Annotated in this window: 49 protein-coding genes, 3 tRNA genes and 2 pseudogenes (1 of these 54 running past the window's edge); 12 read left to right on the forward strand and 42 right to left on the reverse strand. The window is 48.8% G+C overall.

Features of this window, described 5'->3' with window-relative positions:
• From HYW32_02135 to HYW32_02170, 8 genes are all read right to left on the reverse strand, one after another.
• Nucleotides 1-602 (reverse strand): leucine-rich repeat domain-containing protein (locus tag HYW32_02135; protein ID MBI2589800.1); only part of this gene is annotated, 602 nt, incomplete at its 3' end.
• Between the two features lie 3 nt (nt 603-605).
• A complete protein-coding gene (locus HYW32_02140; protein ID MBI2589801.1) occupies nt 606-2624 on the reverse strand; it encodes a VWA domain-containing protein in 2019 nt (672 codons plus the stop codon).
• Complete coding sequence (locus HYW32_02145) at nt 2596-4563, reverse strand: hypothetical protein (protein ID MBI2589802.1); 1968 nt, start codon at nt 4561-4563, stop codon at nt 2596-2598. The genes HYW32_02140 and HYW32_02145 overlap by 29 nt, the downstream gene beginning before the upstream one ends.
• An 88-nt stretch (nt 4564-4651) precedes the next feature.
• Nucleotides 4652-5776 carry a glycosyltransferase family 4 protein gene (locus HYW32_02150; GenBank protein ID MBI2589803.1) on the reverse strand — a complete coding sequence of 375 codons (1125 nt, stop codon included), beginning with the start codon at nt 5774-5776 and terminating at the stop codon, nt 4652-4654.
• A complete protein-coding gene (locus HYW32_02155; protein MBI2589804.1) occupies nt 5773-7347 on the reverse strand; it encodes a hypothetical protein in 1575 nt (524 codons plus the stop codon). Before HYW32_02155 ends, HYW32_02150 begins: the two co-directional genes overlap by 4 nt.
• On the reverse strand, nt 7348-8445 hold the full coding sequence (locus HYW32_02160) for a glycosyltransferase family 2 protein (GenBank protein MBI2589805.1): 1098 nt from the start codon (nt 8443-8445) through the stop codon (nt 7348-7350). It abuts the gene before it with no gap.
• Nucleotides 8438-9169 carry a glycosyltransferase family 2 protein gene (locus HYW32_02165; GenBank protein MBI2589806.1) on the reverse strand — a complete coding sequence of 244 codons (732 nt, stop codon included), beginning with the start codon at nt 9167-9169 and terminating at the stop codon, nt 8438-8440. The genes HYW32_02160 and HYW32_02165 overlap by 8 nt, the downstream gene beginning before the upstream one ends.
• Nucleotides 9166-10638: a glycosyltransferase family 39 protein gene (locus HYW32_02170; protein MBI2589807.1), complete on the reverse strand. Its 1473-nt coding sequence runs from the start codon at nt 10636-10638 to the stop codon at nt 9166-9168. The genes HYW32_02165 and HYW32_02170 overlap by 4 nt, the downstream gene beginning before the upstream one ends.
• Nucleotides 10639-10718: 80 nt before the next feature.
• Here HYW32_02170 and HYW32_02175 point away from each other — a divergent pair, with 80 nt between their 5' ends.
• Both HYW32_02175 and HYW32_02180 read left to right on the forward strand, forming a co-directional pair.
• Nucleotides 10719-11774, forward strand: a complete 1056-nt coding sequence (locus HYW32_02175) for a hypothetical protein (protein MBI2589808.1) — start codon at nt 10719-10721, stop codon at nt 11772-11774.
• A 64-nt stretch (nt 11775-11838) separates the two neighbouring features.
• Nucleotides 11839-12219 carry a hypothetical protein gene (locus tag HYW32_02180; GenBank protein ID MBI2589809.1) on the forward strand — a complete coding sequence of 127 codons (381 nt, stop codon included), beginning with the start codon at nt 11839-11841 and terminating at the stop codon, nt 12217-12219.
• Here the strand turns inward: HYW32_02180 and HYW32_02185 are convergent.
• From HYW32_02185 to HYW32_02240, 12 genes are all read right to left on the reverse strand, one after another.
• On the reverse strand, nt 12173-13405 hold the full coding sequence (locus HYW32_02185) for an O-antigen ligase family protein (GenBank protein MBI2589810.1): 1233 nt from the start codon (nt 13403-13405) through the stop codon (nt 12173-12175). The genes HYW32_02180 and HYW32_02185 overlap by 47 nt on opposite strands.
• Nucleotides 13392-14789: an O-antigen ligase family protein gene (locus HYW32_02190; protein ID MBI2589811.1), complete on the reverse strand. Its 1398-nt coding sequence runs from the start codon at nt 14787-14789 to the stop codon at nt 13392-13394. Before HYW32_02190 ends, HYW32_02185 begins: the two co-directional genes overlap by 14 nt.
• Nucleotides 14786-15904: a glycosyltransferase family 4 protein gene (locus HYW32_02195; GenBank protein ID MBI2589812.1), complete on the reverse strand. Its 1119-nt coding sequence runs from the start codon at nt 15902-15904 to the stop codon at nt 14786-14788. The genes HYW32_02190 and HYW32_02195 overlap by 4 nt, the downstream gene beginning before the upstream one ends.
• Nucleotides 15901-17196, reverse strand: a complete 1296-nt coding sequence (locus HYW32_02200; GenBank protein MBI2589813.1) for a UDP-N-acetylmuramoyl-L-alanyl-D-glutamate--2,6-diaminopimelate ligase — start codon at nt 17194-17196, stop codon at nt 15901-15903. The genes HYW32_02195 and HYW32_02200 overlap by 4 nt, the downstream gene beginning before the upstream one ends.
• A gap of 20 nt (nt 17197-17216) precedes the next feature.
• On the reverse strand, nt 17217-18314 hold the full coding sequence (locus HYW32_02205) for a glycosyltransferase family 4 protein (GenBank protein ID MBI2589814.1): 1098 nt from the start codon (nt 18312-18314) through the stop codon (nt 17217-17219).
• Nucleotide 18315: 1 nt separating this feature from the next.
• The gene (locus HYW32_02210; protein ID MBI2589815.1) at nt 18316-19776 is read right to left on the reverse strand and encodes a flippase; all 1461 of its coding nucleotides are present in this window, start codon (nt 19774-19776) and stop codon (nt 18316-18318) included.
• 390 nt (nt 19777-20166) lie between these two features.
• Nucleotides 20167-20376 carry a hypothetical protein gene (locus HYW32_02215; protein MBI2589816.1) on the reverse strand — a complete coding sequence of 70 codons (210 nt, stop codon included), beginning with the start codon at nt 20374-20376 and terminating at the stop codon, nt 20167-20169.
• Nucleotides 20377-20751: 375 nt separating this feature from the next.
• Nucleotides 20752-20827, reverse strand: a tRNA-Arg gene (locus tag HYW32_02220).
• A gap of 101 nt (nt 20828-20928) precedes the next feature.
• Nucleotides 20929-21004: transfer RNA gene (locus tag HYW32_02225), tRNA-Arg, on the reverse strand.
• A 712-nt stretch (nt 21005-21716) separates the two neighbouring features.
• Nucleotides 21717-22700 carry a hypothetical protein gene (locus HYW32_02230; GenBank protein ID MBI2589817.1) on the reverse strand — a complete coding sequence of 328 codons (984 nt, stop codon included), beginning with the start codon at nt 22698-22700 and terminating at the stop codon, nt 21717-21719.
• Nucleotides 22701-22706: 6 nt separating this feature from the next.
• On the reverse strand, nt 22707-23237 hold the full coding sequence (locus HYW32_02235) for a hypothetical protein (GenBank protein ID MBI2589818.1): 531 nt from the start codon (nt 23235-23237) through the stop codon (nt 22707-22709).
• Between the two features lie 59 nt (nt 23238-23296).
• Nucleotides 23297-23494, reverse strand: coding sequence for a helix-turn-helix transcriptional regulator (locus HYW32_02240; GenBank protein MBI2589819.1), 198 nt, complete (start codon nt 23492-23494; stop codon nt 23297-23299).
• A 421-nt stretch (nt 23495-23915) separates the two neighbouring features.
• On the opposite strand from HYW32_02240, the pseudogene HYW32_02245 reads away from it, so the two are divergent.
• Nucleotides 23916-24368: pseudogene (locus tag HYW32_02245) on the forward strand (recombinase family protein).
• A gap of 205 nt (nt 24369-24573) precedes the next feature.
• Here the strand turns inward: HYW32_02245 and HYW32_02250 are convergent.
• Complete coding sequence (locus HYW32_02250; GenBank protein ID MBI2589820.1) at nt 24574-24744, reverse strand: hypothetical protein; 171 nt, start codon at nt 24742-24744, stop codon at nt 24574-24576.
• 35 nt (nt 24745-24779) lie between these two features.
• On the opposite strand from HYW32_02250, the pseudogene HYW32_02255 reads away from it, so the two are divergent.
• Nucleotides 24780-24917: pseudogene (locus tag HYW32_02255) on the forward strand (recombinase zinc beta ribbon domain-containing protein).
• Between the two features lie 515 nt (nt 24918-25432).
• Here HYW32_02255 and HYW32_02260 read toward each other — a convergent pair.
• The 4 genes from HYW32_02260 to HYW32_02275 form a co-directional block, all read right to left on the reverse strand.
• Nucleotides 25433-25522, reverse strand: a tRNA-Ser gene (locus tag HYW32_02260).
• 143 nt (nt 25523-25665) lie between these two features.
• Nucleotides 25666-27996 (reverse strand): phosphoenolpyruvate synthase, encoded by a 2331-nt coding sequence (gene ppsA, locus HYW32_02265; protein MBI2589821.1) that lies wholly within the window; start codon nt 27994-27996, stop codon nt 25666-25668.
• Nucleotides 27997-28019: 23 nt separating this feature from the next.
• On the reverse strand, nt 28020-29087 hold the full coding sequence (gene recA, locus HYW32_02270) for a recombinase RecA (GenBank protein ID MBI2589822.1): 1068 nt from the start codon (nt 29085-29087) through the stop codon (nt 28020-28022).
• Nucleotides 29088-29157: 70 nt separating this feature from the next.
• Nucleotides 29158-30006, reverse strand: a complete 849-nt coding sequence (locus HYW32_02275) for a hypothetical protein (protein MBI2589823.1) — start codon at nt 30004-30006, stop codon at nt 29158-29160.
• Nucleotides 30007-30245: 239 nt separating this feature from the next.
• On the opposite strand from HYW32_02275, the gene HYW32_02280 reads away from it, so the two are divergent.
• Nucleotides 30246-31457: a hypothetical protein gene (locus HYW32_02280; protein MBI2589824.1), complete on the forward strand. Its 1212-nt coding sequence runs from the start codon at nt 30246-30248 to the stop codon at nt 31455-31457.
• Between the two features lie 86 nt (nt 31458-31543).
• Here HYW32_02280 and HYW32_02285 read toward each other — a convergent pair whose 3' ends face one another.
• The 10 genes from HYW32_02285 to HYW32_02330 form a co-directional block, all read right to left on the reverse strand.
• On the reverse strand, nt 31544-32389 hold the full coding sequence (locus HYW32_02285; GenBank protein MBI2589825.1) for a hypothetical protein: 846 nt from the start codon (nt 32387-32389) through the stop codon (nt 31544-31546).
• A gap of 106 nt (nt 32390-32495) precedes the next feature.
• Nucleotides 32496-33212 (reverse strand): helix-turn-helix domain-containing protein, encoded by a 717-nt coding sequence (locus HYW32_02290; protein ID MBI2589826.1) that lies wholly within the window; start codon nt 33210-33212, stop codon nt 32496-32498.
• 99 nt (nt 33213-33311) lie between these two features.
• Nucleotides 33312-33620 (reverse strand): hypothetical protein, encoded by a 309-nt coding sequence (locus HYW32_02295; GenBank protein ID MBI2589827.1) that lies wholly within the window; start codon nt 33618-33620, stop codon nt 33312-33314.
• 22 nt (nt 33621-33642) lie between these two features.
• Nucleotides 33643-35763, reverse strand: a complete 2121-nt coding sequence (locus HYW32_02300; protein ID MBI2589828.1) for a DNA translocase FtsK 4TM domain-containing protein — start codon at nt 35761-35763, stop codon at nt 33643-33645.
• Between the two features lie 51 nt (nt 35764-35814).
• Entirely contained in the window at nt 35815-37548 is a 1734-nt protein-coding gene (locus HYW32_02305; GenBank protein MBI2589829.1) for a ribonuclease J, read from the reverse strand.
• Between the two features lie 195 nt (nt 37549-37743).
• Nucleotides 37744-38337, reverse strand: a complete 594-nt coding sequence (locus HYW32_02310; protein ID MBI2589830.1) for a uracil-DNA glycosylase — start codon at nt 38335-38337, stop codon at nt 37744-37746.
• A gap of 248 nt (nt 38338-38585) precedes the next feature.
• Nucleotides 38586-40613, reverse strand: a complete 2028-nt coding sequence (locus tag HYW32_02315; protein ID MBI2589831.1) for a hypothetical protein — start codon at nt 40611-40613, stop codon at nt 38586-38588.
• Between the two features lie 275 nt (nt 40614-40888).
• Complete coding sequence (locus HYW32_02320) at nt 40889-43021, reverse strand: polyribonucleotide nucleotidyltransferase (GenBank protein ID MBI2589832.1); 2133 nt, start codon at nt 43019-43021, stop codon at nt 40889-40891.
• A gap of 99 nt (nt 43022-43120) precedes the next feature.
• Complete coding sequence (gene rpsO / locus HYW32_02325; protein MBI2589833.1) at nt 43121-43459, reverse strand: 30S ribosomal protein S15; 339 nt, start codon at nt 43457-43459, stop codon at nt 43121-43123.
• Between the two features lie 114 nt (nt 43460-43573).
• Nucleotides 43574-44962, reverse strand: coding sequence for a DHH family phosphoesterase (locus HYW32_02330; protein ID MBI2589834.1), 1389 nt, complete (start codon nt 44960-44962; stop codon nt 43574-43576).
• Nucleotides 44963-44982: 20 nt separating this feature from the next.
• Here HYW32_02330 and HYW32_02335 point away from each other — a divergent pair, with 20 nt between their 5' ends.
• Nucleotides 44983-45261, forward strand: a complete 279-nt coding sequence (locus HYW32_02335; GenBank protein MBI2589835.1) for a 30S ribosomal protein S20 — start codon at nt 44983-44985, stop codon at nt 45259-45261.
• A gap of 16 nt (nt 45262-45277) precedes the next feature.
• A complete protein-coding gene (gene lepB, locus HYW32_02340; GenBank protein ID MBI2589836.1) occupies nt 45278-45904 on the forward strand; it encodes a signal peptidase I in 627 nt (208 codons plus the stop codon).
• Nucleotides 45905-45919: 15 nt separating this feature from the next.
• Here lepB and HYW32_02345 read toward each other — a convergent pair whose 3' ends face one another.
• The gene (locus HYW32_02345; protein MBI2589837.1) at nt 45920-47413 is read right to left on the reverse strand and encodes a DUF2207 domain-containing protein; all 1494 of its coding nucleotides are present in this window, start codon (nt 47411-47413) and stop codon (nt 45920-45922) included.
• Between the two features lie 31 nt (nt 47414-47444).
• Nucleotides 47445-48413, reverse strand: coding sequence for a DNA polymerase III subunit delta (gene holA / locus HYW32_02350; protein ID MBI2589838.1), 969 nt, complete (start codon nt 48411-48413; stop codon nt 47445-47447).
• A gap of 124 nt (nt 48414-48537) precedes the next feature.
• Here holA and HYW32_02355 point away from each other — a divergent pair, with 124 nt between their 5' ends.
• Both HYW32_02355 and HYW32_02360 read left to right on the forward strand, forming a co-directional pair.
• Nucleotides 48538-48816: a hypothetical protein gene (locus HYW32_02355; GenBank protein MBI2589839.1), complete on the forward strand. Its 279-nt coding sequence runs from the start codon at nt 48538-48540 to the stop codon at nt 48814-48816.
• Nucleotides 48788-49042 carry a hypothetical protein gene (locus HYW32_02360; GenBank protein ID MBI2589840.1) on the forward strand — a complete coding sequence of 85 codons (255 nt, stop codon included), beginning with the start codon at nt 48788-48790 and terminating at the stop codon, nt 49040-49042. The genes HYW32_02355 and HYW32_02360 overlap by 29 nt, the downstream gene beginning before the upstream one ends.
• On the opposite strand, the gene HYW32_02365 is transcribed toward HYW32_02360, so the two are convergent.
• The 5 genes from HYW32_02365 to tsaD are packed head-to-tail and all read right to left on the reverse strand — an operon-like array spanning nt 49039 to nt 55093.
• Complete coding sequence (locus HYW32_02365) at nt 49039-50262, reverse strand: hypothetical protein (GenBank protein ID MBI2589841.1); 1224 nt, start codon at nt 50260-50262, stop codon at nt 49039-49041. The genes HYW32_02360 and HYW32_02365 overlap by 4 nt on opposite strands.
• Nucleotides 50259-51185 (reverse strand): hypothetical protein, encoded by a 927-nt coding sequence (locus HYW32_02370; GenBank protein MBI2589842.1) that lies wholly within the window; start codon nt 51183-51185, stop codon nt 50259-50261. The genes HYW32_02365 and HYW32_02370 overlap by 4 nt, the downstream gene beginning before the upstream one ends.
• Nucleotides 51172-53385: a valine--tRNA ligase gene (locus HYW32_02375; GenBank protein ID MBI2589843.1), complete on the reverse strand. Its 2214-nt coding sequence runs from the start codon at nt 53383-53385 to the stop codon at nt 51172-51174. The genes HYW32_02370 and HYW32_02375 overlap by 14 nt, the downstream gene beginning before the upstream one ends.
• Nucleotides 53386-53425: 40 nt before the next feature.
• A complete protein-coding gene (locus HYW32_02380) occupies nt 53426-53983 on the reverse strand; it encodes a hypothetical protein (GenBank protein MBI2589844.1) in 558 nt (185 codons plus the stop codon).
• A gap of 21 nt (nt 53984-54004) precedes the next feature.
• Nucleotides 54005-55093, reverse strand: a complete 1089-nt coding sequence (gene tsaD / locus HYW32_02385; protein ID MBI2589845.1) for a tRNA (adenosine(37)-N6)-threonylcarbamoyltransferase complex transferase subunit TsaD — start codon at nt 55091-55093, stop codon at nt 54005-54007.
• Between the two features lie 103 nt (nt 55094-55196).
• Between tsaD and HYW32_02390 the strand changes: the two genes are divergently transcribed.
• The 3 genes in view from HYW32_02390 to HYW32_02400 are tightly spaced (at most 39 nt apart) and all read left to right on the forward strand, a layout consistent with a single transcriptional unit that may run on beyond the window.
• The gene (locus HYW32_02390; GenBank protein MBI2589846.1) at nt 55197-56240 is read left to right on the forward strand and encodes a peptidoglycan bridge formation glycyltransferase FemA/FemB family protein; all 1044 of its coding nucleotides are present in this window, start codon (nt 55197-55199) and stop codon (nt 56238-56240) included.
• A 39-nt stretch (nt 56241-56279) separates the two neighbouring features.
• The gene (locus HYW32_02395; protein ID MBI2589847.1) at nt 56280-57626 is read left to right on the forward strand and encodes a hypothetical protein; all 1347 of its coding nucleotides are present in this window, start codon (nt 56280-56282) and stop codon (nt 57624-57626) included.
• A protein-coding gene (locus HYW32_02400) for a hypothetical protein (GenBank protein MBI2589848.1) crosses the window boundary here: on the forward strand, nt 57623-57671 show its beginning. It continues 2198 nt past the right edge of the window; 49 of the gene's 2247 nt are visible here — the first part of the coding sequence; the start codon lies at nt 57623-57625; the stop codon falls past the right edge of the window. The genes HYW32_02395 and HYW32_02400 overlap by 4 nt, the downstream gene beginning before the upstream one ends.

Here is a 57671-nt window from a genome sequence, read left to right on the forward strand (position 1 = left end):
GTGTTGCCAAGGTCGAGCGTTTGCAGATTAGTCAACTGAGCGAGGTCTGGGAGGTCCTTGATCTGGGTATTGCTGAGGTAGAGCCATTGCAGATTAGTCAACTGAGCGAGGTCTGGGAGGTCCTTGATCTGGGTGTTGCCAAGGTCGAGCTCTTGCAGATTAGTCAACTGAGCGAGGTCTGGGAGGTCCTTGATCTGGGTGTTGCCAAGGTCGAGCGTTTGCAGATTAGTCAACTGAGCGAGGCCTGGGAGGTCCTTGATCTGGGTGTCGCGGAGGGAGAGCTCTTGCAGGCGGCCGTTGGCGATAATCGCTCGCTCTGATGCCACCAATTTGTCTACGTTCTCGCCTATATTCGTGGCGATTGCTTCAAGTGTCACAGACTCTGTTCTAAAGAGTTTGCCATGTGGAGTCTCGACGAAGCTCTGGGCGAAGATTTCACGGTACTCTTGCTCGGCCGCAACAAGATTCTGGCGGAGTGTCGCATCTAAGCGTTTACCTTCTTTCTCAAAGTCGTTGATCCCAGCCTCAAAGGCAGTCAGAGCGGCGCGCCACTGGGCGAGGGCAGTGTGAAGCTTGGCGCAGAGAGAGGTTGAGTTAGGCATAACCTAAACATGTTGAATGTGCTGAAGGAGAATTTTAAAAAGAGTCTCCTTCAATGCTTTTAGCTGGTAGAGTTGATGGCCGTCTTCACCCCAAAGATTGCCGAACGTACCATGGCTCTGCATTTTATCATGCAGGTTTTGCGCTGTTACTTTATCTTCCGACACAGTATCAAGCTGAAGTCCGCCTTCTAGGATCTGGATTGCTTTTACTGTCACTCCAGACTCTTTAAGCGCTTCGATAATTTCCCTACTCCTTTCAAGCGTTTCCGTCTCACCATCTGTGATTTCGATCACAAGCATGGTGGCATCACGCTCAGCGATGCGCTCCTTAAGTGTTGGCGTTAAAAGCTGTCGGCTTTTCTCAAGAGAATTCGCATCTTCCGTGCCTCCCATGTTATTATCAACTTCAACTACCATCCGGGCAATGTCAGCCAAGCGGTCATTCGAGCTAGATACTGCTGGTAACGCCAATTTTGCATCGCTTCCAAAACGCCAAATCTCGCACTGCACCATGGCAGGGACGCCTTCGATCTGGCGCTCGAGGCGGAAGTTTTCAAGCGATGTTGCAAGTAGGTATGCGATACGCTGAACAGCAACCTGTTTCGGCTTGTCCATACTTCCAGATTGGTCAAGATGAAGATGTACGATAAGGTCCTTCGGCCTGTCGCTTCGCTTCAGCAATTCTTCGTACTGCTCCATGATTTCTGCTCGACTGGGATTTGTAAAGATGGTTGGTAACTGGCGAATCGCGTCATCCACGCTCACTGTGACACCATATTTATGCCTACGAGAGCGATCGCCGGTCACTATTATATCGCTCTTCTGGATCAGACGATGCCATAACTGCGTTAACTCGGGAAGGAATGATGCAACTTCTACCCGGATGTCGTTCAATTGCTTCACCTGTTCTGGACTGAACCCCGCACTAGCGAGCGCATCCTGAAACTGACTACGCGCCGCATCAGAAGCGCGTTCCTCGGCCGAACGATTACGATTACGTTGCTCCTCAACCGCAAATTTAGACGCCTCCTCTTTCTCATTCGGCGCAAGCTCTCCCTCTCCAATACCACCGTCGCCTGGTTTGGGTTGGTATTTTTGGAGCGCACCCGATTTCTCATCATCCTCCAACAACTCCATAAACCTGGGCATGAGCGTTCTCTCCATTACAAACCAACGCTCGCGTTCGGTGCCTTGCCAACCTTGACTCTTGCGACCCAGTAACGGGTACTCAAAATATTGCTCTATGAGTTGCGCGAGCGTGAGTGTTTGACCAACGCATTCAAACGGTTTATCAAGTAGCTCCCGTACCTTTTCAGCAACCTGGACAGGTTCATCTGGCAACATCACCTCGCGAAGTAGTGCGTTCATAAACTGGTATGTGAGCGGCTTCCCCCGGTAGTCCGTTTCTTTAAAAAGCTTGTCACGGTACAGACTCTCAACCGCTTCGCGCCGATTGCCGTCCTTGCCATACGAAGGCACCTGACGAGCTACCCGACTATTGACGTTAATGTCTGAGATGCAGTTGTTAAATCGCAAAAATACAGTGTGGACACCTTTGTCCACCTCTTCAACGCCATTCGGTTGACGACGTGTTGCGCGCCGCCTCGCGTCGTCAAATTGATTTAGATACCCTTGTGGATCCTCGCCTAGCTGTTGCAGGTGCATGCCTTCGTGCAGGAGTGCGAATTCAATCTGATTGCGCGTGTAGTTGTGCTCAATATACCACGTTGGATCAACGGTGATCTTGCCACTGATTGCATCAAAAGAAAATCCCTCGCCAAAAACAAATTTAAATGAAGTGTCTTTGGCGGCAGTTTCAAGCTGTGACCGAAATTCCCACAACTCGAGCCAGATTCGACGCTCGGCATTTTTCTCAACCTCATTAGAACCTGTCACGTTCGCATCGATTTCTGACATAGAGCGTGTCGCAAGAAGCGGGGTGTGCTCTGGTACGATCGGTTGCTCCGGCACGCCACTAAGTTCAGACCTGTCTTCAGGCATGAACGCCCGCTTGTGGCTCACTGATCGGGCAACAAGTTAGAAGATCCTCCTCGGCCTCACTATATTTATTCTGCTCACCTGAGAGCAACAGCTTGAGCTCCATAAGTTCAGCTATTTTTGCTTGGCCCTCAGTTTGTTGTCGACCAGCTTCATTCTGCGTGCTGGGCCACTTAGTTCGCGCGGGAAAATCGCCGTACAGTACCTCGATAACGGTTGGCGCCGTAAAAAATTCAAGTGGTGGCGCGGAATTTTTAGGAACGTTGACGCGTAAGTACGGCACCTGCCCGCCGCCCCCGTAATTAACTTTTTCTGGCCATCCGGAGCCGTGTTTGAAGAAGTCGAAGTGTGTGGACAAGAGTTGGTACAAATAGGCACGCTCTAAACTATTAGTCACTTGATCGACGATGTATTTATAAACGTACCCGTCGATCTCCTCACGGTAACCATCAGCTTTCCAGCTATTCAGTATCCGTTCAAACGTTCGAATCGAGATCGCCGTTTGCTTGATTGCGGTTTTGAGGGGTTGACCAGATTGTTGAAATAAGTATCTGGCATCTGTGATAGCACCCTCGCTTAGTCGTTGGATGAGAGCGCCAGCCTGCGCCAACCGCCAGAGCTTGTCAGGTGTATCGCGCGGCACCAATGTCGACTCCCGCCTATCGAGCAAATGCATCCACAGTAATATATAGAGCTCGCTATCACCACCCCTACCCTGCTCTCGAGTACCCTCGACTTCCTGTGAGAGCAGTCCCCATTCCTTGGACACCACTCGGTTGCGAAGCGCTTCATCGAGCTCGAATCGATCGCGGTACCGATTCACTTCACCGAGATTGATATTCCCAGTCAACACGATGCCAAAACCTTCGGCCACCATAATCGGCGGATGCCCGTCCTGCTGGACGTCCACGAATTCGCCTGGACGCAGACCCATGATGGCGTTTAGACTCGCCATAAGTGGCGCCGGGATGTAGTTTGCCTCGTCGATGATGAGAATCCGGCCAGTACGTATCGCCTCGTAAACCGGTCCAAGCTCAAACTCGCTCTGAAGTGTACCTGTGCGCGCAATGAGCGCCTGCTCAATCTGCCGGGCAACTTCACCTAACTCGGCGCCGTCTGCTAATGGGTGATCTTTTTTGTATCCATTCATGAGTCGATTAATCTCATCGTTAATCTTATCAGGAGCAATAGTTTCTGACGCTGAGAGTTTTGTATGCCCCCAAAGCTCCTCCGGCATGATTCTAGAGTGACCGCGGAGCACGATCGCCTCGCGCCCAAATCTTGTCCTTGCCAAGTGCTTCGCGCCTTCGGTTTTACCGGTACCGGTTGGACCGTGTAGAAACACGACTTCGCCCGCTCGGAGACTGCGTTCTATCCCATCCAATTGCTCCTGTATCCATGGCGTCTCGACAATTCGCCCTGCATGAAGTTGGCTAACATACTGGCTAAGCTCAAGACGATGGACGAAGTAGAAACTTTCAGGGCTTCGTGACGTGAGATCGATGAGCGCTTGGCGAGTGTTCTCAAGCGCGGTCAAATATTTCTGTCGTTCCATGGTAGCCTGCGCTGGCGTGATCAGATTATTCCGCAGATCGTCTGCAATAAAATTAAGAAAAGCGCGGTATTGCGTGATTTCACGCTGAAGTTTGCGATACTCTCTCACTGCTTCGGAGTAACTCTTTAGACGAAACGCGCCGAGCTCACGGTAACGCCCCTTTTCGACCTCATCGGTAAACTCAATCTCTTCAGGCTTCACATACTCCTTGCGCATAGCCTCTCTCTCAAACCGAAGGTCTGCATAATATCTGAGTTCACGCCGGTCAATAGGCGGCGTGCCCTTGGGCTCTTGTTTTTGGCCATGTAGCGCACGCTTTTGATGTGCATTCCGCGTTTCCTGCCAATGCATTGCATCTAATTCTTCCCCTGAGCGCTCCCCCTGCGAATCGTCTGCATGTGGCATCATTGTCCTCCTTGCTAAATTTATTGTGTCGCAAACTTTAAGTCTTCGACCAACCCGTCCAAACAAACTAACGACTCTTTTTGTCTACCGCCTATACTCTATCGTCTTGAACTAATTTATACAACTCATACGTTTCTTGCGCCATTTTGGCCCAACTAAATTTTTGCGCCTGTTTGCGGCCGCGAGCGGAGAGGTCAGCCGCGAGTTTTTTATCGGTCAAGATCCGATGGATGGTCTCGGCCAGCGCAACTGAATCCTTGGGTGGCACCATGAGAGCCGCCTCACCCGCGACTTCGGGGAGAGAAGAGACGTTGCTACAAACGACCGGCGCGCCGGACTGCAATGCCTCTAAAACCGGCAACCCGAAGCCTTCATAGTGACTGGGAAAGACAAAGGCGCCAGCGGCGGCGTAGTAAAACGGCAACTCGTCATCGGCGATAAATCCCGGCGTGACAATTTCGGCCCGGGCCGGCGAGCGTTCAATTGCCGCCGCCAATTCGGGGAAGAGCCGGTTGGGTTGACCGGCAATCACCAGTTGATGAGGCAAATGATATCTTGATTTCAAAATTTCAAAAGCGCGCAGCAGCTCGGGCAAACCCTTGTGCGGCCGCCACTGATTAACAAACAACAGGTAGGGTTTGGTGAGTTTGACGCGCTCGCGAAAGGCCGCCAACTCCTGATTGGCATAAGACCGAAAACGACGATCGGCGCCTTCATAAATAACCTGAATCCGCTCCGGATCAACCGGAAAGTTTTTAACCAGATCGATTTTGGTCGCCCGCGAAATTGCCACGACTCGATCGGAAAGAGCGGCGTGACGCATCACCGCCTGGAGCGCCCAGCGGCGGAACAGATTATGCTGCGTCCGACCGGCCGGAAACTGCTGCATTGTTAAATCGTGAACGGTGGTGACTCGCCGGCCGCGATAACCGAGCGGCTGGTTAAAGTTTAAAAAATGCACCAAATCAGGCTGAAGGTTGGCTATTACTCGAGGCAATGCAAACTGTTCAGCATAAGTGTAGTGACCAATATCAACTTGATGAACCGTCAGGCGGGGATCTTTTAAGAAGAATTCTGACTGACTCATCGGTCGAATCAAAACATGAAACTCATCGTCGGTCTTAAGCTTGAGGAGCTCGGATAAAAGCTCCCGGCTGTAGCGACCGATTCCGCCCGTTTCCTTGCGCCAAAAACGCGCATCAAGAATTAGCCTCATACTTGTTCTTTATCAGTGATGAGAAAAATAGTTAGCGGGAAGCCTTCTTTATCGAGCCCCGACAAATGCACCAAAGAAACTTTAAACCAGTCCGTAAGCGCCGTCAGGTCGATCTCCGCATATGTCCGATCGAGATACCAAACCCGCTCGTATGACTCTTTTAATTCTTTAATGCGACTGCCTGGCGCGACAGCGCGCAATTTTTCAAGATTGCCTACTCGGTACGATCCATACATATCTTCGATCGTCATACCAGCGCCTGACGCCGAGGCGCCAAGATAATATTGAACTGCCCACCGCTCACCGCCAGCAAAAGCGCCGCGCAAAAGCACGATATCGCGCGAGCCGACTTGTGCATTTAGCAATCTGGCAATCTCTCGCTGACCAGAAGAGGCGTTATGCGTAAAGTATTGTGTCTGTATGCCTGCCAGTGTGACCAGGATAATAACCACCGCAATCGGTTTGCCGGTTGGCAAGCGCCACAGCGCGACGAGGCCAGTCGCAAGGAGAATGAGCACGAACGGCGTCAAATAAGACAAATAACGCGTCGCCTGAATCGCGACCGAACCAATCCCAAGCGCCGCCAAAACACTTAATCCAATAAAAATCAAAATGCTCAAACGCCATTTGACCTGGTTTCTATCTCCCTGAAAAAATATCATATTCCCAGCCGCGAGCGCGAGAAAAATCATCATAAAACTAATCACAAATGAAGTGAACGCCAGAGGTTCGGTATAAAATAATTCTTTTAGGGACGACGGCGAAAGATCGAGAAAAGTTCGGCCAGCAACTATGCGATAGAAAACGCCGACGACGCCCTTGATTCGATCAACAACTCCAGTCGCAAGCGATTGTTCCGCGAGTCGCCCTTGAATTTGGGTCAGTGTGACTGGGATTAGCGGCGCGTACGCAAGCATGAGCGCGCCAAGAGTGATTAAGAGCGAACGCCATTTAGCCCGCAAAAAGTCGCGCTGAAAAAATGTGAGTAGACCAAGTTCCAAACCCAAAACAAGCCATCCGATATGGTGCGTCAACACCAAGCCAAGCGCGGCCAGACCGAAGTAGACCCAAGACTGGATAGATAGCTTTGCCCTTGGCGTTGCAAACGCTTTGTCGACAAGTTCAATTAACGTCGTCCACGAAAGCGCGACGAAGAAGACAAGTAGACTGTACATCCGAGCATCTTGAGAAAGATTGATCAAGAATGGATTGAATGCGATCAAAAACGTCGGCCAAAACCACTTCACGCCAAGGGCGCGGGATAAGCGTGGCATCAGCCAAGCCAAGCCGACGCCAGCTAAAACGCCGACTAAGCGGACTGTCGATTCAGCAACGCCGAACAATTTAACAGTTCCCCAGACCAAGAGATGGTAGAGTGGCGGGTGCACATCCCCGGCCGCGATTGTGAAAACATTAGCCAAATTCCCAGCCGCCGCAAGTCCAATCACGCCCTCATCACCATCAAATGGACGATCGCCAAGAGTGAAGAGGCGCAAACCAAGCGCAAGCCCAAGCGCGCCTAGAAAAATGATCTTTTCGCGACGAGTGAATTGATGAGGATGAGACTGCATTTAGCGCCTAAATGTCCAATATTTATTAGCAAAAAAATTCCAAAAGCCGACAGTGCCGGTAGCGATCGCCAGCGAAAAAATATCGGTCAAGCCAAGCCAATTCGACGCACTGGCAAAATAGAAAATCACATTATTCAGCCCCAAACCAAGCGTAGCAACTAAAAAAAACTTTGCCGCTTGTTTGAAAACAGCGCGATTCTTCGAGCGAAATGTCCAACGGCGATTCATAACGTAGCTTGATATCACTGAGCCGCAAAAGGAAAACGCTTTGCCGATTTGTTTGCCGAGTTGCCCAAGCGAACCGAGTGGCGTTTGAAGAGCGAGAAAAAAAATCACCCAATCGATGATGGTGTTGAAGAGACCTACCAAAGCGAACTTAACAAACTCGCGCCAAGCGCGACGCTGACTTGCAAGCTTTAGGATGGTTCGCGCCGAGCGGCCGAGTTCGCCCGAAATTTTACTCTCGCCAACCCGTCGATCGACAAAAGTGATTGGAATCTCAACGAGTCGAAAACCTTTTTCGTGCCCCTGTAAAAGCATCTCGACCTGAAAAGCATAACCGGTTGCAATCAGTGTCGTTAAATCGAGCGACTCCAAAAATCCCCGCGGATAAAGTTTAAAACCGGCCGTGGAATCGCGCACCGGTAAACCAAGTAGAATTTTCGTCACGATGTTGGCGCCGTATGAATTAACATATCTTTGCCAATCCCAGCCGACAATTTTACCGCCCGGAATATAGCGCGAGCCAATGACAATCGTTTTCGCTTGAAACTTCTCTATAAGTTGCGGCACGTCAGCGGGATTGTGTGAAAAATCGGCATCCAGCGTAATGATGCCGTCGGCATTAGATTCAAGCGCCCAGGCGAAACCGGCGGCATACGCCGCGCCAAGGCCGGCTTTTTGCTTGCGATGAAGAACATGAAGACGCGCTTCTTTTTGACTCAGCATAGAGGCCAGCTGACCCGTGCCATCAGGAGAATTATCATCGACGATTAAAACTTCTAGCTCTTGGACGGGAAGCGCCATGAGCGCATCGAGGAGTTTTGTTAAATTTTCTCTTTCATTGTAAGTTGGAACGATCACGAGAAATTTAGGCATAAAGTCCTTTTTGACGATTCCGACGAATGCGATTTAGCTCGCGCAAGGTTATCCAGGCATCGCGCCCGGCACGGAGCTTGGAACCGGCGGCATCATACCAAGAAACTGGCACTTCCAGAATGCGATAGCCGTGAACGCTGGCAATCGTCAGAATTTCAATATCAAATCCCCACCGATCAATTGTAGCTCGCTTAAAAATATCATGGGCCGCCTGACGCTCAAAGAGTTTGAAGCCATTTTGAGTATCGCTCAACTTGAGCCCAGTGGCCGCCCGAATTAGTAAATTGCCGATGCGACTTAAAATCCGCCTCGGCCAAGGTTGTTTGCGCTTGATTCGTGAAGCCATGAGATAGCGCGAGCCCACGATGATTTCAGCAGTCTGACGGTGGGGCCATAAGCGGCCGAGTTCCTCAATTGGCGTGGCGTTATCAGCATCAGTCAGAAGCAAAAAATCTCCCTTGACCGCAAGTATCCCTCGGCGCACCGCCGCGCCCTTGCCCTGGTTATCGGATAGGGTTAAAAGTCGGAGTGGAAGCGGATAATCAGCAATAAGTTGCGCAACAATTTGCGGCGTCTCATCTTGACTGCCGTCTTCCACCACTAAAACTTCTGTTTGCCAAGATTGCTTGCCGATATAATCAGCAATTTTTTTAAGCGTGTCCGGGAGACGGAGCGCCTCGTTATACGCTGGAATAACAATCGAAAGCTCCGGTGTGGTTTTCATCGCCGCTCCCAAACTTCGGCCAAAATTGCGCCTCGAACAGCAACAGTATAAATTGGCTGGTAACGATCCTGCTCTGGATATTCGGCGATCAATTCTTGGCGCGCCCGATTGATAACGATATAATCCCCATTCGCCGGCTCAATTCGTTTGAAATCCGTTCGGAGCAAGCGCGCCGAACGATCAGGAATCGCGGCAAAAGTCACGGTTCGATCGGCTAAACCATTCTTATTCAACCAAAGCACAGCTTCTTCTACGCCCTCATTCCACCAACCAATTTGAAAGAGTTTTTGGGCCGCCATCTGACCTGCGCCGCCCGTAAATTCGTTGTAATAATCAAGCTGATACGGCTGATACCACCCCGCTTGAAGCGCCAGATAACTGACAAAAATAGCAGGGAGAAGCCAAGCCAGCCGCTGATTTTTAAGCCCATCCATAAGTCTGCCGACTACGCTCGCGACCGCGATTGAGACGGCCGGAAAGAGTTGTAGGAGATAGCGAATCCCGCCCTGACGCAGGGCATAAAACGAAAAAAGAAAAACCGCCACAATCCAGACAAACAAGATCCAATCCGAGCGGCGACCGCGCAGTAGCGTTCGAGCGAAAAAATAAAGACTCAAAATAACAACCAAGGCGGGTAAGGTAACAAGATAATAAATCAGATAGTAACTTGCTCCAGGCAGTTGGCGAACGCCCAAAAAAATCGTCTCAACTGCCGACCAATGCCCAAAGGTGATATTCAAATGAGCGCGAAAATCTTCCCAAAGCCACGGCCAGCTTGCCCAGACGATGAGCGGCGGGAATAAGATCAAAGGCGCCAACCACCCAAGCTCTGGGAGCCGCCGACCACGCTTCCAGTCTGACCTAAGCACGATGATCGCCAGCATGGCTAGAAGCGGATAAAGTAAGAGATTGGAAAGGCGCGTGCCCAGCGCCAAACCAAGCGCAAGCGTAGCCGCCGCGTACCAACGGCTATTTTGTTGTGGACGGAAAAGCGCTTCCAAAAAGCAATACACGGTCAACGTGAAGAAAAGAGTGGTGGGCGTATCAAGCCCAAGCACACGATTCAACGCGATAAAAAGCGGCGAACAAGCCAAAATAATACCCGCTAAAACACCAACTTTTGGACTGTAAAGACGCCAACCGATCAAGATCGTTAACAAAATCGTCGCGCTTCCCATTAAGGCCGAAAGTAAGCGCCCAGGCTTAAAATCAACCTCATTTGCTTGAAAAGACCGCAAAGACACGAGTCCATAGAGCCATTTGGCGACTGGCGGATGTTCACGGTTGGCGTTCCACGCATCGGCCTCCCAAATCCCGTTGACGACGTTCGCGGAGTAATGCTTGGCCGCGTCGTAATAGGCGATCTCGTCCCAAGTTTCACCAGCCGCATTCAGGCCCCACAAACGCAAAGCGAGCGCCAAGAGAGGCACAAGAATAAGCGCTAATCGCCACGGCTGGGTTCTTTTCATAGAACTCATTGTAAGCCTTGAAGGCTGAATACTGTATACTGGTTTCAGACATTCACCATAAAAAATTTAGGAGGAACTTTATGCGCTGGTTTGCAATTATTCTTTTACTGATCGGGCTGGGTTTTGCCGCCTTTACCTGGACAAAAAATAGCTCAAACGCAAGTCTTTCAAAAAACATGAGTCCGGTTTGGGGAGTACTCGTTCGCCCCTTTGCGCTCGATGTCGTGGGTAAGCCGACAACATGGGAAGTTGGCATCCCCGCTCAACTTAACTATACCCAAGAACTCGGAGCAAAACTAATTCGAGCAAATATTGAATCGAATGATCCCGCGATGGAGCTGATGATCAATGGCGCCCGGAGCCGCGATCTTGATGTTCTGCTTGTTCTTGAAGTCGACGGCAAGAATCCGGTGCTCGATGCGAGCATCCCCACAGCTGCGCTTTACGATCAGGGCTATGCCTTTGCAACCCAGTACGCTTCTAAATATGCCGGTCGTGTTCAGTATTACCAGCTTGCCAATGAGGTTAGCGGCACTGCCGCTCATCAAGCCAGCGACACTGGCCCGACTCTGAAGAACAGTTACGACCTTACTTATGATAAAAACCGCTACGAGCGGGTGCGCGAATACACGCGCGGTCTGGCTGATGGCGTCAAGGCCGCCGATCCGGGCGCCAAACGCATGGTCACTGGCCACTGGGTTCTGGTCGACATTATGAAGTATCTTATTGACGACAAAGTCGACTTTGAGATTATCGGCTGGGATTGGTATTCGGATATGGGCATCGATCCGGCTAAAAAGTTGATCGACAACTTCCCCGCGCTCGATCTTCCAGGCTTGGCCAACAAATGGGGCAAGGAATTTTGGTTGGCAGAAGTTAATCGCGAATCTGGCTCATTCGACAATCAAGATCAGGCTCAAGCTAGTTATCTTGCCGCGGTTGCCAAGGTTGTTCAAGCAGACAAACGCATCAAAGGCATGACGATTCACATGCTACCCGACATGGCCGCCGAACAGAGTAAAACCACTGGCGCCCTTGGTCTGGTAACAGTCAAAGAAAATTCCGACGGAACTTGGAAATTCGACGAAAGAAAACCCGCCTTCGCCACCCTCCGATCGATCTTTTTGAGGCAATAATAGGAGAGTTGTTAATCCACAAGCGTTCTCAAAGCGTAGCCCTTTTAAGTGTATACTGTGACTGATGATACAGGCTGAAACAACTTCTGAAGATACTCGACTCCGACGCTTGCTTTTTGTGCTGGAACTGTGGCTGGTGCCAATGTTGCTCTTTTTGGGCGCGGCCATCCTGGGTTTTGTGCTAGCTGGCGGCAAGCTTCACGCCCTGGACGTAAAATTTTCCTTCTACGCCACAGCTGGAGCGATCGGCTGTTCAATGTTTGCGCTTTTCTGCTGGCTGATTCGTTTGCGAATCGCTTCGTGGCGATTGCATGTGATCGCGCTCTTTTTAGCGCTTCTCGCTATTCCAACTCTTTTCCCCTTAAACCTCTTTTTCATTCCGCCACTTGCGCTCGCGTTCAGCTTTTTCCGCCCTGTTTTGCTCCTGGGCGAGCATCAAATCTGATCATCAAAGAGCTGGCAATAATTAGCCAAAAAACGATCAAATTATCGTTTTTCCAGATCGGCATATCAACGAGACCGATCGCCAAAAAGACGCTCCAGCTTCCAAGCAAACCAGCCGCTACAAGCCTGGTATCTGTGTGCCGAACGGCTCTAAATAAATTTCTAAGCGCCAAGACCAATGCCAGCAACAACGCCGCCAAGCCGAGTAAGCCGGTTTCGAGCCAAATCCCAACAAATAAATTATGCGGTGTGCGAGCATGCGGAGCGATATATTCAAGATAGTTCACGCGCGCGCGGGTTAAGGCCGTAAAGTCAGCTTGAAAATCGCCCAGACCTAAACCTAAAATCGGCGCTTGCCTAACGAGTTCGCCGGTCGCGCTCCAGAGTTGCCAGCGAACGTTATTGCTGGATGTAACCCGGCCGCCTTCATCAGTCGAACGCGAGAATTCCGGACGCACCAGCCACCAACTTAAAATCAAACTCAAAGTTATTACTCCTACGAACGTGCGTTGAATAAAAAGCGATCGCCAAAACTGTTTTGAGCTCAAGACAACGCCAATCGCGAAACCGAGGAGAGCGCCAACAATTCCGGCGCGTGAGGCGCTGATGAAAAGTCCCATTAAAATAATTATGCCTATACCGATGCGAACGAGTGGTCGAATCTTTTTGAGAGTGAAGACAAGCGGGAGAGCTGGCGCCAGGGCGAAAGCAAGATAGTTTGCTGAAGCATTTGCATCGAGCGCATAAGGCCCAAGAGCGCGATCTGCTTGATTCCAGAGAATCAAAGCTAGCAAAGCAACGCAAGTACTCGAGACTACCAGAGCCATGGCTAGGCGCTCGAGATCGTTCTTGTTTCTCAAGGTCAACAAAGCAATAAGATAAACAAGGATTGGACCAAAAATAAAACCCTTAAAAAGCCCAAGGGCACGCCGCAGATCATCGCTTAAAATAAGGCCGACGAAGGCGCCTAGTAAGAATAAAATTGGCGGCGCTAACCAGGATCGGCGCGAGCGCCACAACTGTCGAATTGAATCATCGCTGATCGAGCGCAAAATCACCCAAACGAAAACGCCCCAAATTACTAATTCCAGCAACGTCGTCGGAATTCCACCGAGCGTAAAACGAATAAGATAGGCTGGCGTCAAAAACGCCACGAACGTGAGAAGTGTAAGCTTAGTTGGTTGCATGAGATTTGAGAATAAGATTTGAGATTGCGACCAGAAAACCGATAAAAACCCAAACATGGATAATATATAAAGTTGAGAAAAAGTTATACTGAACCAAGAGGCCAACGACCGCAGCGGTGGCGCCCAGAAGCACTGCCTGCAATAACGGCTCTTTCACAGCGCGGTAGGCAACTATTGCTCGCGCAAGCAGAAGGAGAATGAAAGCAAGAAAAGCGCCCAGACCAATCAACCCGGTTTCGGCTAAGATCTCAAGATATTGGTTATTAACAATATCGAAACTCTCGAGAGAGCGCGGATCCGGATAACCTTTCACGTAGAAACCAAAATTGCCGAGACCGATCCCAAGCCAGGGATGCTCTTCCCAGGCTTGCTTTGCCTGAATAAACGCGACTAGCCGACCCTGGGTTGATTCGCCGACCGCAAAATCCTGAATTTGAACATGTTCTGCGAATTGCTCGAGCGCATCTTCTCGCCCCTGACCAAGAAAAAAATAGACGCCCAATGTAGTAAGTATGAACAAGCCTAAACCAGCTAATAAGAATCGAGGCGCCAAAACAAAGCGTGGCAGAGTTAAGAAAATAACGCCTGCGGCGGCAAGGCCGCCAAGATAGGCGCCGCGCGAAACGGTCAACACAAAAACAATCAACATCAAACTGAATAGAAGCCAATGCCAGAGTGTTTGGTAGCTCTTGACTCGGAGCAAAAGCAAACTTGCAAGAAGACTAATCGGAAGAAGGAGAAAGTTGCCCAAATACAAAGGCTCAATCGAAAAAGCCTGGATGCGCGGAAAACCAAGCACTTCTTTCGTATAGCCTTGATTGAGGCCTGTTAGCGAGCTGGGCAAGCCAATTGCGTCACCCAAAAACTGGTAAAGACCAAAAGCAACGACCACGCCGGCGCTTATTAACAAGACTCTGATCACGCGCTTAAAATCTTCTTGTGAGCGGATAAATTGGCTCACCAACCAACCAAAACTCGCGGTAAAAAGAATGAAGCCAAATACGAAAAGCGAGCGCGTGGACTCGCGCGCGCCGAAGACGCTTAATCCAGTCGCGATCAGAAAGATCAAGAGCGGCCAGCTTGGAATAAACGGCTGGGCGCGTCGGCGGCGAGTGAGTAATTGAAAGCCCAATGCCAGGAGTGTCAGAGCGCCGAGAAGAAAATTAATCCGTAAGGTCAGGCCGCCAACCTCTAAACTAGGAATGCGCTCAAAGGGCAGGAAAAAAATAATTGCGAGCCAGCCTTGCGTTGGGTTTTTGAAGATTGCGCGCGCGAGCCAAAGCGCGAAGCCAAGACCGAGGAGCAAGATCAACCCTTTAAAGTTTAAGATGAGCGCCATACCGATTGTCAAGATTGCGCCGAAGAGACTTGAAAACCAGATCATTTAAGCCCCTCGTGATCGGCTTTTCTAAGCAATGACAAGACGTATTCTTCGTCACGTTCAACGTTTTTCTTGACCTCATATTCTTTAACAACGTGCCGACGTCCGCGCTGACCTGCAAGAACGCGGCGTTTCGCGTCCGCCAGAAATTGGCAAACAGCTCGCGTAATTGTCTCGGGAGCATGTTCCGGAACTAAAATTGCGCCGTGATTCTCGCCGACATATTCTGGAATAGCGCCTGAATTAGTCGTGACGACAGGAGTGGCGCAGGCTAAACTTTGCAAATTAATCATACCGACCTGCTCCTCCCAAGTCTTAGTCGTGACCGATGGCGCGACCGTCACCCACGCTTCTTGAAAGTATCGAGGCAGTTCGGCATTCTTGATCGGCCCTAAAAAGGTAGTGGCCGGACTATCTTTAATTTGAGCATTGAGCGGACTCTGGGGATCAATCGGACCGCCGATAACGAGTTTGGCTTTCGGATAGAGTTCCAAGATCTTCGGCCAGGCGCTAAGCAGATCGGGCACGCCCTTAGCTTCTGAAACGCGACCAACAAAAAAAACGAGCGGGTAAGTAGAACGGCGTTTCGGATCCGAATCAAATTCAGCCACATCAATGCCCCAAGTGCCCCAATTCAGACGAGTGATTTTGTGTTCGGGCACACCGGCGGCAATTAGGTTGGCACGCGCACCCAGATTAAGATTGATCACACCGGCGGCGGCGCGTCCGTAGACTCCGAGAATGGTCTGCATAAAAAGTCCAACTGGCCAACCAAATTTTTCTAAAACTGGCCTATTTTCGAAAACCGGGAAAAAATACGGGGTGCGAGTGCGCCGAGCGTATTGAGCGACTATCCAGGCATTCTTTAAGGCCAAACGCGAGGCATACGGCTCTGGGCCCTGGATTATATCGGGCTTCGCCTCTTCAAGTAATCGAGCAAGTTGCGCTGAATCCCGATATCGAATCGGTGTCGAGGCAAAATCTTCTTCACGCATATCGCCATACGAAGCATCGGTGTAAAAATGCAAAATTTTGAGCTTCTTAAAATACTTGAGCGGATCTTCCAAGTCGCGGCGTAAAGTTTGGCTGACGAGCGCCAAAGTTGCGAACTTTTTCATCTTGTCTCCCTGCTCGCAAGTGCCTGCTCAACGACTTTGCGATCAGAAAATGGAATATGACCGCTTTTGACTGCCATGACCTCTTCGTCGCCCTTGCCAGTAATTAAAACCACATCGTCTACTCGGGCAAGATTTAAAGCTTTACGAATCGCTTCATCGCGCCGCAGAATGGTAAAAAAGTTCCGATCGTGCTCAAAATACTTGGCGCGGCCAGCGCCTTTTTGAACACCCGAAACAACGGCTTGAATAATTGCGGCTGGATCCTCACTGCCCGGATCCTCGTCGGTCACAATTACGATATCGGCATATCTACCCGCCAAGGCGCCAAGCAATGGCCGTTTTTCTTTATATCGATCGCCTGTGGCGCCACCCACATGAATTAAGCGACCTTTTATATCCGACCGAACGGTCTCAAAAACTTTTTTCAATCCGTCAGGCGTGTGCGCATAATCAAGTATAATCTGATAACTCTGGCCGTGATTAAGAAATTCCATCCGCCCGGGCGAGGTTTGCAAGCGTTCCAAACCCTGTTTGATCGTTTCGAGATCGATATTGGCGCCGAGCGCGGCGGCGGCGGCGGCCAAAGCATTTTCAACGTTAAATCGACCGAGAAGATTCAAATTGATTGAGAGCGCTTCATTGCCAGCATGTAGAACGAAATGAGTTTTCAGCTGGCGATCACGAATATCACTTGCCCAGACATCGGTTGAGTTCTTAAGGGAATAAGTTAAGCGTCGGACGGCTGGATACTTCAGAAACTCTGCCGCCGCTGGATCATCGCCATTAACAACGCTGACCCGATGCGGCCGAGCGAAGAGACGCTCTTTGGCGCCGCGATAACTGGCTTTAGTTGGATGATAGTCTAGGTGATCGACTGTGAGATTGGTAAAAATAACGGTATCGAATGGAATTCCCCAAACTCGTTCTTGAACCAAACCATGCGAAGTGACCTCAATAATTGCCTCCGTGGCGCCGCGACCGATCATCTTTCGAAGCAAGAATTGGAGTTTGAATGAATCCAGAGTTCCCATTTTAAGATCGTTGCGCCACATCTTGATCCCATCAGAAAAACGAACGGTGCTCATGAGGCCAGTTTTTAGACGGCGTTCTGTGAGAATACTGTGTAAAAACAAAGCAGTGGTTGTTTTACCGTTCGTGCCTGTCACGCCGAAGATTCTTAACTTCCGCCCCGGAAAACCTGCGAGACTAGCCGCCAACACCGCCCGGCAAAGGTGGTAAACATTGAGCACGCTTTTTGGGATTATCGAGCGAATTAGCGATTTGAGTTGCATAGAGTGATCCTCGTCAGAACTTATCTTACACTTGCGCGGCGAGAGCGTGCATACGTTGCTTCATAAATCCGGATTGTTTCTTTGGCAGTGCGCTCCCAACTAAACCGGCGCGCCTGTTTTCGCCCCTTGCCAGCCAACTCACGCCGCAGAGACGCGTCGGCAATCAAACTGGTTAAAGCGCGCGCCCACGCCGAGAGATTGGTCGGCGAAAGTAAGATCCCGCCTTCACCCACCATCTCGGGCAAGGAAGAAGTGTTTGAACTCACAACCGGTGTACCACAACTCATTGCCTCCAACGGCGGCAAGCCAGCGCCCTCATAGAGAGAGGGAAAGGCAAAAATCGAGGCCGCGTTGTAAAGCAGTGGCTTATCGTGATCGTTAATATAGCCGGTAAAAACCACTGCGGACTGCAAACCAAGTTTTTCAACTAATTTAAAGAGGCCTTCGTAGTACCAGCCTTTCTGACCGGTAATCACAAGTTTCCAGCGATGCCCGACTCGTTTGCGCACCTCGGCAAAAACTTTCACCAAAAATTCCAAATTTTTACGCGGGTTAAGAGTGCCAACGTGGAGAATGAACTTATCGCCTGTTTGGTATTTAGCGCGAATACTGGTGAGGCTTTCTCGATCGCGGATCGGTTGAAAAACGCTATCGGCCGCCTCATAAATAACTGTGATTTTTGCCTCATCCAAGCCAAGAAGCTTAATCGCATCTCGTTTAGTATGTTCAGAAATGGCAATAATATGATCTGCGTAACGGTAGGAAAACGGCATCCATTTGCCGAAATAAAGCCGCGAGCCGAGCGGGATATCGGCGCCATAGTGAATCGCGATCAGATCATGGAGCGTGACGACGATTGGCCCCGGAAAAAGAATCGGCGCGGAAAAAGCCGGCTGATGCAAAAGATCGATTTTGAACCGACGAGCAAGTTGCGGAATTCGAACTTGATCCCACCACCAGCGTTCGAGCGAGCGATAGTCGGCGCGTGAAATTGGAATAAGCTTTTTATACTCATTGATGCGATCAATGCGCTCAAGATTATTGACCAAATTTTCAACGTAAAAACCAAAACCCGTCTTCTGCCCAACCGTGGTCTGCATGTCAATACCAATTTTCATTTCACACTTCTTTCTTCTTCAGGATCAAAGAAAGCATATTTTGCGGCAGGGCGCCAGTCAGAATGCTCAAATAACCGTAAGTAATGATCGAGGCGCTTAAATTCAGAGCGAGTGGCGCCTCGCGAAGCCACCATGTGACAACCCCCATCCCCAAGGTAGAAAGGACGATCTTGCCGAGTGAGCAGAACGCCGGCCGGAGCTTGGCGGCGCGCCAAACGATCCAACCTAACAATAACGCCACCGCTAATTCGGTCGCAACGGTAGTGAGCGAAGCGCCGATATAAGACAAAATCGGAATCATCCCAAAATTTAGCCCGACATTCAAAATCACAAAAATCAGATTCGGCAAGATCAGGCTTCGCTGGCGCCCCATCGCAATCAGCAGATAGTTAAAAAACTGGGAGAAAAACGAGATGCCAACGGCAATGATGAGAATTTGCAATGCCGTGGCACCAGTGGCTGGCAGGGAGAGCCAGGTAATGGTGCTCGTGGTAACGTATTCAGCGCCGGCAACAAATTCAAGAATCGGTTGAGCTAAAATCACAGTGCCGAGAATAAGCGGGAAAGCAATTAAAGCGAGGACGTCAAAAGCCTGCTGATAAAGGCGTGGCAAACGTTCATCCTGCGAAGCAAGATATTGAGTCAAAGTTGGAAAAACATTGCCGAGAAACATCGCTGGAATCGTTAGAAGAACCTCTAAAATTTTATAGGGCGCGCCGTAGATGCCAACATCAACACTTGACTGCATTAAAGACAGCATGACTGTATCGATTTTGAAATATACAACATGAAGAATCAGCACAATCCCCATTGGCCAGGCTTCGCGGATAATCTGCGACCAAAAAGCAAGATCGAATTTCGGCTGAACGCGAACAAAATTTCGCCCTAAAACGAGGCTGGCTAAAAAATTTAGACCGTTGCCGAAAACGTACATCCAGAGAATGTCGATTAAGTCACCTTGATTGGCGATCACCCACAAAACGCCGAGCAGAATCACAACGCGACCGAGCAAATCTGTTAAAACGGCTTGATCCATGCGCAGATGGCGTTGGAAAACCCCAACAAAGGTCGAGTTGAGCGCGAGCCAGAGCCAGGCGAAAGCGATAACGCCAATGCCGAGTTTGATCGTTTCAGTGTATTGCGGAATCAAGAGAGCGATCAGGAAACCAATCAAAAAAACAAGGATGCCGAAGATGGTTCTTAAAGTAAGAACATTCGAGATAATTTTGGCCTCATTAGCTTTTTCTTTGCTAATCTCCCGCAACATAATCCAGAAGAAGCCAAAATCTGCCAAGACGCCAAAAAACGAGACATAGGCAAAAATCGTTGTGTAGTCGCCATAAGCGCTAACACCCAGATAGCGAGTTAATGAGGCGACAACAACAAGAGCGGTAACTGTCGAAACCACTCGGCCGATAAATTGGATCAGGGTATTAGCCGCTACTCGTTGAGCAAGAGACATCTTGTAGTTAGTATACAGCGTTTCTGGCGTTCCCGGCGGGATTCGCCCTGTCGGATGACAGGGCGCCATATCGATAGTTCAAGCACATTTCGCCGCCTTCGGCGGCGCAGAACCTCCCAAAATCCCAAACCGAAATGGCGAACTTTGTCAATTTCAAGTTTTTCTTTGGCGGCAAATTCTTAAAAAAAGAGATCCCATATACAAAGACGGGATTTCAGAAAGGCAAATTTCACTATGATACAACTAATCTTCTTTCCTAACCTTATTTTCCAGGTCCCGCATTTCTTTTTCAATTTCACGCATTCGGTCGGCGTTTTCAGATCTCTCCTCCGAACTTTGGTTAGGTGCCCAAGCACAACCGAGCCATTCGTTGCGCAACTGAATCCATTGCTATTTATCTCCTTCATTAGCGACGGTTACATCATACCAATGGCGGTTTGATTCGAAGTCTTGAGGATCACGACCACTAAATTCTTCAGAAGAGAGAACTTCATCAACAGAAGTTTCAAGACCATGTTCCGCGACATGAAATGTGACCGGCTTACCCTCCCCCTCTTTACGCTCTTGTGACGGCGTACCACCTTCAAATTTTCCTGGCATAATTTCTCCTTTAATTAATATTTATGAATAAACTTCGACCTTGAACTCATTTCGTAATTCTCCCGAGACACAGGATAATACAGCCGAAAATGTTCAGGGCTACGAAGCTGGAGATGGTTCGTTCGTAGCGTCGAGCGAGTTTCCTCATGTCGTTCCAAGGAATACCACTCGTAGAGAATTATCCGACAACGGAAGGATTCATGCAATGAGTTCCTTGTATGATTATAATTGATTTAATTCAGAAATGCAGACAGCAATTATGAAAAAATTTTCTTTCCCCACAGAAATCGCCAATTGATTTTTGAGCCTAAAATTCCTTACAATTTGGCCGCTGCTTGCGGCGGCTGTGCACAAAATGGCTTGCAATTTCTTCACTGGTGTTCCCGGCGGGAGTCGAACCCACAGTCTTCGGCTTCGGAGGCCGACGCTTTATCCATTAAGCTACGGGAACAAAAGCCGCTTCGCGCCAATAATCAATTCCCCAATATCAATGACCAATGAGATTGGAATTTGTGATTTGGTTTTTGAATGTTCCCTGCTATCGATAAGACTTGGCGCGCCCGACAGGACTTGAACCTGTGACCTCCAGCTCCGCAAGCTGGCGCTCTATCCACTGAGCTACGGGCGCAAATTTATCTTAATAATTGATCGGCAAGTTTTCGTAGTGCCAGTTTACTTTACTAGAATTGACCATAAAGCCCTTGCCCGCGGCCGGATTGATCGCGAATTAACAATTACTTTTGTATCAGGCGTCGATCATAATGATTTAGCACCCAGCGCGCCTCTTGGTCGCGGCCAAGATCCGCTACTCATTCAATAGTGTATTGGGCATGCTTTTGAGGGTCGACGGTTTTTGGATCGGTATCCCAAAACAACGTCGGCCGAAATTTCATACTTTCATTTTAACCTGATTAAGATCAATTTTCAACTTTAGCCACAATGTGTTCAAAAGAAATTGAATTTCGTTTTAATCATCGCCATGACAATTTATTGGCAACTTTATTATCAAAGATTTCTCTTTGGAGTCTTTTGAGATCTATCATAAGTTTTGAACAAGTTGGTTGAGTAAATAATTTCGCTGAATGTAAAACTTGGCGGTGAGATTTTACACTTTGCGCGAACCTTTTTTGAACGAAACGGCAACTGATTCGCTCCGCCGCCGCTCGCTGACGCTCGCCAGCCAGCAAAAAAGTTTTCTCTGCTTTTCTTTTGCGCGCGCCGGATTTTTTCTTCCTAACAGAGCAGGCGGCGGGGCTCAAACGCTCGGGCGCGGCGGAATTCCCCCACCCCCCCTTCCGCCGCGCCCTCGCTGAGGCGGCGAAAAATTTTTGCGATAAATCTTAGGTAGAAAGATATTTCTTTTTAAGCGAAATGGACATATAGCCAACGCCAATCATGGCAAGTCCCGCTATAACAAGAGCGAGAGGCCAACCTAATCCGCTTGAGAAATATTCAGAAGTGATTTTGAGAATATAGGCCATAAGAAAGAGTGTACCAAATGTAAGAAAGGCCTTACTCTTAATTTGAACGCTAAGAAATAACGCACCAAAAACGAGGCCGGGATAAATTAACTCCCAAAATACATTTTGGTTCGGCTTCCAACTTCCGAGCGTAAAAGCCGCCCCCAAAAAGCCGAGAATACCAAAGCCATAGAGAAAACCGGAAAGTGAAACACGCTCGTTTTTTGAAAAGGCATACCCTAACAACATATAAGTAATACCAGCGACTAATACACGGTATTCGTAGAATTTCCAATTGTCAAAATACGCACCGCCGCCAATCATAAAACTTGTGAAGCTGAAGAAAAGCCATGTTCCAAATAAAATACTAAACAAGGTAAAAATGTTTTTTCGGAACACAAGAAGCGACAATAAATAAGTTCCCAACATTATTCCTGAAATTAAACTTTGCGTTCCATAACTGCTGGCGTCAAAACCAGCGTTATCAAACACAACCCAAAGACCCATCGGCGTTACGAGGGCAGAAATAAGATAGAAGGCAGAGCCAACAGTTTCAGTACCTTTATTTTTGCTAAATAGTAATCCGACAAAATAGGCCGCTATGCCAGAGCCGAGCGTAGCCAAAACTTTTGTTCCAAATCCAAGTGTATGCCAATTTTGCCAAAGTAAAATTGAAATACCTAAAAAAACAATCGCGCTACCAATGTAGTATAAAATTTCAGCGACACCGAGCTTTTTTGTCAAAACAACATCTGTTTTGATTCCGCTACCTGAATCGTAAGCCAAGTCTAATTCTTCTTTCGAAATTACTTTTTGCTCGGCGAGCGACTTTATGTATTGTAAAACTTCTTCTTTGGTTGTCATATATTTTTATTTTATCCAGCCAATAAAACGGAAATTATTATAATACGAGCTTCCGTTTAGCTGGAGATTTAATTTTTTACTTACATTATGACCTGATAAATATCGGGCATTGTAATCTGTTCCTCCCCAGAAAAACGGAAAGAAGCCACTATCCCGACTTCCATAAACCACCTCAAAATCATCGGACGATTTTACACTCGAATCAAGATTCAAGTTTTGAGCCTCTGTGAAAGAAATTTCTTTAGCCTCATTTTTGGCAACATCATAAATATACAATTTTGATTCCACTCGTGGCGGGTTGTAATTTTGATTTTCTGGTTGCTTAATCTCATTTTTTACCAACTTATCATTTTGAACAGAATACTGATGACCGCTGTTGTAGTAATAGTAGGAATCATCACCACTTACATATAAAAAATTAAAATGTGGTTTTATAAAAAGTCCGGGCAGATAAATGCTACCAGCCACGAACAAAATCATCAATATTGGAATAGAGATACCTAAAATTAAAGTTATATTTTTTTTGATTATTTCCATATGTTTATATTTTACATTATTATTTATAAAATTAAAATGCCGACAATGATAGTATATCCCTATTTTAATAAATCCTCCATAGGAACACCTAATGACTTGGCGATTTTTTGAATTGTTTGAACACTTGGTTTTGTAACAACGCCACCCTCAATTTTCGTAAGGGTAGAATATTTGATGTCCGCTTTCTTCGCCAAGTCGTCTTGCGTCAATCCTTGTTTTGTTCGTATTCGTTTTATGTTTTGTGATATTGTTGCCATAATATCCAAAGTTTGATAGTATAGAGTTATGAGGTTATTTGTCCTTTGCTCACAAACTAATGATAGCAAACTTTGTGGATTTTTACCAGTAATCGCAAAAATTTTTCGCCGCCTCAGCGAGGGCGCGGCGGAAGGGGGGGTGGGGGAATTCCGCCGCGCCCGAGCGTTTGAGCCCCGCCGCCTGCTCTGTTAGGAGCAGAAGCCAGCAAAAAAGTTTTCTTTTCCTTTTAGACAGTTGCCGTTTCGTTCAAAAAAGGTTCGCGCAAAGTGTAAAATCTCACCGCCAATAGAAACTTCGCGATTTGAAAGGGTTGCTCCGCGCGGCCGCGCTCCGCAAAATGGTTTGCCGCTTCGCGGCAAAAAGGCTCACTGGGCAAAAATCAAAGACGGCGGATTTGTTTGTTTCGTATCTAAAAACAATATGAATATCAAACCAAAATATTTTCTCTACGCTCGTAAATCAACGGAAGATGACGACCGCCAAGTAATGAGCATTGAGGCACAACTTTTTGAATTGCGAGAATATGCGCGTAGAGAAAATTTTGAAATTCTGGAAGAATTTCAAGAGGCGAAAAGCGCAAAGACACCGGGTAGAGAAATTTTCGGCGAAATGATGGCGAAGGTAGAAAAATCTGACGGCGTAGGAATTTTGGCGTGGCATCCTGACCGTTTGGCTCGCAATTCCATTGACGGCGGACGCATCATTTACGCCGTAGACACGCACAAAATTATTTCTTTGCGCTTTTCGACATTTTGGTTTGAACCAACCCCGCAAGGTCTCTTTATGTTGCAAGTGGCGTTCGGACAATCTAAATATTACTCGGACAATTTGGCTGAAAATATCAAGCGAGGAATCCGCCAAAAATTGCGTCGGAAAGAGTGGCTCGGTCTCGCGCTTTTCGGTTATCAAAACAATCCGCTAAAACGCAATATTGAGCCGCACCCGACCGAAGCGCGGATTGTGAAGTTGGCATTTGAGGAATATGCGAAAGGTGGCCACTCTTTCGTTTCTCTTGCGCAATTTTTGGCGGATCTCGGCGTTGTTTCCAAAAACCGAACGCCACTTGCCAAAGTTTCCATCAAACGACTTCTAACAAACAAAGCATATCTTGGTTTTCTGAAACACAAGGGCGAATGGTTGGATGGAAACTTTGAACCAATTCTTTCTCCCGCATTGTTTGAAGCCGTGCAGAAAATTTTGAAAACGAAAGAGCGGCCGCGCCATCGCCGCGCAAAACACGATTTTCCATTCACCGGATTATTTCGTTGCGCGGAGTGCGGCAGTATGATTTCAGCACAATGGGCGGTCAATCGCTGGGGCACTAAATATCGCTATTACAGATGTTCCAAAAAACGCGGCCGCTGTTCGCAACCATATATCCAAGAATCGGAGCTGGCGCGGCAAATCAAGGCACGGCTTCAAACAATCTCGCCTTGCGACAATCTCACTGATTGGATGTTGGATAAAGTGAAAGAATGGAAACGCGAGGAAACTTCCGCATCGCAAAGCGAGTTTCAAAATCTTTCCGAAAATATCAAAATGGCAGAAGCGAAAATGGAAAAATTAGTTTCCACATATTTAGATGGCGACATTCCCAAACAAACTTATCTCAAAAAGAAAGACGAGATTTTGCTCGCTTCTGCCGTTTTGGAACAAAGGAAGAAAGATTTTGAAAACGGGAGAAAAAATTGGGTCGAACCCCTGCGGGAATGGATTTTAGATACGAAACAAGCCGATTTTTTGAGCAAATCGGAAAATTATCACGAAATCAAAACATTTGTTCAAAAAATCGGAACGAACCCTCGGGTTCGTAACAAATCCGCCGTCTTTGATTTTTGCCCAGTGAGCCTTTTTGCCGCGAAGCGGCAAACCATTTTGCGGAGCGCGGCCGCCTCGCGGCCGCGCGGAGCAACCCTTTCAAATCGCGAAGTTTCTATTGGCGGAGACGGGAGGATTCGAACCTCCGAGAGGATTGCTCCCCTAACGCATTAGCAGTGCGTTGCCTTCAGCCACTCGGCCACGTCTCCTGATCCACAAGTACTATATTGTACGCACACACTCTCGAGGCGGCAAGGTTAAACAAAAGCATTGAAGGCGACCCGGCGCAAGGCCGGAATAAAGTGAATGAAGAAAATGACCGACTCCTCTTCACTGCGCGGAGAGTTTAGAATTATTGACCTGTCGCGAGTGGCGTTCGATTAAGTTGCCGCTCAACTGAAGCAACCAGTTCGCGGGTCTTCCAAATTACGTCGGGATTAACGGAGATGCTATTGATCCCGCGACGAACTAAAAATTCGGTAAATTCCGGATAGTTGCTTGGGGCTTGGCCACAAATAGAAACCGTGACCTTCTTTTTCCGGCACGCCTGAATAACATGCTCGATCGAGCGCAAAACTGCCGGATCGCGCTCATTAAAAGTGGCCGCTAAAGTTTCATTATCCCGATCCACTCCAAGTGTGAGTTGCGTCAAATCGTTTGAGCCAATCGAGACACCCTGCAGACCGATATCGAGGAACTCTTCGATCATAATCACGTTGCTCGGCACCTCGCACATCATATACAGACGAAAAGTACGATCATAGGTCAGGCCAGATTTATCGACCATCGCCTTAACCTGTTTCATCTCATCGACCGTTCGCACAAATGGAATCATCAGATAAAGATTTTCATAACCGCCCCGACCGCGCACCTCCTGAAGCGCCTCGAGTTCAGCGGCAAAAAGATCTGGGTCGGCGACATAACGCGCCGCGCCGCGATAACCAATCATCGGATTTTCTTCATGCGGCTCAAACTCCGCACCGCCCTTCAAGCTCCGATACTCGTTGGTTTTAAAATCGGAAGCGCGATAAATCACTGGATGCGGGTGAAAGGCGCGCGCAAATGTTGTCATGCCGGCGGCGAGTTTTTGCACATATTCAGCCCGCCGTCCAGTTTGAACCATTGCTTTAGGATGTTCGCCTAAAGTCGCGATCATAAATTCCGCCCGCAAAAGTCCAACGCCATCGACTGGCTCTTTGGCAATTTCCGCCGCTTTTTCCGGTGTTGCCAGATTCACCATCAGTTTAGTAGCGGTTTTTGGCGCTGTCCTGGGATCGCGCGGATGCTTTTTAGAATCAACTTTTGAAGCCTCCTCGTGAGTCAGCCCGATCGCACCTTGATAAATCTTGCCGTTGGCGCCATCAACTGTGATTGTTTGGCCCTCATGCAAAATATGCGTGGCGGTGCCCGTGCCAACAATTGCCGGAATCCCAAGTTCGCGCGAGACGATCGCGGCATGACTTGTCCGGCCACCCGCATCAGTTACAATCGCCGTCGCTCGCCGCATTGCCGGCACATAATCCGGACTCGTCATTTCGGCTACTAAAATATCGCCTTCTTTGACACGATCGATTTCCTCGGAAGATTTCAACACTCTCACCGTTCCCACGGCGATTCCGATACTCGCTCCGGTGCCAGTTAAGAGCGGCGGAGTTTTAATCTCCGCAACCGGCAATGGTTCAACGCCGGAACGAACGGGAATTTTCTTTTTTATAGTTGTCACGGGCCGAGACTGGACAAAAAAGATTTGATTCTTGGCAATCGCCCACTCGGTGTCCTGCGGAAACTGATAGTGAGCCTCAATTTGCTTGCCCAATTCTGACAGGGCAAGAATCTGCGTATCGGTCAATTTTTGTTGAGTTTGCGCCTCGGCCGGAACTGCAAAATGCGCATTTTCCCCCTTCCCCTCGGTCTTGCTGATTTTCCAAGTTTGAGTGGCCACTTCGCGTTCGAGAATTTCGAGGGGTTCTTTTTGAACTGTGTAGCGATCAGGCGTGAGCGAACCCGACACAACGGCTTCACCTAATCCCCAAGCAGCATCAATCGTAATAACCGACTTATCACTTGTGAGTGGGTCGAGTGTAAAAAGAATGCCGGCAACTTCGGATTGAACCATCGCTTGAATCGGCACCGCGATCGCGACCTTGAGATGATCATATTTTTGAACCGATCGATAGTAAATTGCTCGGGCGCCAAACAAACTCGCCCAGGCCGCCCGAACCGCTTGCGCCACATTCGCGCCGCCCGAAACATTTAAGAAAGTCGCCTGCTGACCGGCAAAGCTGGCATCTGGTAAATCTTCGGCCGTTGCCGAGGATCTGACTGCCACATAGGCTGATCCGCCCGGGCGCAAGCGAAGTTCAGTATAGCGCTCGGTAATGATTGATTCTAAATCGCGATCAAACGGCGTATTCAAAATTTTCGCTTGGATTTCTTGAGCTTTTGCCTGAAGGGTTTTCGAATCCTCTGGGTCGAGAGAAGTTAAAGCTTGCTGGATATAACGATCGAGCTTATTGACTTGAATAAACTTGCGATAGGCCTCGGCCGTCACGATAAATCCAGGCGGCACCGGAATACCGGCCTGAACGAGCTCGCCAAGATTAGCGCCTTTGCCGCCCACTAAATCAACGTCAGTTTTGTCAACTTCCTCGAACCAGACAACCTTGGGTACTGGATTTGCCATACCCCTCCTCGCACGAGCTATGCCTATTTTATCACAGAGTCAGTCTCTTCCTTGGGAGCAGCCGAAAGAGCTGATTGATTATGGACTTTTTCAATAATCAAGGCGCGCACCTTGGTCATGGCAGGCGGCTGATTTTCAAAGTAAGCGCGAGCGGCGTCTCGACCCTGGCCAAGCTTAATTTCACCCCACTGAAACCACGAGCCGGCTTTTTCCAAAATGCCATGTTCAACGCCAAGATCGAGAATATCGCCGGCGGCGCTGATGCCGCGCGGAAAAATTATCTCAAATTCGGCTTTAGTAAAGGGCGGGGCAACTTTATTTTTGACAACTTTGGCTCGCACGCGGTTGCCGATCACGCGATCGCCCTGCTTAAGCTGTTCCGTGCGACGAATTTCAATCCGAACCGATGAGTAAAACTTGAGCGCCATGCCGCCGGTTGTTGTTTCCGGATTGCCAAACATCACACCGATTTTCATGCGGAGTTGATTGATAAATATAAGACAGGTTTTCGATTTTGAAACTGCCGCGGTGAGTTTGCGCAAAGCCTGACTCATTAACCGTGCCTGAACACCCATCTGTGAATCACCCATCTCGCCTTCGATTTCTGAACGCGGCACCAAGGCCGCAACTGAATCAACGACAATCACGTCAATTGCATTTGAGCGAATCAAGGTTTCGGCAATCTCAAGCGCTTGCTCGCCCGAATCAGGTTGGCTGACCAATAAATCTTCAAGTTTCAAACCAATGTTGCGCGCGTATTCAGGGTTAAAGGCGTGCTCGGCATCGATAAAAGCCGCAAGTCCGCCCAGCTTTTGAGCTTCAGCCGTAATGTGCATCGCGAGTGTAGTTTTGCCCGAACTCTCCGGCCCATAAATTTCGATAATGCGGCCCCGAGGCACGCCGCCAACGCCTAAAGCTAAATCCAGGCTTAGCGAACCAGTCGGGATAACCTGAACATCGAGCTTGCGATTATCGCTTAAGGTTGTAATTGAACCCTTGCCAAACTGCTTTTCGATCGTTGCCAAAGCAACTTCAAGAGCTTGCCTCCGCGCTTGCGATTCCGTTGCATCCGGAATCGAACTTTTGGTCATCTAAACTCCTTTTCTCATTAGAATTAATCACTCGCAGATACTACCCAAATGAATCTATATATGAGCGTGGCTATTCCACAACGATTACCTTAATCCTCGCCTTCTCGCCCGGACTATGCAGGCCCAATCGATATTTCTTTATGTTATTAGGAATCTCGACTGTTCCCGACTCTAACCACTGTTCTTTATAATAACGTAGCTTTCCTATACTCTCTAGCAGTTCTTGCCCTGACTCAAGTACAGGTATTATTTTCCCTCCGAGTCTCAAGTATTGAAGATCCCTAATTGTCAACAGTACCAAAACAAGCATTGCCGATAACATGACAATAAGTAGCTGAAAGAACAACTGATTCGTGCTTATGTAAAAAAGGCAGAATAAAATAATAGCCACAAGACTTATAAGCACGATCCATTGACCATTTGTTAGTTTTTCTTTCGCAATCGTGGAATTTTTATTTCGTACTTCTTCAATCGATTGCAGTGTTGCAAACATGTTTGCATAAGTAGAACTCACGCTGTGTGCCTTAAGACCATAGATGACGTCATAGATATTATTGAATTGTAGCATTGTACCTTTGTAGGCATAATCGTAGTTATTAAGATCTCCCTCGAAGGAAGCAATATAATAGTCATCAATTGCATCACTAATTTTATTAGCGAATGGTTCACCAAATACCTTGGCCATTTTAAACAACGAAAAAAAGTAAGCGTCCTCATCAGACACTAAACTTCGCATCGTACTATATCGATCATTAAGCCTAGAGATGAAAAAGCCAGAGAAAATTGCGAATAGAAAAGAAGAGATCGTAAGAATAGTCTCAACAATCGATGTTGAACCCACCCCATGAATGTAGATTGCTAGGACACCGAAAAACAATGCCGAAATGATACTGCCCGTGACCGCGTCTATGTATTTCATACATAAAGTATATCATCAGAGACTACTGGAAAACACACTCCGTACTGGTTCTGCATAGCACCCTGTCACTGCTGGGTAACGGCCACCTGGTAGCGATATCTGTTTTGCTTTTTGGCCCGGACAGGTATTGCCCGAACCTTTTTTATAACAAGAAACTTTCCCACTTTCATCATTACGAGCCGAAGAAATTATCTCCCTCCGAGTCCGAGAATGCTAATATGGGAGGGATTGGAGGGAGAGTGTTGCTATTTCTTCAGAATAGACCCGGGTTTGCCCGAATACTTTTCATCGGGGTGGTAAGTGTTGCTGTTGTACTCGGTCTCTTACTTATCACCGGACATGCCAAGGCAGCGGTGTTGATACAGAAGGGTGATACGCTGATGAACCAAGGTCAGTATCAGGCAGCTAAAGTTGCATACGAGGAAGCCGAGCGCTACTGGTCATTTCAGAAAGCCGAGCTCAGACCAAAAATTGAGCAGGTGAAGACGCTCATTGCCCAAGACGTCGCGTTTGCCGAGGGTGACGCCCAGCGGGCAACAGGCGAGTGGCAAGCGTGCGTGAATGCGTTTTCCCAGGTCACTGAAGCGCATGCCAACTACAACGCGGCTTCGGCCGCTGTAACCGAGTTCACCAGCAATCTCACTCCTGTCCCAGCCGCAAATACTAAATCAGCATCGAATACACCAGCCAAGAAAATGACGACGAAGACGACAACCGTACCAGCGGCGTCCGAATCAGCGCCGACACCAGTGCCAGAGACTCCTTCCTCGACGGAGTCGTCGAATAACTCAACCCCGGAACAGACTGTCAGCGAGGCGTCTGAACCAGTAGAAGAGCAACAGCAATCATCGACGCCGTCCTGTACTTCCAATACCAACCCAAGCTTTACCCACCACATTACTGATTTAGGCTTGGTTGCCAAGGTGGTCAGTCCGCCCACGAAGGCCGGAACAGATCTCAAACCCCATGGCTACGTCGATACACAGTTAACCAGTGCGCCGGTCTACGCGCCGATCGCGGCCACACTCGAGAGTGGCGCCTTCTATCAAGAGGGGAACCCCGACGGCGAATATCTCCTCGTCTTCAAGGCGAGTTGCGAGGTCACATTCCGGTTCGACCACATAACAAACCCAATCCAAGTCGTCAAAGACGCTTTTCCGACGAAGCAATCCCACACCCGGACAAATGCACCGGCGAGCGCCGTCTCGTTCATGGCCGGCGAACAGATCGGCACGACTACCGGCACCATTGACGGCATCTGGGACTTTGGCGTCTACAATTCAAGTACGTCCAATCGCTACGCCGACGATCCAATCTACAACTGGAGCAGTAACGCAACGACAGCGGTCTGCCCATGGAGCTACTATTCGACAAGTATGTACGCCCAATACAGCGCACTCTTTGGGAGCCTCGGCGGCAACCCACCCGACGGTGAGCCGTTCTGTTCGTAACGGCGCGACGAGCATGACAATGATCCTATTCGGGATCTAGAGTAATAAAAAAAGAGACCTAATTTTAGGTCTCTCTACGAGGGGCGCTAATGCCAAAAAATGACATCCTCGCCCCAAAAATTCTCGACGAAATCTTTTAAAATGGTCGGCTTTCCGACCTTGCCCTCGCGGAGCGCGCGCAGAGCCTTTGCCTCGATCTGGCGCACGCGCTCTTTGCGAATTCCGAGCTCGGTCGCAACCTCGAGATAAGTTCTCGACTGGCTCCCCCGAAGCCCGCGGCTGGCTTGCCAGGGCTCAAGACCGACCCGCCAAGCAAGCACCTTGTACTCGCGCTCGGTCAAGAGCGCGCGCAGGGCGCTGACCATCGCCTCGCCCCGCCCCGCGACGATTGGAACGAGAAGTCGCCTATGCTGTTCGACGACGAACTCTCGCTTCTGTTCATGGAATTGGTGCACAGAGGCAGGCAATTCTCCGTCAGTCAACATTTGCTTGATCCAGGCAAGGTGGATCTGATGGTACTCACCACCATAGCTGGCGGCCGACACGATCCGATAGATCGCGCTAAGCGGATAAGGCAACGCCTTGACAAGCGCCTCCCACCATAGGTCCATATCCATGCACCAGGTGAAAATGACCACGTCGTGCCGGCATGAATCTAGATCGATATCGATCTCTTTGAAGAGCATATTGGCCAACTTGTAATTCCTACTTTGCCCATACTCTGCCTGGAGCCAGGCGCCGAACATTCGTCGCCATCGGTCCTTTTCCGACACTTTGGGCAGTTCCGACACGCCCAGCTCCTGGCGCACGATCTTGGCGATGGTGACAGGGGACTTGGGCGCCTCAATGTTCCCCTCTTGCATGACGCTCGGTATCTGGGCAATCGGAATGCCCGCCGTGAAAAGATTCGCCATCATTTTGTGATTTTCCATTTTTTTAATTCCTCCTAATCAAATTATCCCTAGAATCTAGGGAACTAAAACTTCTACCACCAAAGAGGGTGGCCTGTCAAGCGCGTAGCTTCGGCCAAGCGCTTGTTTAGCGTGGAATATCCGCTAGAAGCTGAAGGGTTTTGATAGTTTCTTTTTCAGCCTTATTTTTCGCCGCAATTTCAATTGTATTGACGCCGTCGATTAAACTTACAGCCTCGCGAAAGTGACCGTCTTGATTAACTGTAACGGGTTGATCGTTAATACGTAACTCCGCGCCTGGATCGGTAATACCGGCAACTTCAACCTCTTGCACTGAAACTGAAAGGGCTGAACCAGGCGTGACGATCTCAAGCGGCGGGGCGGCAGCAAAACTGGCAACCTGAAACCACATATAACCCAAAACACCCAACACGAATAGACTCAAAGCGCTTCCCCAAATAATTTCGGGAGTGATATGCCATTGGCGACGCCGTTCGATCAACTCATCGGCGCTGTGTGGACGCAGAAGGGTTGCCTGCGTTTTAGCCGAAACGCGAACGCTTTGAGTTTGGACATAGCTTGCGAGCTCGACCTCGTAGGCAGTCAGCGCGCTCTCGGGTTTCAACCCAAGATAGACGGCGTAGCGCGTCAAAAAACCGCGCACATAAACGCGGGCTGGCAATTTATGATAGTGCCCCAGTTCAAGCGCTTCCAAGTGACGCATTGGTACTTTTGTCTCGGTCTCGGCAGTGCGTAATTCAATATGCCTACGCTTCCGCGCCTTCAAAAGTTTGGCTCCCAAAGTTTGAGAGCTTGCAATCCGTTTTTTGCGAAAAGGAGTCATCTTCGGGTTTTTGAGCGTTAAAATAAATAGAGTTAAAAGCTAACTTCAGAATTATTGTAACGCAGATTGTTTAATCAATATCTGTTGATAAGTAAAAGTCTACCTTTGTTTTCGGGTATGTGAAACAAGACGGTCGTGAATATCGAGCATGCTCTGTTGAGCTTCTTGTCGTCGTTTAATTACAGACACATCATCTTGAAGATTGGAAACATCTTGCTTGAGATCGGAGACATCGGCTTTCAAGACAGAAACATCTTGCTTAACTGCTGACATATCTTCTTGAAGACAGATAAGTTTTTCTCCGTGCTCTACGAGTACCTCATTGATTGCGGCAAAGAACGGCTCAAGCGCCACGATGATTTGTTGAAGCTGTTCCTGGCTGAAGGCTGATTCATGTGGTTTTGGCATAAAACTACTCTATCACTAATTTTCAAAAAGTATCGGGTGGTGGAGTGCGAACTGGTGGTGATTGATGAGTGGTTGGGAAGTTGCCGCCGCCAAGCGTTTCTAGACCAATAAGAACATCACGTGGCTTGGCGCCATCGGGCGGACCGATGGCGCCTTGTTGCTCGAGTAAATCCAAAAGGCGCGCCGCGCGGGCATAACCAATCCGTAAACGCCTCTGCAAGAGCGAGGCGCTCGCTTTGCCAGCTTGCACGACCACGGTTTTTGCCTCGCCAAATAAATCGTCGTCGATGGCGCTCTGGCCACCCGCGCCAGCGCCCACTGCCCGAGGCGCAAAATTTTCGATCTCTTCATCGTATTGAGGCGGCGCCAGTTGTTTAAGAAATTCCGTCACGCCGTCGATCTCTTTTTCAGTGACAAAACAACCCTGAACACGACGCGGTTTGCCAACATATTCATTCGAGAGAAAAAGCATGTCTCCGTTGCCAAGGAGTTTTTCGGCGCCGGCAATATCAATAATGGTGCGCGAATCAATTTGACTTGCGACCGCAAAAGCCATGCGCGTGGTGATATTCGCCTTGATGAGACCAGTGATAACATCCACGCTTGGCCGTTGCGTTGCCACTACTAGATGAATGCCGACCGCGCGCGCCATTTGCGCGAGGCGCACAATCGCACCCTCCACTTCCTTGGCAGACTGTTGCATGAGGTCGGCTAATTCATCGATGATAATAACGATATACGGCAGAGGCGAGTCTTTGTGTTTGGCGTTGTAGCTTGCAATATCGCGACTGCCAACCTCTTGAAGCTGATGATAGCGCCGTTCCATCTCAACAATTGACCATTTGAGCGTGTTGACAGTTTTATCCGGCTCGGTGACAACTGGAGCGAGAAGATGTGGCACGGCATTATATTGAGTGAACTCAACTCGCTTCGGATCAATCAGTAAGAGGCGCAAGTCGCGCGGCGTATTTTGATATAAAAGTGTTGTGATAATAGTGTTGATGGCAATGGACTTACCCGAACCAGTTGCGCCGGCAATTAAGAGATGAGGCATCCTTTTAAGATCAACCGCCACCGGCGCGCCAGCGGCGTCTCGCCCGAGCGCCAAGGTCAAATTCGATTTCACACTCTTAAAATGATCCGTTTCGAGCACCTCGCGCAAGGTGACGATCGCAGGCACTTTATTCGGCACTTCGATGCCAACCAGTGATTTACCAGAAATCGGCGCCTCGATGCGAATCGAGGGCGCCGCGAGCGAAAGCGCCAAATCATTAGCCCGGGCCGTAATTTGATTGAGTTTAATTCCTTCGGTTGGCTTGAGTGTGTATTGCGTGACCGTTGGGCCGATATTGACATCGCCCATTGCTACCTCAATTCCAAAATCCTTGAGCGCTTTTTCAATGATCTCAACATTTTTGACCACATTCCCGGCAGTGGCTTTGCCGGTTGGCAAATTTAAAAGCTCAAAAGGCGGAAACTCCCAATCGCCAACCGGAGTCGCGATGACTGGCTTAGCAGTCGCGCTCGCTGAATTCGGCATCTGTGAAACTTGCATGCTACCTCGCGCGCCGGCCAAGCGATCGCGCACTGCTTGAAAAACTGAAACGCGCGCATTGCCGGCGGCCGATGTATCGTGGATTTGCGGCTCCTCGCCTTTACTCGTAAAAACAAGTTCAAAGAGAGATTTCAACGAGGTGTTAAAAATAAGCAACAGACTCGCAAGCACGAGAAATGCGAGCGCCAGCGCACCTGCGATTTCACCAAAAAATTGAGTGAACAACGCTGAAATTTCAGTCCCGATCAAACCGCCAAACGGACTCAAGAGCCCAGGTAAAAAAGTAAAGAGAAAGATCACGCCGAGCAATAAACCCCAGCGAATTGCAAAACGACTTGGGTTCCAAAGAACTAGACCGATTCCCAAAAAGACAACTGGGATTAAGTAGCTCACCGGCCCAAAAAGTTTACTGAAAAAACTTGTCAGATTAGCGCCAATTGCGCCGGCGCCGCCAAAAAGAGCCAGTAAACCGATCAAGCCAACAACTATAAAAAGCGTCGCCACGACCTCACGGAGTGTATCGGGATTCACCGACCAATCAAAGTAGGCAAAAACTGATTGTTTGCGCCGACGGCGACGACGAGCCATAACCCTCCAGGTTTATTTATCTTAAAGCGTAAAGTGGAAAGCGTAAAGTGATCAAACTTCAATCACAACTGGAATAATCATCGGCTGACGTTGGGTGTATTCATATAAAAACTTGACAAGATCATCGCGGAGCGCGCGTTTGACGTACTCCCAATCCAACGGTGAGTTTTTACTATGCCGATCAAATAATTGCTTGATTTCATGGCGCGCTTTAATGATTAAACCTTTGGCATCGCGCATATACACAAAGCCGCGCGAAATAATATCCGGGCTTGAGATAAGTGTGCCTTTGCGTTTATCAACCGTTAAAATAACCATAAAAATCCCTTCCTGCGCCATTGCCTGTCGATCGCGAAGCACGATGTTGCCCACATCTCCGATCCCCAGACCATCAATCATGACATAGTTGGCCTGAATTTTTTCCGCCCAGCGCGCTTGGCCTTTTTCCACTTCGAACACCGAACCGTTCTCGCCAACAAAGATGTTCGCCCCCGGCACACCCATTTGAAGTGCAATCTTGGCGTGCGCCTTGAGCATTCGGTATTCGCCGTGAATCGGAATAAAATACTTCGGCTTGAGCATCGCGATCATCATCTTAAGCTCTTCCTGCTTAGCATGCCCCGAAGTATGAATGTCCAGCTCGCCGCCATAAACAACCTCGGCGCCCTGGCGAAAAAGATTGTCGATCGTTTCGTGAATCGCATGCTCATTCCCAGGAATTCTTGAAGCCGAAATAATCACCGTGTCGCCCTTAGTCAACTTGACTTGTCGGTGCTCGCCCGAAGCCATTCGCACAAGCGCGGAATACTCTTCGCCCTGCGAACCAGTTGAAATAATAGTTAACTGGCTAGGCGGAATATTGGCGATACTCCGAATATCGACAAAGATATCTTTAGGCGCATTTACATAGCCGAGTTTCAAACAAACATTGACGTTGCGCTCCATCGAGCGGCCGGAAACCGCGACCTTGCGGCCATATTTAGCTGAAAGATTAATTGCAATTTGAATGCGATTGATATTCGAGGCAAACGAACTCATGATAATCCGTCCGGCCGCTTTTTCACGAAATATTTTCTCAATATCCATACTCACTACACGTTCGGAGATTGTATAGCCGGGGATTTCGGCGTTGGTTGAGTCGTTCATGTGCAAAAGCACGCCCTGCTCACTCATCGAAATCAACTTGGCGTAATCTGAAGGCTCGCCCCAAATTGGCGTATGATCAAATTTCCAATCGGTCGTGTAGGCGATTAACCCCTCGGGCGTGTCGATCGCCAGTCCGACGTTGTCGGGAATGGTGTGGGTGAGCGTAAAGAGATCGATTTTAAAGACTCCAAATATGAGACGACTTCGCGCTTTCACAACGCTAACGCTGGCTTTGATATCGTGTTCCTTAAATTTCGCCTCAATGAGCGCCGCTGTCAGCGGCAAACCGTAAAGCGGAATGCCTTGCAGGCGAGGATAGATGTAGGGAATGGCCGAAACATGATCCTCGTGGCCGTGCGTGAAGATAATCGCCCGGACTTTATGTCGATTTTCGAGAAGATAGGTAATGTCGGGAATAACAAGATCGATGCCTGGCATTTGATCGGACGGGAAGAGCCCGCCAGCATCAACAACAATAATATCGTTGCCATATTCAAAGGCCGTCATATTCATTCCCACTTCCGAGAGACCGCCGAGGGGGATCACGCGGAGTTTAGTTTGCGGCGCCGCATACACGCGGCGCGCCAAGGCAGTTTGAGCACGCAGGGCAATGCCAGGCGTTTCCGGTTTTTGTTGCATGCGCTGTTTAGGCGGTCGGATCCTGATTTGACGCCCCGGTCGCCGTTCCGGCGCTGTTTTAGGTTGAGGCTTCGGACGCATCGGTCGGCCAGCGCTTAGCTGGCTTGCGCGCGGCGCGCGCGCTGGTTGTTTAGAAGCGTGATATGCAGTTAATGCCATATAATTTTAGTTTCCTTTCAATATTAGGATTCATCTTTATAAACTGGCCTGCGTGACAGCCAAAACTTTATAAATGACTTGAAAATCCTGTCGAATTTGTTCTTTTAATTCCTCTTTGTGTAAACCGGCGGCGGGATGAAAAAGCGCGACATACCATTGATGAGGCGCGTCAGTTGCCGGATTTGGACGATCAAAAGCTTGACCATGAACGATTGAAATTGGCCCGACGTCGGGTAAAAACTTACTTTTTGAGTGGCGACCCAAGGTAACAATGACCTTCGGCTGAAGAAGCTGAATTTGAGCGGCAAGATACGGCCAACACGCATCGAGTTCTTCTGGCAAGGGATCCCGATTGCCTGGTGGCCGAGCGTGTACCATGTTGGTAATAAAGACATCTTTTCGTTCTAAATTAACCGAAGCAAGCATCTCTTCCAAAAATTCGCCAGCGGCGCCGACAAATGGTCGTCCAAGTTGATCCTCGTGAAAACCTGGCGCCTCACCGATAAACATAACCTTTGCTCGCGCATTCCCTTCTCCCGGGACAACTCTAGTTTGGTCTGTGCATAAGCCGCACGATCGACACTGGCGCATCGCGGCCGCTACATCTTCGAGCGACTGATAAGCAATCATTTAGAGAACTCTTCAAGAAGAAGGTAAGTTTAGCACCGATGACTGTAATTGTCAAATTTCTGTGGGTTCGTCATAGAAATTTTCCCGTTTTTTTAGATTGAAGTAATTAGAAGTCTTTTTACTTCATTTTGATAGAAATAATTCACCTTTATCATTAAAAATCATTGCTCCTACCGAAACCCCAATATAATTGAGCCCCTTTTTCATTGCTTCATTCCACAAAACCAATATTCCTTTCTCACAAGCGGCTAGTCTCCTGGGTGAAAAGTAGGATCGTTGTAGCGTTCTCGACCTCGAATGACATCTCGTCGATATCGATCTCCGATAGGAGTTACAGCAGAATGCAATTCTTGATCCAAAGCCATTAATTCGTGCGTCAGATTTCCCGACCATAAAATGCCGGGATCGAGGTTCGTCGTGGCTCGGTAGTGACGTGTTAGCTCGACAACTTGTTGAGTAATGCGCTGTGTCAATAATTGAGCGGCAGTTCGATTATCCTGATTGGCAAGTTGGTCAAGAAACGAATCAACCTCATTTTTGTCGTAGTGGTTAGGCGCCGCAGTTAATTCGTGAAATCGAATCAGCGCCTGGACCAGGGAATCACTTGGAAAATTCGCTTGTCGTTCATATGACATGTTCTGGAGCTGTTTGAAACCCTTATGGTCTAGCCAGCAGAGGAGCTGAACCAATGTAGGCGACATTCCAGTTGTGCCACTTTTATTCGCATAGGTCAATTTCGTATTCACATCCTCAATCAGATGGGCCAGCGCGCCATTGTTTGTTTTTGCATCACTGATGAGCCGATCGAACGCTTTGTCGCCAAATACTGGTGGTTCGTAGGGAGTCGGTTCGGTATTCTGCACGAGTCGTCGGAGCACATCGATGGCGGGTATTTTAGTAGTGGACGCAGAATCATCGCTATTCCATTCATGAACATCTTGATCGACGAGAAGGTCATAGCTTGCTCGGTCAAGAAGTAAATCCTTCTTTTTATTATCGTATTCGGAACTATTCCCGCTAAAGTAGGAGGTTTTTGGAACGATCTCCTCTATCTTAGAACTGTCTCCACTCTCGTAGTAGTAAACCATGGCGGCCAGCATATCGTGGACGTATGGACGTTGATCATGGATGAAATCTCGTAGAATACCGAAAAGCGGCATAATACTTAGAGCATCCAGTCGATTTTGCTCAAAGCGACTTTTGTCCAGCGTCGGAATCGTTCGAGCAATGACCATGCGCTCATTCACATGGAGCGGATCGGCTTTTGTGACTTGCGTCTGCACTAAAAAGTCTCCAATCCCAAAATCGCCGCGACGCATACCCCATTGATTCCTCGCTTCCTGCAATAACGCAACATCTGGATGTCTCGCAATCATTTTGGGAAACAATTGCTCGCGGAATCCCTGAATAATCTCGGCGGTCATCGGGTGGTTCCTTGTATACATCCGAATTACGTCAAGCATGGATTTGCATAACTCTTCTTCGGTAGTGAGAGAAACGGCCTCGGCGGCAAGTTCTGTTACTGACTGTAATAGCGAGGCGTCGCCAATGCACCAAACTGTCTCGAGGAGATGTGGAGCGAAGTTCGTGAATGATTTACTTGCAAGTACCTCGGGTGGTTGCTCGTTAAGCTGTTCTTGCCATACAATCCCAGCTACCAGGAATTCAGAGAATCGTTGCGGAGAATATTGGGTTGAAATTTTGCTCGGAAGATTCAGTAAACCCAATGCCTGATTCAGGCGTTCTCTTCGAGTCTCCAAGTCTAAAGTCGCCGATAAGAAACGCTCGGCATACTGATCAACGAATTTGAGAATTGAGTGTTTTGTCTCCGGATTCTTTAATAGTCGGGTAGCGGCTTCGACGTCGAAAGAATTTGCAGGCGCATCACGCCAAGTTTCCTTTTTCCAATCATAACGAGGCGAACGAAGTTTCGACGTAACAGTCATCACGTCGATAAAATCTCCCTCGCTCATCCCAGTAGCTGCTTCTGCAATTTTCCGACGCTCATTCTCATCTGTCCCAACATTAGGAAACCGATCCTTCATGAGCTGTTCAAACGGAGAGAATAGTCGTGTTTCAATCTTTGGGATCTCGGTTTGAGCCTCGCCCCATGTGCTGAATTCGGAAAAATTAATAGCCTTTTCAGGGTGAGTTTGAACATAATCGAGCCCTACCCAGTCATCATCTTCATCCAAACGATCATTTTTAATCGTTTTAGGAGTATGTGAATCTTTTGCTTTATCTGAAAAATTAAATTCCTCATTTATCTGCATCATCTCACCTATTATAAGCATAAGCACGGGGAAGTTTATGTTACGTAGGATTCAAATTATTGCAATAATTTTAGCCGCTCCTTTGAGACTGCTAGAGGAAATCGGATTGTTGCGGTCAATCCAACACTAAATGTCGGCATTCTACAAAGACTTTCTCACTTTCATCATTACGAGGAACCAAGGGCGACGAAGCAATCTAGTAGAATAGGATCACCACGCTTCGCTCGCAATGACATCAAATTTTACTCGAGACCATTAAAAATCCTCTTTCAATGGTCTTATTCTGCTTGTTTGATCGACAAACCGATTCGGCCACGTTCGGAGTCAAGTTCGAGCACTTTGACACGAACCTTATCGCCAACCTTCAATCGACTTGAGACGTCGGGAATCCGCTCGTTAGCCACTTCTGAAATATGTACCATCCCGACTTTGCCGGGCAAAATTTCAACCAGAGCTCCAATCTCCTGACCGCTCATTCTGTTTTTTTGAATCGAGGTGACTGTGCCAGTGTATGTTTTACCAACTTCGGCCTCAACGACTTGCGCCTCAATGAGCTCAACAGCCTTGCGGCCAAATTCGGCGTTCGTCGAGGTTACCATGACCGTGCCATCTTCTTCAATATCAATTTGAGTAATAACTTTGCCGCCCGAAAGCTCGATAATTTTGTTGATATTTTTGCCGCCCGGACCAATGAGATCGCCAATTTTATCTTGAGGAATCTTAACTGTCAAAATACGCGGCGCATATTCGGAAAGTTCAGAGCGCGGAGCGGGTAGGACCGAAAGCATGTGTTCGAGCACTTTGAGACGAGCGGTTTGGGCGCGCGCGAGCGCTTCTTGAATAATCAGCAAGGTTAAACCCTTAACTTTCATATCAAGTTGAATGGCGGTGACGCCGTTCTTTGTGCCGGTTACCTTGAAATCCATATCGCCGCCAAAATCTTCGATACCTTGAATATCAGTCAGAAGCTGATAGCGCACAGAGGAATCTTCATTGAAACCTTCTTCGGTCACAAGACCGATCGCGATGCCTGCCACCGGCTCTTTAATCGGCACGCCGGCATCCATGAGCGCCAGAATCGTTCCGCAGGTGGCCGCCATCGACGATGAACCATTTGACGAGAGCACTTCCGAAACAACGCGAATTGTATAAGGGAAACCTTCTCGATCAGGAATAATCGGCTCAACAGCGCGTTCAGCGAGCGCGCCATGACCAATTTCCCGTCGGCCAGCGCCGCGCATCGGCCGCACCTCGCCAACCGAATAGGGAGGGAAATTATAGTGGTGCATAAAACGCTTTTCGCCCTCAAGCTCCATCGTATCGATGAGCTGTTCGGCCCCTGGCCCAGCCAGCGTTGCAATCGAAAGCACTTGGGTGTCACCGCGAGTAAAAAGCGCCGAACCATGTGTGCGCGGCAAAAAATGCGGCTCCGAAGAAAGCGGCCTGATTTCGTCGAGCTGGCGGCCATCTGGGCGCACGCCGTCTGCCAAAATCACTTGGCGAAATTCTTTTTCAAGAAGTTGTGTGAAGGCGCCTTTAATATCCATCTGTTTGTAATTGCCCTCAAAAGTTGAGAGCGCTTCAGTTTCGTATTCCTTCACCATCTGTTCTCGTTTCGCTCGATCAAGTTCGCGCACCGCTTGCGCCAAACGTTCGCCAAGATGACTCTTAAGCTCAACATGGATGTCAGTGCCTTCAAGCGTGACGTCAACACTCGCTGACTCTTCCTTGTGATAATCTTTTTTGATTTGAGCTTGAAGCGCAAAAAGCGGTTGCATTGCCTGGTGCGCGGCCGCAATCGCTTCCAGAATGCGTGTTTCAGGCACTTGGTCGGCGCCCGCTTCAAGCATCATAATCCGCTCTTCCTTGGCGCCCACAACTAAATCGAGCGGGCTTTGAGCCTGTTCCGGCATCGTCGGATTAAAAATGAACTGCCCTTCTTTTTCACCCACTCGAAAACCAACGATCGGACCCTGGAACGGTGCGCTACTCATCATGAGAGCGGTCGAGGCGCCGAACATGGCCAACATATCCGGATCCTGTTCGCCATCCATTGCAAGCACGGTCGCAATCACCTGCACATCGTTGCGATAACCCTTGGGAAAGAGCGGTCGAATTGTCCGATCGATCAAACGAGCATTCAAAACAGCGTTGTCGGTTGGTCGACCCTCGCGTTTAATAAAACGTGAGCCGCTGATCTTGCCAGCGGCGTACAGGCGTTCTTCGTAGTCAACGATCAAGGGGAAAAAGTCAACGCCTTCTCGGGGTTCATCGGCAACCACGACTGTCACCAAGACCGCGGTTCCGCCCAAACGCACCACCACGGCGGAATCAGCTCGTTCGGCAACGTGACTCGCGGTTAAAGAAATTTCTTTATCGCCAAAATCAGCGGTATATTCTTTGCGTTCCATAATATTTAGTCAGTGATCAATAATTAGTTGTCTGCCGCAATCAGTGAAAGTTATTTTCGCAATGATCAATAATTAGTTGTCTGCCGCAATCAGTGAAAGTTATTTTCGCAATTTTAGATCTACGATCATTTTTTTATAACCTGCTTCGTTAGTGCGCCCCAAATAGTTCAAGAGTCGGCGACGCTTGCCAAGCATAATTAAAAGACCGCGCCGCGAATCATTATCTTTCAGATGTTTTTTGAGGTGCTTAGTAAGTTCGGTAATTTGCTGACTCACTCGAGCAATCTGAACTTCGGTTGAACCAGTATCATTTTCATGGCTCTGATATTTGGCGATGAGCTGATCGCTGGCGCTCACTCGAGGCGTAATTGCTTTGGCAGTTTTTGAGGTTTTAGCAAGCGCTTTTGAAGTCTTTTTAGTGGTTGTGAGCGCGGTCATTTTCTTCTCGATCTTTTGAATTGCCATAATCTTTACTCCACATGTTTAAGTTTACGAGTGTAACATGTTTCGATCACTTACACAATCAGCCTTATTGAAAGTATCCCTTCTTCTTTATTCGCCCACAAGGCTTGCTTGACGCGCTTTGAGGCTGGCGAGATCGGGAATTCTAGACTCGACCGCAACATCTTTAGGCAGGCTCGCCGCGCTCGAACCAGAGCGTTGAAAAGCTCGAATTTTCTCAATCACCTCTTCTTCATTATCAACGAGCGAACCGTTCTGAACCCGGAAAGCCGCCGCCATCTCATGTCCGCCGCCGCCAAAAAGCTCCGCAATTTTTGACACTGAAACTTCTTTATTGACACCGCGCAAACTCCCATTGAGGGCAAGCTGTTTTTCTGACAAGAGCAAGGCAAAATCGATATTCGGCACGGTTTTGAGAAGCTCGTCGATCACGCCCGCGGTTTCCGATTCAGTTGCTCCAAAGGCGCTAAAATCCGAGGCGCTGGCTGTTGACCAGATAAAGCGATGCTCGCGATCCTCGCGAATGTTGGCAAGAATTTTACCCCAGAGTTTCAAAGTTGAGAGCGGTTTGGTTTTGTAGATGTGCTGAACGATCTCTTGCTGGCGGGCGCCCGCCGCCACCAATTGAGCCGCGACTGTAAAGGATTTGGGTGTTGTGTTGGTGTTCTGAAAAGAGCCGGTGTCAGTTGTAATGCCAGTTAAGAGCAAGGTCGCGATATCGGCATCGAGCAAGGAGCCACTCTTAGCGCTCGCGCTTTCTTTAAGCATTGAGGTCAACGCCTCCAAGAGTGAAACTAAAATTTCAGCGGTGCTGGTGGCGGCAAGATCAACCCAATTTACTTTTCCGAAATAATCATTGCCCGGATGGTGATCGATATTAATGATTGGTGTTTCATAAAACAAATTCGCATGATTTTGGTAAACTGGCCCGAGTCGCTCAACATCGTTGGTGTCGAGCACGATAATTAGATCAGCCGTTGAGCTCCCGCCACTGAATGAGAAAAGTTCAGGCGTAATCTGGCCGCGCGAAGGCTTGATAACAATATTGAGTTTTTTGGCCTCGGGGTAATTTTTATAGCCGAGTTTATCGACGTCAACGGTGGTTGTATTGAGCGTAATTGTAAACTCATTGCCGCCATCGCTCACCTGATTGGTGATCTCCAAAACATTGGGCAAAAAGTTCATAATTGACGGCGCTTTGTCAGAGCAAATCGGTTGAACTGTTTTGCCGAGTTTGCGCAGAGCAAGTGTGAGGGCAAGCATCGAGCCAATTCCATCGCCATCCGGATTCTGGTGCGTAAAAATGACAATTTTGTTCGCGCGGCGGATCAAGTCGATGGCAAGTTGTTTCGGAGTTGGTTCCATAAAAATGAATAATCGCCCCTCCGCTCCAACTGATATAAGCCGCTCATCGTAGAGAACTTGTCCGAAACTGTCAACGGCGACTAACATGCCAGCTCTTGCTAAAAATGCAATCATAAGATAAGGTTTTGAGCATTATGCCGAATACAGCATCAGCTAAAAAAGCCTTGGGTCAAGATCGACGGCGGGCGATTCAAAATCTAACGGCCCGCACGCAACTTAAACGCGCCCTCAAAAGCGTAAACTCCGAAAGTCTATCGCAAACAGTTTCATTCCTCGATAAAGCAGTCAAACGCAACTTGATTCACAAAAACCGAGTGGCGCGAATCAAAGCGCGACTTTCAAAAACACTTGGCATTGCTAAGAGCAAACGCGCCGGCGCCGCTAGTAAAAAACGCCTGCGCGCAAAAGCTTGATTGCTATAATGAACGCGTGCACTCTCCAAACGCGTTTCCCAATCTAAATTCTCAAGCACCAGTCGCTCTGCCGGAAACAAATTTAGGCGAGCGTATTTTAGGTTCGGAAAAACTTTACAAGCGTCTAAGTTATGGCTTTGAGCTTTTGCGAGGGGTTTTAATTCTCGTCATCCTCACAACACTCGTGCATCTCTTTGTGGCTACGGTTTTTCGCATCAGCGGCGAGAGCATGTTACCCAATTTCCAAGATGGGCAATTCATTTTAATCGATCGAATCAGCTATAATCTGCATCCGCCAACCCGAGGCGACGTGATTGTTTTGCGCTTTCCTGGCGACGCGAACCGGCGCAAATTCATCAAGCGGATTGTCGGGATGCCCGGCGAGAAGATTGAGATCAAACAGGGCAAAGTTTTCGCCAACGATGTGCCGCTGGTGGAATATTATCTGCCCGCCGATTTCATGAGCTACCCCGATTTAGTCAAAGTTTTGCGCTCGGATGAGGTCTTTGTCATGGGCGACAATCGCCCAAATTCAAACGATTCTCGCTTCTTTGGCCCGCTCCCGATGGATCGAATCATCGGCAAATCACAGGCAATTCTTTCCGGCAAGGCCTTCGGCTGGATTGCCCAACCGGCGTTTTAGAGAATCCTACATTTGCTACACAGCGTAGGGTTCGCGGGCCTTGGCAAGATCGGTTGCCACCGAACCGATAATCGGAAAAAGATTGTTGGCAAAATCCTCTATTAAATGAATGTCGCCGGTACTGGCATACCAATCAGGTGGATTAAATTTGAACTGCGCAAAGCGTTCAGTCCACTCGACTTCGACACCCAGAATCACGGCGTAGGGCAAGTATTCTTCATAGAGGTTTGGATTTTTAGCAATCTCGATCGGCTGCGAGCCCACCAAAAAATTGCGAAACTTAATCCATTCTTGATATTCTTTATCGCCCTGCTTAGTGCGCCGTGGCAGAAAAGGTGTCACCTGTTGCATCACGATCCCAACAAAGAAGAGACCCGCCCAGCCAAGTAAGTAGAAGTACGGTTCAGGTCCGAAGAAAAGACTTGTGAGAAACCCAATGAGAGCGATACTCACTACTAGTAAAGCAAGCATCCGATAACGGCGATACATTGCTTCAGGGTTGCGCACAAACCAACCCAGCTCAACCGCTTCGTCGTACATAGCAAGGTAGGTTTCGGCAACTTTTTGCGAAAAGATATGCCGGCCGAGACGCATCTGAATGTCTTCGTTTGTGCTCGATCGCACGTCGGCTAGAAAAATTTTGTCGAGCAAGGTGCGTTCGAATGGTTTCAGATCGGTTGGGGAAGAAAGAAGTGGCGCGCCTACGTGATCGATCGAGCGGCGTTTGCCAAAGGAAAAACCATCCTTGCGATGAATAACCTGAATGTAACCACGCTGGGCTAAATCCAGGAGAGTGGCGGCAAGGGAGCGTGGCGAAACCTTGCCCTGGACTAAAATGCCAACGATCGAAGGCGAAACTTTGGCTGGCAAATCGTTGCGTTCCTCGACAATTTTAGGACCGCGCCAACCTCTAACGGCTTTGCGAAGCATTGCTGAAAACAAAATCAGCGCCAAAATTGGCAAGCCGAGCGCCAAACTCAGCCAAACGCTTGGATCAAGCGTTCGCAAACTATCAACGCTCTGCCGCCAAAAATTCGGCTTCACAACCCCTTTAGGCAAAACGAGATCGAGGCGATATTGAGATTTTGGCGTAAGATTTTGCGCTTTATAGATGACGCGATTGTCGTTCACAATCGGATCGCTCAAACTGACGCCTTCGGTTGCAAAATGGCGAGCAATCACGAGTTCCGCCGACACTGGCCTGGGTAAAGTAATAGTTGTTGTCAACTCGTCGATAAAACTTTGATCGGCCTCGTAAGCCTGATAATTAAAAATATCCCGCTCTCGATTAAAGACGATTAAACCAGGTAATTTTTCGCCATTCACAGTCGTCGTGCCGCCATCTTCAAGACGAATGTCTAGGCTGGCAACTGAAGTGCTTACCAAAGCAATTCGGCGAGTGGCCGCTTCGCTCGTCTGCGAACGCACATACCCCACACCCGCGCCAGCTAAGACGCCGATCAGCAAGAAAAAAACTAAGTGCCGACTATAGAGCCCAATCGAAACCATTCTCCTCCTAGTAAACGTGTTCCTCGATAATTTATGCTTGGCAAAACCGCTGAACTACAAAAAGTTCCAGACCGGTATCTGCATCCATCATACCACGCTTAACTTTGAGATCGAGATTTGAGAGCGCTTGAAAAAATTGCGCTACGGTTTTCGAAGTGAGTTTTTTGGCGGACGCAAGATGCTTGCTAATCACGAATGGTTTCAAATTTGTGTGAGCCGCGATCGCCGTCGATGATGTCAAGCCTCGATCGAGCGCATCGCGAATCAAGGCGAGGGTGCGGATCGAGCTTGCGAGCAGGGCAATGAGGTATTGTGAATTCTCCCCCTGCTCTAGGAGGAGACTAAGTTGCTTGAAGGTTGATGCTTGATTGCCAGAAACAAGAGCGTCGGTAAGCTGAAAAACATTGATCATCGGAGCTGATCGCACCAAGAGTTCGACGTGATCAGGGGTAATCTCGCGCTCTTCCACTGGTTCGTCGGCGAGATAAGTGGCGAGCTTCTCAAGTTCGGTCGCCAAGCGCCAACTATTGCCACCGAGTCGAATAATCAGTTCCTGCCGGGCTACCGGGCCGATCTTGACCGTGCGCAAAGTCAGAAACTCCTCGATCCAACGCTCAAGCAATAAACCCGCCAGCGGAGCAAATTCTTGAGACTTCGCCTGCTTGACTAGCGTTTTAAAAATTTGAGTCCGTCGATCTGGCAAGCCCGATTCATAGACAAGAGCGACCGTGCTTTCGGGAATCTTTGGCATGAGATCAAGAAATTTTTCCTGAAGCGGTTTAGCGCCTTTGGAAAGTAGATTTTCAATAATCACCAGGCGCGTTTTAGCCAGAAATGGGAAAGCCAGTAAAGAATTTGCCAAGACATCGGGCTCAAGTTCGGCCGCGAGATGATGACTTAAGTTCGTATCGCCCAAACTCGCGTCAATATACCTCGTCTTGAGTTCGTGAAGTTTCTGGAAACTCCGATACCCATCCTCACCATAGAAGAAAATAATCATAATAGAACTTTCTCACTTTTCTCTTTAGATGTCATTGCGAGGAGGATACTGTCTTCGAGGATAAGTTTCGGGAATTTGCCACCCCCGCTTGCGTCAAAGATAAAGTTACAGTTATCATTATGTTATGAAGCTTAAGCAACCAATTACAATCCATCTTTCAGGGCGGCAGGTTAAAGAGATCAATCGCAGTTATAGGCGTCTTGGTTATCGCTCCCGTTCCTCATATCTGCGCGACATTTTAGATTTAACCGAAGCGACTCAAATCCACCAAAAACGTCCTTTGAACGAGATCAAGACAGAACTGGCCGCCACTTACCCCAATAACCCTAAATTAGTTAATGAGATTGTTAGCGGTTTAAGCAAATCTTCACTCTATGCCAAGCGTCGCGCACCTGCGTCCTGATCTTGTAAAGACACTGCGGCGTTATCAGCTCGAGAAAAAATTTGCCAAACAGCTAGCGCTCTTTATTAACAATCCTCGTCACCCATCACTTAATACCGAATTACTTGAACCGAAAAAGCGGGGGCTTTATTCATTACGAATCGATCGAAAATTTCGGGCAATCTATATTTTTCTTAGCCGCGATTTAGCGGAAATTATCAGCATCACGCATCACTATAATGATTAATCTCCTCGAATGTTTTCCATCTCTGCCCAATTCTTGCCGCATTTAGCCTCGGTCACGATTGGCACGGCTAAATCAATCACCCCTTCCATAATCTTTTGGATCCGACTAATTACCGACGACTGGACGTTAATTGATTGCGGCGCCTCGAAAACAAGTTCGTCATGCACCTGAAGAAGCAGGGCCGCATCTTTTTCTTCAATCTTTTGATTGATCTCGATCATTGCCAGAGCCATAATTTCAGCTTCAGCGCCCTGAATCGGATGGTTGATCGCAACGCGTTCGGCAAATGAACGCAAGGTTGAATTTGAGCTGTTGATTTCTGCCAGATAGCGACGACGACCGAGGAGAGTTTCGGCATAGCCGCGCTCCCTCGCCTCGGCCTGCGCAATTTCAACCCATTCGCCAAGTTTAGGGTAAGTCGCAAAATACTGGTCGATAAACGCCTGGGCTTCCTCGTGACTGATATGCAACGCCTCTGAAAGCCCGTAGGCGCCTTGGCCAAAAAGCACCCCAAAGTTAATTGCCTTGGCGACCCTTCGATCAACACTCATCTTGGCGGCGGTGGCAGTATGAATATCTTCGCCCTTGAGAAAGGCTTGCTTCAAGTTTTCATCACCTGAAAGATGGGCGGCAATGCGCAGTTCAATTTGAGAATAATCGATTGAAAATAGTTTTTTGCCTCGAGGCGCGCTAAAAGCGGCCCGAATCTTACGGCCGTCTTCGCTCCGAACGGGAATGTTCTGTAAGTTCGGGTTCCGGCTCGAAAGACGCCCGGCGGCGGTGTCAATTGAGTAGTGCGTATGCAAACGCCCTTCGGCATCGACGAGTTTTGGAAGCGGTTCTATATACGTAGAGAGAAGTTTTTTCTTTTCGCGATATTCTAGCACAAGCGGAACGATTGGATGCAGGTTGAAAAGTTTATTCAGTTGAGCGGCGGCTGTCGAGCGACCGGTTTTGGTTTTACGAATATGAATCTCGTCGCCAGAATCAAGATGCAGTTCGGCATAGAGAATGCCCGCGAGTTGGCGTGGCGAATCAAGCGTAAACTCGTGGCCAGCCTCACGATAGATTTTTGCTCTCAACACATCCAGCTCGACCGCGTAACTTCTGGCGAGTTTGTCCAGATAGCGAGTGTCAAGCAAGATGCCGCGAGTCTCCATCGAACGGAGAATCGGCTCAAGCCGAGCCTCTAATTCTTTGATCGATAGTAGATTTCTCAAAACAATGTCTCCTGTTTGGTTGCGCTCTGGCTTTTGGGTAAACGAGTAATTAACGATCTAAAACCCAGTTCGGCAAACATTTTTTTCGCCCGGTCTTCAGCGTAATGTTTCACGCGACAAGCCGATAGATCAAGTTCAATCGGCACATCGATTCGAATTGTGGCAAGTTTTTTAGAGATAAAAGCGCTATCGGCAAACTTGCACAGCTTCTCGCGAAGTTTTGCCGACACTTGAGGTATTTCAACTGATTCAAGGTCGCACTGCAAAGACGCATAGAGTTTTTCGATCGAACCAAAAGCGTGAATAAGCTGTTTGGCAGTTTTTTCACCCACTCCGGGCACACCCGGGATATTGTCAGACGCATCGCCCCGAAGCGCTTTGTAGTCTACAACCGATTCAGGCCCAAAGCCATAATGTTCACGCACTTTCCCGGAATCAATAAGTTCGGCTACTCTGGCGCCACGACTCACGTTGAACACCTTGATCTTTCGACTAACAAGTTGATAGGCGTCGTGGTCGCCGGTGACGATGAGCGTCTCGACTTGTCGATTTTCTGCTTGCCGAGCAAGCGTGCCAATCACGTCATCGGCTTCATATCCAGGCACGCTGAAACCGGGCAGATCAAAGGCCGCCACGACCTCGCGCACGATTGGAAATTGAGTCTTAAGCGCCTCGGGCGCTTCGGGGCGATGCGCTTTATAGGCGGCAAAATCTTCGTGGCGAAAAGTTGGCCCGGGCTCATCAAAGGCAACTGCCAAGTAGAAGGGATTGAGAGTTTCGATCACATGCAGGAGGGTTGAGGCAAATCCATAGACGGCATTCAACGGTTGACCGCGGTGTGTGAGCGGCGGAATTGCATGAAAGCTCCGATGAACCAACGCGTGCGCGTCAATCAAAACAAGCTGACGCTTATCTTGGCTCATAAATCTCTGGCCAGGATGCAATCGCAAGCAAATCTGAATCACGCTGGTGCGCAGGCAATCTCTGCCAAATCGTTTCGGTGATAAAGGGCATAAACGGATGGAGAAGTTTAAGGGAAGTCGCGAGAACGGCGTAAAGAATTTGAGCGGTTGAGTTTCGAGTTGACTCATCATCAAGTTGTGCCTTGCTCGCCTCAAGATACACATCGGCAAACTCATGCCAAATGAAATGGTAGATTCGCTCGGCGGCTAAGTGGAGCTGGAAAGTTTCCATGTCTTGAGTGATTTGATCGACGGCTTGGTTGAGCGCCGCTAGGATGACCCGGTCGGCCTCGGTTTTGGGACGAATGGCATTCTTCTGGCGGCTACTGTTAACGGCTAGTTGTCCACCATCCGAACTCATCAAAACAAACCGAGCGATGTTCCAAACTTTGTTGGCGAAGTGTTTGTAGGCTTTTACTTTCTCGAGATCAAACTTGACGTCGCTACCTGGCGCCACACCGACGATTAGGCTCATTCGAAGCGCGTCTGTGCCGTACTCGTCAATCACTTCAAGCGGGTCAATGCCGTTGTCAAGTGATTTGCTAAATTTCCGCCCGTCCTTAGCGCGTACGACCCCATGGATGAGAACCGTCCGGAATGGAATCTCACCCAGGAGATAGCCGGACATCATAATCATTCTCGACACCCACAAAGTCAGAATTTCATAACCGGGGTTAATCACGCTCGTCGGGTGAAATGTTTTGATATCTTCAGCAGTAGCCGGCCACCCGAGTGTTGAAAATGTCCAAAGCGCTGAACTAAACCAGGTATCGAGTGTGTCCGGGTCCTGTTCCCAACCCTCGCCGTCAGGCACCTCGACTCCGACGTAGAGTTCGTCGCCTCGATACCAGACCGGGATACGGTGGCCATAGAGAATTTGACGGCTAACGCACCAATCGCGAAGGTTATCAACCCAGTGAGCATAGATCTTGCGAAAATGCTCCGGAACAATTTCGATCTCGCCGCTCTGAACAACAGTTTGCATAATCTCTTGTAAGGTTGCCTCACTCCCGCTTTTGAGACCCTGCAGTTTTGAGTTTGCAAGATGGAACGGCTTGTCAACATCGACGAACCACTGAAGTTTCGGCAAAGGTTCAATTACCCCGCCGGTTCTTTCAGATTTGGCAAGGCTATGAAGAATCGATGTTTCTTTCTCAATTAGGCCTTCGGCTCGAAGTTTGGCCACTATAAGCTCTCGCGCCTCGATAATTTTCCGACCATTAAATTCAGGCGAGACGTTCTCGATTTTGGCGGACTCGTTAATCACAGCCTTGAGTGACAAATGATGACGCTCGGCCATCTCCCAGTCGATCATCGAGTGAGCCGGGGTAACGCCGACGGCGCCAGTGCCAAATTCAGGATCGACGGCTTGATCGGCAATAATCTTGATCTCAAGAGGCAAACCCACAAATCGCACTTTGTGGGTTTGCCCGACATATTCTTTGTACCGCGCATCGTCAGGATGGACGGCAACGGCAACGTCGCCCAACTTTGTTTCCGGCCGAGTTGTGGCAATGGGAATCGGAAACTCTTTTGCATACCGAAAAATGTAAAAAGTGGTCGAGACTTCTTCATAGACAATCTCGTCGTCGGAAAGAGTCGTTTGCCCCTTCGGATCCCAATTAACAACGCGGTTGCCGCGATAGATCAGTCCATCGTCATACATCCGCTTGAAAGCAGTCCGAACGGCCCGCTCTCGCTCCTCATCAAGCGTAAAAGCCAAACGCGACCAATCGACCGAATCGCCCAGTCGCTTCATCTGTCCGAGAATTTGGCTCTGATTTTCAAGCGCGAATGCCTGAACTCGCTCAAAAAACTCTTCCCGAGAAAAATCATGCCGCGTTTTCTTTTCTTTTTTATAGAGGTCTTTCTCGTATCGAGCCGTGGTGGCGATCGCGGCGTGATCGGTGCCAGGCGCCCAAAGAGTGCGATCGCCGCGCAAGCGATGATAACGAACTAACGCATCTTGAAGGCTATGTTCAAAAGCATGACCAATATGGAGCGTGCCAGTCACGTTCGGCGGTGGCAGAGCAATTGAAAACGTCTTGCCCGTTCGGGATGCTTGCGGCGCAAAAACGCCCCACTCTTCCCAGAGTTTATAGATCTCGCGTTCGTGATTCTCCGCAGTGTAACGCGGAGGCAGGTGTTCTGTATCGTTCATTGCCATTCCAATATACGCTTCGCATTAACAGGAGTAAATACTACTCAAACGCTTTCACTTTCCGCGCCGCTTCAGCGGCCAGCTCGGTCTTGCCAAGATTCTTATAGCCAACCTCCAAGAGTTCATAGGTATAGCCATGAATCGGATCGGCTTTTTGAGCAATTTCAAGATACCTCACCGCCTCGCGGGTGTGATCGAGCGCCAAAGTATTATCTAAATTCCAAAGCTGATCCGCCCGTTTTAATTCGGCAAAACCGGCATAAACAGCCGCGTCTCGATAGTTTGGATCCTTCAAACTCATTGCCCGCAAATAAATCGAACCCAGCCGATATTCTTCTTTAGAAACTAGTTCGACTCCGCGCTTGACCAGGAGAATCGGGTCGATATTCTGGCGCGAGAGCGTTTCGAGAAGCGCGGTTTCGGCGCGAAAACCTACCGCCTCATTTTGAGCCGACTCCGCGCTGACGCTCGCCGCCTGGCTAGTGCCCCAAATAAGCAAAGAACCAGCAACAATCAGAGCGCTCCCATAAAGAAGAACGCGCCTCTGCCACGGGGCAAATTGAGAATCAAATTCCCTCATCTTCAGTATAGTAATCATTCATGCGGAATGAGTGAAGAGCTAGGTCAAGCGCATCGAGGCGTCGGCGACTAAAGGCTTCGACAAATAACGGCGCGGCGTTTCAAAGTAACGCACCAAGCCGGCGGCGCCGATCATCGCGGCATTGTCGGTTGTATATTCCAGTTCGGGCAAAAAAAGCGGCGTCGAAAGTTTTACGAGTCCATCACCCAAACGTCGACGGAGTTCGTAATTGGCGGCAACACCGCCCACAAGCGCGACGCTGGTCGGTCGATGTTCTTGAGCCGCGCGACACGTTTTGGCAATCAGCACATCAAGAATTGCGTCTTCAATCGCGGCCGCGGCGGCATCGGTGTCGCGCGGCAAAACGATATCGCCACGATTGAGCGCGTAACGAACCGCTGTTTTTAAGCCTGAAAAACTAAAGTTGAAATCTTTACTCGCGAGCATTGGCCGCGGCAAAACGATTTTCAAGTTCGCGCCATTCTCGCGAGCGCGCGCGGCGGCTTGGGCAATTTCCGGCCCGCCTGGATACCTCAACTCGAGCAAGCGCGCCGTTTTATCGAAAGCCTCGCCAGCGGCATCGTCAACGGTTTTGCCAAGAATCTCGTAATCGAAATGTTCGCGCATGAGAACGAGACTTGTGTGGCCGCCCGAAACTGTGAGAATCAACAGGGGAAAACGCGGCAAGGTCTGCGCGGGTTGCAGAAAAGTTGAATAGATATGCCCTTCCCAGTGATTGACCGGAATCGTTGGCTTGCCCATGATGGCGGCCAACTGACTGCCGGTGGTTGCACCGATCAAAAGCGGACCGATCAAGCCTGGCCCGACCGTGACCGCAATGGCGTCAAGCGTTTTGAGAGCGCGATAAATTTGAGAGCCGGCTTGAGTTGGCCTCTTAATCAAACCTGCCTCTTTGAGAGCGAGGGCGATGACTGGAATGATGCGGCGAGTATGTTCGCGCGCCGCGAGATCGGGAAAGACGCCGCCATATTCGGCATGAAGCGCCGCCTGACTGGCCACGACATTCGACAAAACAGTAAAAGGCGCGTCGAGATTCCCCTCGATAATTGAAGCGGCTGTCTCATCGCAACTCGTTTCGATCGCCAGAATTCTGGGTAGCGACTGCATATTTTGGAGTATGCTCCAACTCCCCACTTATTCAACCTCATTGCAGACCTCGACTCACCCTTGACGATTTACTCTTCGCGCATTACCCACTACTCTTATATATATGCGCGAACCAAGCTTTCTCCAATCGAGTGAGTGGGAAGAATTTCAGCGCCGCCTCGGTGTCGCGACGCAACGCATCGGGGGGGCGCTGATTGTAGAACGCGCAACGCCTCTCGGGCGTTATTGGTATCTCGCGCGCGCCCGCCTGACCGCCGAACTCTTAACAGAAATCCATGCCCAAGCTAAAAAAAACGGCGGCCTTTTTATTCGCATCGACCCGCAGGAAAAATTATCAATCAGTAATTATCAAATCTCGACGACTCTCCCGACCCAACCCCAAGATACTCTCGTCCTCGACCTTACGCCAAGCGTCAACGAGCTCTTCAAAAATTTTCACGAAAAAACTCGTTACAATATTCGCTTGGCCGAACGCAAAGGAATCACTGTCACCCGGGCTTCCACATCAAACTCGAAGGAGCTCTCTGCTTTTTTAGCGCTCTCAAATAAAACGAGTCAACGCCAGAACTTTCACTATCATTCAACTCATTACTATCAGATCTTGCTCCGCGTTCTCGGATCAAACGAAACGCCTCTCAACGCGTGTCTGTCGGCTGGCAAGGCGAGGTTGACGGTTAACGCCTGGACTGCCTGGCGCTACGATCAGCCGGTTGCCGCCATCCTTACTCTTGCCGACGCTCAAACTAAACAGAGCTATTATCTTCACGGCGCCTCTGATCACACCGCGCGCACCCTGATGGCGCCCCACTTGCTTCAGTGGGTTGCAATCCAGAAAGCCAAAGAACTCGGTTGCGCCACTTACGATTTTTGGGGCATCGCGCCTCCGAAAAGCGTTGCCGTCATTGCGAAGAATCGAGAGCGACGAATTTCATGTCATTGCGAAGAATCGAGAGCGACGCAACAATCTGATTCATGCGCATTTGACCCAGCTCACCCGTGGGCGGGAATCACCCGCTTCAAACTCGGCTTTGGCGGCGAAGTTGTACACTACCCAGATTCAGTCGACCTCGTGCTTTCGCCCGCGCCCTATACACTTTATAAGCTTCTGCGTCCCATCGGCCGAGCGTTAAGATACATGCTATACTAAAAGGACTTTTTCACTAATTTTAATCTCTACCGGAGGGGTATGTTTAGGTTATTGATTGATCTGCGCTCAATTTGGAGAAACTTGTCCAAAAGCTTTGTCAGAACTATCCAGGCTTTTGGGTTATTTTTGCTTATGTCCGGCATTTTCTTAAGCCAAATAGCTTTACCGACCCAATTAGTTCAGGCCGAAACTGCTATCAGCGCCGGCAGTATCGAAGAGGCTCAACGCCTTGCGACACCTCAAGGGTCTGTAGAATTTTCGAAAACGGTCGATGAAAACAAAAAAACGGTTAAAATTACAGTTAATTTTCGAAAACCCCAAGCGGGCGACGACATTTCAAAAACGCTTGATGTGACATATAACAATATCGTTGTTGCCGCTTATCATTTTTCAAGTTACAAACTCCTCCTGCAGGAAAAAAGTGGTAATAATCCTCAATTTCTGCGAGAAGGCGGGCTGGGCGAAGGTCAAATAAATGATCAGACAGCAAATGAAAGAAGTATCTCCAGTATTCATGATCTTAAATTGCCTTCATCTGGTTCGGAGACATATCGCTATAAGGTGAGCGCTACCTATGTGACTACGTCCAAGATAACTCAAGCTGCGCTTAATCAGATTACTGACCCATTCATCAGAACCGCCATCAACACGCTTCTGGGTAAAATTCCAGAAAAAATTTTCGGGGAATCGAGTGTTTCTGAAGTCACGCTCTATTCAGATGGAACAACGAGCTTGAATGACGCAGAAGGCGACACAAAACCAGTTTTGACTGGCACTGCCAGCTTCGAAAATAACAAAAATCGATACGCCGTCACGCTTAATTGGACAGTCGACAAACAACCAGATGACTCACCTCCCTACACTCTTTATCGACGCGTTAAAGAATCGACAGACACTGATTTCAGGAATTGGGCGTCAGTTTCTTCCCCAAGCGAAACCACCGAAACAGATACCGTTAAAGTCAATCCCGACACTTCTAAAACTGTCGAGTATTCAGTCATGGCTAACTATACAGATTCAAGTATTCAATCGAGTCAAAAAACCAGTAATAGCGTCTCTTTTGAACTTAGCGCCGATAAAGACGGCAAACCGGTCGATAAGAACGGCAAGTCGATAAAAGGACGGATTCCTGGGGCCAAGGGCGAAACGCCAGACATTACCAAACTCGGCAACCAAGCAAATACCACTGGCGAAAAATCGAGCGGTGTCGGTGGCGACTGCGATAAGGTGATTGAAAAGATTCAATTTGAAGGTATCAGCGGGCAATTTGCGGAATTTCTTGCTAAACCAATGGCGCAGTTTGCATGTTTACTTGCCGATCAAGTTTATCAAATGATGCTTAAAATGCCTCTCAAGATTGACGCCTGGATACGCACCACAACATGAAAAAATTGATCCTCCTCATTTTGGCAATCACCGTCCTGACTATTT

It is taken from the genome of Candidatus Berkelbacteria bacterium (assembly GCA_016187225.1).
Classification (GTDB): Bacteria; Patescibacteriota; UBA1384; order JACPKC01; family JACPKC01; genus JACPKC01.

What these genes read in the sequence shown, in the direction of transcription:
- HYW32_02250 (MBI2589820.1), bottom strand. Translation starts at nt 24,744, where the DNA reads ATGGAAAATCGTGTTTTGCGCGGCGATGGCGCGGCCGCTCTTTCGTTT.
- HYW32_02190 (MBI2589811.1), bottom strand. Translation starts at nt 14,789, where the DNA reads ATGATCTGGTTTTCAAGTCTCTTCGGCGCAATCTTGACAATCGGTATG.
- HYW32_02320 (MBI2589832.1), bottom strand. Translation starts at nt 43,021, where the DNA reads ATGGAACGCAAAGAATATACCGCTGATTTTGGCGATAAAGAAATTTCT.
- HYW32_02205 (MBI2589814.1), bottom strand. Translation starts at nt 18,314, where the DNA reads ATGAAAATTGGTATTGACATGCAGACCACGGTTGGGCAGAAGACGGGT.
- HYW32_02195 (MBI2589812.1), bottom strand. Translation starts at nt 15,904, where the DNA reads ATGAAAAAGTTCGCAACTTTGGCGCTCGTCAGCCAAACTTTACGCCGC.
- HYW32_02360 (MBI2589840.1), top strand. Translation starts at nt 48,788, where the DNA reads ATGCCAAGCGTCGCGCACCTGCGTCCTGATCTTGTAAAGACACTGCGG.
- ppsA (MBI2589821.1), bottom strand. Translation starts at nt 27,996, where the DNA reads ATGGCAAATCCAGTACCCAAGGTTGTCTGGTTCGAGGAAGTTGACAAA.
- rpsO (MBI2589833.1), bottom strand. Translation starts at nt 43,459, where the DNA reads ATGACCGCGCTCACAACCACTAAAAAGACTTCAAAAGCGCTTGCTAAA.
- HYW32_02345 (MBI2589837.1), bottom strand. Translation starts at nt 47,413, where the DNA reads ATGGTTTCGATTGGGCTCTATAGTCGGCACTTAGTTTTTTTCTTGCTG.
- HYW32_02165 (MBI2589806.1), bottom strand. Translation starts at nt 9,169, where the DNA reads ATGAAAACCACACCGGAGCTTTCGATTGTTATTCCAGCGTATAACGAG.
- HYW32_02200 (MBI2589813.1), bottom strand. Translation starts at nt 17,196, where the DNA reads ATGCAACTCAAATCGCTAATTCGCTCGATAATCCCAAAAAGCGTGCTC.
- HYW32_02160 (MBI2589805.1), bottom strand. Translation starts at nt 8,445, where the DNA reads ATGCCTAAATTTCTCGTGATCGTTCCAACTTACAATGAAAGAGAAAAT.
- HYW32_02155 (MBI2589804.1), bottom strand. Translation starts at nt 7,347, where the DNA reads ATGCAGTCTCATCCTCATCAATTCACTCGTCGCGAAAAGATCATTTTT.
- HYW32_02215 (MBI2589816.1), bottom strand. Translation starts at nt 20,376, where the DNA reads ATGCCAGGAAAATTTGAAGGTGGTACGCCGTCACAAGAGCGTAAAGAG.
- HYW32_02180 (MBI2589809.1), top strand. Translation starts at nt 11,839, where the DNA reads ATGATACAGGCTGAAACAACTTCTGAAGATACTCGACTCCGACGCTTG.
- HYW32_02380 (MBI2589844.1), bottom strand. Translation starts at nt 53,983, where the DNA reads ATGATTACTATACTGAAGATGAGGGAATTTGATTCTCAATTTGCCCCG.
- HYW32_02285 (MBI2589825.1), bottom strand. Translation starts at nt 32,389, where the DNA reads ATGGAAAATCACAAAATGATGGCGAATCTTTTCACGGCGGGCATTCCG.
- HYW32_02300 (MBI2589828.1), bottom strand. Translation starts at nt 35,763, where the DNA reads ATGGCTCGTCGTCGCCGTCGGCGCAAACAATCAGTTTTTGCCTACTTT.
- HYW32_02240 (MBI2589819.1), bottom strand. Translation starts at nt 23,494, where the DNA reads ATGGCAACAATATCACAAAACATAAAACGAATACGAACAAAACAAGGA.
- HYW32_02230 (MBI2589817.1), bottom strand. Translation starts at nt 22,700, where the DNA reads ATGACAACCAAAGAAGAAGTTTTACAATACATAAAGTCGCTCGCCGAG.
- HYW32_02290 (MBI2589826.1), bottom strand. Translation starts at nt 33,212, where the DNA reads ATGACTCCTTTTCGCAAAAAACGGATTGCAAGCTCTCAAACTTTGGGA.
- recA (MBI2589822.1), bottom strand. Translation starts at nt 29,087, where the DNA reads ATGACCAAAAGTTCGATTCCGGATGCAACGGAATCGCAAGCGCGGAGG.
- HYW32_02370 (MBI2589842.1), bottom strand. Translation starts at nt 51,185, where the DNA reads ATGAGCCAAGATAAGCGTCAGCTTGTTTTGATTGACGCGCACGCGTTG.
- HYW32_02150 (MBI2589803.1), bottom strand. Translation starts at nt 5,776, where the DNA reads ATGAGGCTAATTCTTGATGCGCGTTTTTGGCGCAAGGAAACGGGCGGA.
- holA (MBI2589838.1), bottom strand. Translation starts at nt 48,413, where the DNA reads ATGATTATTTTCTTCTATGGTGAGGATGGGTATCGGAGTTTCCAGAAA.
- HYW32_02310 (MBI2589830.1), bottom strand. Translation starts at nt 38,337, where the DNA reads ATGATTGCTTATCAGTCGCTCGAAGATGTAGCGGCCGCGATGCGCCAG.
- HYW32_02355 (MBI2589839.1), top strand. Translation starts at nt 48,538, where the DNA reads ATGAAGCTTAAGCAACCAATTACAATCCATCTTTCAGGGCGGCAGGTT.
- HYW32_02375 (MBI2589843.1), bottom strand. Translation starts at nt 53,385, where the DNA reads ATGAACGATACAGAACACCTGCCTCCGCGTTACACTGCGGAGAATCAC.
- HYW32_02170 (MBI2589807.1), bottom strand. Translation starts at nt 10,638, where the DNA reads ATGAAAAGAACCCAGCCGTGGCGATTAGCGCTTATTCTTGTGCCTCTC.
- HYW32_02330 (MBI2589834.1), bottom strand. Translation starts at nt 44,962, where the DNA reads ATGATTGCATTTTTAGCAAGAGCTGGCATGTTAGTCGCCGTTGACAGT.
- HYW32_02145 (MBI2589802.1), bottom strand. Translation starts at nt 4,563, where the DNA reads ATGATGCCACATGCAGACGATTCGCAGGGGGAGCGCTCAGGGGAAGAA.
- HYW32_02175 (MBI2589808.1), top strand. Translation starts at nt 10,719, where the DNA reads ATGCGCTGGTTTGCAATTATTCTTTTACTGATCGGGCTGGGTTTTGCC.
- HYW32_02275 (MBI2589823.1), bottom strand. Translation starts at nt 30,006, where the DNA reads ATGAAATACATAGACGCGGTCACGGGCAGTATCATTTCGGCATTGTTT.
- HYW32_02305 (MBI2589829.1), bottom strand. Translation starts at nt 37,548, where the DNA reads ATGCAACAAAAACCGGAAACGCCTGGCATTGCCCTGCGTGCTCAAACT.
- HYW32_02390 (MBI2589846.1), top strand. Translation starts at nt 55,197, where the DNA reads ATGCGCGAACCAAGCTTTCTCCAATCGAGTGAGTGGGAAGAATTTCAG.
- HYW32_02315 (MBI2589831.1), bottom strand. Translation starts at nt 40,613, where the DNA reads ATGATGCAGATAAATGAGGAATTTAATTTTTCAGATAAAGCAAAAGAT.
- HYW32_02335 (MBI2589835.1), top strand. Translation starts at nt 44,983, where the DNA reads ATGCCGAATACAGCATCAGCTAAAAAAGCCTTGGGTCAAGATCGACGG.
- tsaD (MBI2589845.1), bottom strand. Translation starts at nt 55,093, where the DNA reads ATGCAGTCGCTACCCAGAATTCTGGCGATCGAAACGAGTTGCGATGAG.
- HYW32_02210 (MBI2589815.1), bottom strand. Translation starts at nt 19,776, where the DNA reads ATGTCTCTTGCTCAACGAGTAGCGGCTAATACCCTGATCCAATTTATC.
- HYW32_02185 (MBI2589810.1), bottom strand. Translation starts at nt 13,405, where the DNA reads ATGCAACCAACTAAGCTTACACTTCTCACGTTCGTGGCGTTTTTGACG.
- HYW32_02235 (MBI2589818.1), bottom strand. Translation starts at nt 23,237, where the DNA reads ATGGAAATAATCAAAAAAAATATAACTTTAATTTTAGGTATCTCTATT.
- HYW32_02395 (MBI2589847.1), top strand. Translation starts at nt 56,280, where the DNA reads ATGTTTAGGTTATTGATTGATCTGCGCTCAATTTGGAGAAACTTGTCC.
- HYW32_02295 (MBI2589827.1), bottom strand. Translation starts at nt 33,620, where the DNA reads ATGCCAAAACCACATGAATCAGCCTTCAGCCAGGAACAGCTTCAACAA.